A 54,696-nucleotide genomic window follows, 5' to 3' on the forward strand; every position below is an offset into this window, starting at 1 on the left:
CTGGAGGCGTGCGTGCACCGCGAGATCTCCGAGGAGGTCGGCATCGCCGTGTCCGACGTGCGGTACCTCGGCAGCCAGGCGTGGCCGTTCCCGCGGTCGCTGATGGTCGGCTTCCACGCGATCGGGGACCCGGAGGTCCCGCTGACGCCGCAGGACGGCGAGATCGCCGACGCCCTGTGGATCACCCGGGACACGCTGCGGGCGGCACTGGCCCGCGGCGACTGGGGCACCCGGGACGAGCCCGACCCCACCGACGGACCGGTGGTCATGCTGCCGGGGAAGGTCTCGATCGCACGCACCATGCTGGAGTCTTGGGCCGCCGCCGGGGGCTGACCCCGCAGACGAAGCGGCGGCCCGCCCCCGGTGAGGTACCGGTGGCGGGCCGCCGCGCTCCGTGGTGGGAGATCAGGGGAGGTGTCAGACCCCGAGCCGGGTCTTCACCTCGGAGAAGCTGGGGTTCGTCGCGACCGACTCGTCCGGGAAGACGACGGTCGGCACCGTGCGGTTGCCGCCGTTGGCCTTCTCGACGAACGCCACGGCGTCCGGCTCACGCTCGATGTCGATCTCGCGGTAGCCGATGCCGGCCTGGTCGAGCTGCAGCTTGAGACGACGGCAGAAGCCGCACCAGCTGGTCGTGTACATCGTCAGGTCCGCCATACCGGGTGCAACGGGCTCGCTCGCGGGATTCTTCCCGCCCCGCTGTGACCTGCCCGGCACCCGGACGGGCGGGACGGGCGACCCGTGACCGTCGGGGGTGGGTGTCAGGATGGGTGGGTGCCGTCCCGATCCACCACCCGCCCCGCCCGTGCGACCCGCGCCGTGCCGGACCCGGCGGCCCCGATCGGCGCGGACGGTCTGGACCCCGAGCAGCGGGCCGCGGTGCACGCGCCGCGCGGCCCGGTCTGCGTCCTCGCGGGGGCGGGCACCGGTAAGACCCGCACGATCACCCGGCGGATCGCCCACCTGGTGACCTCGGGCCACGTCGCCGCCACCCAGGTCCTCGCCGTCACCTTCACCGCCCGCGCCGCGGGGGAGCTGCGCACCCGGCTGCGCGCCCTCGACGCCTCCGGGGTGCAGGCCCGCACCTTCCACGCCGCGGCGCTGCGTCAGCTGCGCTACTTCTGGCCACAGATGGTCGGCGGCAGCCCGTGGCCGCTGCTCGACGGCAAGCTGCGGCTCGTCGGCCAGGCGGCTGCCCGCGCCCGGGCCGGCACCGACTCCGACGCGCTGCGCGACCTCGCCTCCGAGATCGAGTGGGCGAAGTCGACCCTGGTCGCCCCGTCGGACTACGCGGCCGAGGTCGCCCGCCGTCGCCGCGACACCCCCGGCCCGGCCGAGCAGGTGGCCGCCGTCTACGCCGCGTACGAGGAGCTGAAGAACGCGAGCGAGCAGCTCGACTTCGACGACCTGCTCCTGCACACCGCGATCGCGCTGGAGGAGCACGGCGGCGTCGCCGAGGAGTTCCGGTCCCGTTACCGGTGCTTCGTCGTCGACGAGTACCAGGACGTCACCCCGTTGCAGCAGCGCCTGCTCGACGCCTGGCTCGGCGACCGCGACGACCTCACCGTCGTCGGCGACGCCAACCAGACGATCTACACCTTCGCCGGCGCCTCCCCCCGGTACCTGCTGGAGTTCCCGCGCCGTTTCCCCGACGCCGCGGTCGTGCGCCTGCAGCGCGACTACCGCTCCACCCCGCAGATCGTCGGCTGCGCGAACCAGCTGATCGGCGCCGCCCGCAACCGGCCCGCCGGGTCCCGGCTGCAGCTCATCGGGCAGCTCCCGCCCGGCCCCGACCCGGACTTCTCCGAGCACGACGACGAGGCCGGGGAGGCCGCCGCCGTCGCGGGCCGGATCCTGACCCTGATCAACGACGGCACCGAGCCGTCGGAGATCGCGGTGCTGTTCCGGATCAACGCCCAGTCCGAGGCGTTCGAGCAGGCCCTGTCCGACGCCGGCGTGCCCTACCAGATCCGCGGCGGGGAGCGGTTCTTCAACCGGCCCGAGATCCGCCGGGCGATGCTCGCGCTGCGCACCGCAGCGCCGGACCAGCGGCCGGGCACCGACCTCGTCGACGTCACCCGCGCGGTGCTCACCGCCCGCGCCGGGCTGACCGACGAGCCGCCGAAGGGCGCGACGCTGCGCGCGCAGTGGGAGTCGCTGCTGGCGCTGGTCGGCGTCGCCGAGGAGCTGGCCGCGGTCGAGCCGCAGGCCGACCTGCGCCGGTTGTGCGGGGAGCTGGAGACCCGCGCCGACCACGCGCAGGCGCCCGTCGTCAACGGCGTCACGCTGGCGTCGTTGCACGCAGCGAAGGGCCTGGAGTGGGATGCGGTGTTCCTCGTCGGGCTCGCCGACGGCACCCTCCCCATCGGTCACGCCGGGGACGACGAGGCCGCCGTCGAGGAGGAACGCCGGCTGTTCTACGTCGGCGTCACCCGCGCCCGGCGGGTGCTGTCGATGTCGTGGTCGCTGACCCGGGCCTCCGGGCGCGGGCCGAAGCGACGCCGCTCGCGGTTCCTGTACGGACTGATCCCGGACTCGCACCCGGCGTCCCGGGTGGCCGGCGAGCGCCGGCCCGGGGGTGCCCGGCCCAAGTGCCGCGTCTGCGGGACCCCGCTGTTCGGGACCACCGCCACCAAGCTCCTGCGCTGCGACGACTGCCCGTCCGATGTGGACCTGGAGTTGCTGGACCGCCTCAAGCAGTGGCGGTCGGCGGCGGCGAAGGCGCAGGACGTGCCCGGCTTCGTCGTGCTCACCGACGCGACGCTCACCGCGATCGCGGAGCAGCGGCCCGCCGGACCGTCGGCGCTGGTGGGCATCCCGGGGATCGGCGCGGCCAAGCTGGACCGCTACGGCGACGACGTGCTGCGGGTGCTCGCCGAGCACGCGGCGGAGGGTTCACGACCCCCTCTTCGGTAGGGATCGGCGTGAACTTCCGGCGAGACTTCGAATAATCGGTTGCCGTGCCGTGCGCAGCACTTCTACTGTCGTCGGCACCAGGTGGAGCGCCATGCTCCCGACACAGACGCGTCGCGCGGGAGACCGCGGACGGAACCGGAGGAGGTGACGAGATGGGCACGATCGACACGACCGACCTGATCGGCACCACCCTGTCCGTCCCGGCCCCGGTGTGCGTCCCGGAGCAGACCGTCGTCGCGCACGACGTCGCTCACGCGGGCATCGCGGTCACCGGGGAGTCCGGCGTCCGTCGTCGCCCCCAGGGGGTGGCGCTGCTCGCGCCGTCGACGCTCCGCGCCACGGGTGAGGTGTACCCGCTGGGCGGCATGCCGGTCGCGGTCACCGGCCCGATCTTCGATGACAAGTGCACAGCTGCGTTCGTTCCCGGGCGCCGAGGGGGTACCTGACCCTCAGCACCCAGCGAGTCCCATCGGGGCCGCGGAACCCACGCACACGGGTTCCGCGGCCCCGTTTTTTGTCCCCGATTCCGTCCCGAGAGATGACAGATCCCGACCAGACCGGTCTGACCAGTTACAGAGAAGTTCGATCGAGGAGGTCGATCGTGTACGTGCGATCCGTTCCGTGTGACGGCGGAATGATCACCGAGCAGTCCGGCGGCGGCGCCGGACCCGACGAGGTGCGGCTGCGGTCCGTGCCGAGCGTGGGCTCAGCCCTGCCCTGCCGCAACGGCGACGCCGACCTGTGGTTCGCCGAGGCCCCGGCCGAGCTGGAGGAGGCGAAGTCCCGCTGCGGCGGCTGCCCGCTCCGGCAGGCCTGCCTGGACGGTGCGCTGGAGCGCGCCGAGCCGTGGGGTGTGTGGGGAGGCGAGATCTTCGACCACGGTCGGGTGATCCCACGCAAGCGCCCGAGGGGGCGTCCCCGCAAGGCCGACCTGGAGCGCGACCGGGCCCTGGCCCTGGCCGCGAGCCGCTGACCACAGCCGTACGGGCGCGACGCGCACCGCGGCGCCCGCCGACCCACCAGACCCGAGGAGACCCGAGACATGAACGACCTGAAGCCGGCACCGGCCGTGCGACCGATTCCCCGCACCGACCGTTCGTCCCACCTCGTGAACCAGGAGAACGTGATGACGCTCATCCAGGAAGCGCTGGCGAGATCCCATCAGCAGGAGGCACAACGGGCGGCGGCCGAGCACCGGCTCGCACGCCGGCTCACCGCGGGCCGCGGCTGGTCCCGGATCGCGGCCTGGGCCGCCTCCCGCGCCGAGCGGGCGCGGCTGCGCGCCGGCTGATCCCGCCGCCGACCGATGCGATCGGTGCCCCGTCCGGACCCGACGTCCGGGCGGGGCACCGTCGTGTCCGGGACCTGCCGGTCCGCCGGTGGGAGAGGGTGCCTGCTCGTCGCTTTGCTCTGCTCACCGATACGCAGCACCCCAGGTCAGGGCGCCGGCGACCCCGTGAACGCGTCGGCGAACTCCGCCGACGGGGCGATCTCGGTGATCACGTCGACCAGTACCCCGTCCGGCCCGGCGACGACGAAGTGCCGCTGCCCGAAGTCCTCGTCGCGTACCGGGAGCAGCGCCTCCAACCCACCGCGGACGACGAGACGGTCCCACTCGGCGTCGACGTCGTCGACCTCGAAATTCATCAGCGTCCCGGCGGCGGACCGGCCGCGGTACGCCGCCGGGATCGTCGGATGGTCCCGGTCGAGGACGGCGAGCTCGAAGCGTCCGCGACGGAGGCTGACGTACCAGTCGGTGTCGAAGACGATCTCGAATCCCATCAGGCCGGTCCAGAACGCGCGGGCGGCCGGGACGTCGGCCGTCGCGAGGACCGGGTAGCAGCTGTGGAGCACGGCACCCTCCTATACGCATACCTTCGGTACGTGAAATCTATCGACGTACCATCAGAACGTCAAATCGGGGAGAGGGCACGGGAACTTTGGTCCGAGCAGCGCGAGCGGATCCGGCAGGCGGTGCTGGACGAGGCGGCGCGCCTGTTCTCCCGCAACGGGTGCGGCGCGGTCGGGCTGCCGGCCGTCGTCGACGGGCCGGGGTGACGAGGGGCACGCTCCACCACCGGTGCGACGACGAGCGGCGCTGTTCGCCGCGGTCCTGGCGCGGTCGGCGGACCGTGTGGCGGACCGGGGTGGTCGACACGGCGGAGGCGGTGCCCGACCCGTGGGGACGGCTCGTCGCCGGGTGCCGGGTGTTCCTCGGCGCCGCACGGAGCCGTCGGCGGCGCGGATCATGCTCGTCGACGGGCCCGGCCTGCTGGGCTGGGGCGCGCCGGCGCGAGCTGGGCGCCGAGTCGTCGGGACGGCACCTTGTCGAGGCGCCGGCCGATCCCGGCGAGCGCGGGGCGCCGGTGCGCAGCCGGTCGAGCCGCTGGCCCGACTGCTGTCGGGCGCCATGAACGAGCACGCCATGTGGCTCGCGGAGCCCGGCACGGCCCATGGGGAGCGAGACCCGGAGCCGGCGCCGACCGGGAGCGGCCCGGTGCCAGCGACCCGGGGCCGGCGCGGAACCGCCGACCGGCGGGTCGGACCCACGACGGGGTGGCGGGAGGACGACCGGACCGGGGAGCGCGGGCGACCGGGGCGCGGCTCGGGCCGCGCTCGACCGGGTGCTCGACGGGCTCCGCGTCCGCCCCGACCCCACGACGCCCCCGAAGACCCCGCCAGTGGCGCCGACCTGCGCTGCTGCGTATCGGTGAGCAGAGCACAGCGACGACAGGGCACCCCCGTCCCGCAGGACCGGAGTAGCGCAGGGAGGTCAGCCGGTCGGGGCGTCCGGCTCGAACATCTCCGGCTGCCACTCGGCGACGATCTCCCGCAGCCGCACGTGGGAGTCGAGCTGGCACAGGATGCCGACGGTCCCCATCGTCACCCGGTGCACCAGCAGGAACCGCGGGGGCAGGTTCAACGACCGGCCGATCGCCGCGTCCGGGCTGCGCAGATCACCGACCCGCTCGGCCTGCTTCTGGATCCACCGGCGGCTGAAGTGGAACTCCTCGGACCCCAGCGGCTCGGTGAAGGGTGCGAGGTAGTCGAGGATCTGCTCGGACTCGATCCGGGCGCCGTCGCGGACGAACCCGGCCGAGCGCATCAGGGCCATCAGGTCGCCGCTGCGCCCATCGAGCGCGTACTTGGTCATCGTGACCAGCTCGGGGGGCATGCCGTCGGGCATCCGGGCGACGGCACCGAAGTCGAGGACGAGCAGACGGCCGTCGTCGAGGATCCCGAAGTTGCCGGGGTGCGGGTCGGCGTGCAGCAGGTGCGCGCGGTCCGGCGCCGAGTAGTGGAAGCGGGCCAGCTGGTTGCCCGCGTGGTCGCGCTCCTCGCGGGTGCCGTCGCGGATGATCGAGGCCAGCGGGCGGCCCTGTACCCACTCCGTGATGACGGCCTTGGGGGCCGAACCGACCACGCGGGGGATCTTCACGTCCGGGTCGTCCTCGTAGAACGCGGCGAACTCGCGCTGGTACGCGGCCTCGTCGCGGTAGTCGAGCTCCTCCTCCATGCGGTCCTTGAGCTCCGCGACCAGCGGCTTGATCTCCATACCGGGGACCAGCGGCTGCAGGATGCGGCTCATCCGCCCGAGCTGACGCAGGTCCGAGCGCAGCGCCTCCTCGGCGCCGGGGTACTGCACCTTGACCGCGACCTCGCGGCCGTCGCGCTTCCAGACCGCGCGGTGCACCTGGCCGATGCTGGCCGAGGCGGCGGGCGTCTCGTCGAAGTCGGCGAACCGGGACCGCCAGGACCGTCCGAACTGCTGGGTGAGCATGTAGTCGACGTCGGCCATGGGCATCGGCGGCGCCGCGGACTGCAGCTTGGTGAGCGCCTCGCGGTAGGGCTCCGCGTACTCGTCGGGCACGGCCGCCTCGAACACGCTGAGCGCCTGCCCGAACTTCATCGCGCCGCCCTTGAGCTCGCCGAGCACCTCGAACAGCTGCTCGGCGCTCTTGGCCGCGAGCTGGGCCGCGATCTCGTCGCGGTCACCACCCGTGAGACGGCGCCCGAACCCTGCTGCGGCACGTCCGGCGACGCCGAGCGGGAGGCCGGCGAGCTTGGCGGTGCGCGAGGCGGTTCTTCGGGGAATGTCGCTCACACGGTGATTGTCCACCCGGCCGGGGGATTCCCGCACGGCGCGGTGGGCCCCGGTGCGCTGTCCGGTACCGCCGCAGCCGCTGTGCCGCAGGAACAACCGGGTCGTCGGAACCCCGGACGGGTGACGACCGTCGCCGCGTCCGCGTCGACCTCCAGCACCGCTCCCCACGACGCGGGCGGCCGGCCGCCACGCACCGGCCCGTCGACGGCGGCGAGCACCTGGCCGACCGCCACCGCCGCCGTCGCGACCAGCACGTGCGGTGCCGCCGACGACGGTCCGCCGGCCGCACCGGGCGCCCCCGCACAACCGGGACACAGCCCCCGACCCGGCAGGACGAGCGGCCCCACCACGCCGCGGCCGTCGCGCAGGGCCACGAACAGCTGCTCCGACGGAGCCTCCGGCGGCATCGGCCCGTCGTCGGCGAGCACCACCAGGTCCGCGGGCACCCGCCGGGGCGGATCGGCGTCGACACCGGCGTCGCGCAGGAACGTGCGCAGCTCCTCCCCGCGGCCCCGGCCCGGCCCCACCGGCAGCCCGGCCAGCACGTCGTCGGCGCCCGTCACCCCGCCGACCTGCGGGTACAGCTGTCCGATCCCGGCCCGGGCCAGCCCGGCGACGACCGCCACGGCGAGCGCGCCGTTGCCGCGGACCTCGACCAGCGTGCTCGCCCGGCGCCGCCGGACCCGGTCCACGACGTCCGGGTCGGCGAGCAGCCCCGCCCGCCACAGGACGGCGAGCAGCACCGCGACCTCGTCGTCGCCCCGGGTGAGCGCACCGGTCGGGCACGGGCCGTCGGCGAGCCGGTCCAGTGCGTCGACGGCGGCGGGGGACAGCTCCTCCAGCAGCCGGGCCCGGGGTGGGCCGGACCCGATCCGGCGGGCTCGTGGCCCGGCCGGGAGGACGGCGAGGTGGGCGGCGAGCGCGAGCCGTGCGGGCAGTCCGGTCACCGGTGCCACGGTGCCCGCTCCGTGCGGCGACGGGGCCGGAACACGTCCGCGCCGTTCGCATCCGCGAACCGGGGCGGCCTACCCTGGAGCCATGGCGAGTCCCCCGGTAGAGGTCCGACGCAGCGCCCGCCGGAAGCGCATGGTCAGTGCCCGGCGGGAGGGGGAACGGCTCGTCGTGTTCATCCCGGGCTGGATGTCCGCCGAACAGGAACGCGACTGGGTCGCGGAGATGGTGCGACGCGTCGAGGCGAGCGAGGCCCGCCGCCGCTCACCGGGCCGCAACAACGACGAGGCCCTGATGCGCCGCGGCCTGGAGCTGTCGAAGCGCTGGCTGGAGGGGCGCGCGCGGCCGTCGTCGATCCGGTGGGTGCCGACGATGCGCACCCGCTGGGCGTCCTGCACCCCCGACGACGCCACGATCCGGATCAGCGAGCGTCTGCGGGACGCGCCGGGCTGGGTCGTCGACTACGTGCTGGTGCACGAGCTGGCCCACCTGCTGTCCGCCGCGCACGACGACGTCTTCTGGTCCTGGGTGCGCCGCTATCCGCGCACCGAGCGGGCCATCGGCTACCTGGAGGGCCTCAACGCGGCCGCGGAGCTCGGCATCACCGGTGTCGACGGCGACCCGGCCACCGCCGACGAGCCCGACGGGGTCGCCGACGCCGACGGTGAGGTCGGCGGGTTCGGCGGGACCGGCCCCGGGAGGGAGCCGGTCCGCGCGACCGGGACCTGAGCCGGGCTCAGGAGTCCTTCCGGTCCGTCCCGTCCTCGCCGTCGGTGTCCTCCGCGGAGGGCTTCTCCGAGGTCCCGGGCTCCTCCGGGGTCCCGGACGACTCGGCCTTCCTCTTCTCCGCGTCGGCGGCCATCTGGCGCTCCAGCTCGGCGATCGGGTCGTCCGGGACGGCCCCGCCGGTCGCGCCGCCGCGCACGAAGGCGGCCGGGTCGTCCAGGTCCTCGGCCGACGGGATCAGGTCCGGGTGCGCCCAGACCGCGTCGCGGCCCTCGACGCCGCGCTCGGCGCCCAGCAGCTTCCACAGGTCCGCCGCGGCCCGCAGCTTCCGCGGCCGCAGCTCCAGCCCGACGATCGTCGCGAACGCCTGCTCCGCGGGCCCGCCCGAGGCGCGGCGGCGGCGCATCGTCTCGCGCATCGCCTCGGCCCCGGGCAGCCGCTCGGTCAGCGCCTCGGCGACGACGGTGTCCACCCAGCCCTCGATCAGGGCGAGCAGGGTCTCCAGCCGGGCCAGCGCCGCCTTCTGCTGCGGTGTGTCCTCCGGCTCGAACATGCCGGACTGCATGGCCTCCTGGATCGACTCCGGGTTCGACGGGTCGATCCCGCGGGCGAGCTCCTCGATCCGCGAGGTGTCCACGGTGATGCCGCGGGCGTACTCCTCGACGGCGCCGAGCAGCCGCTCGCGCAGCCAGTGCACGTGGGTGAACAGCCGCTGGTGGGCGGCCTCGCGCGCGGCGAGGAACAGCGTGACCTCACCGGCCGGGCGGTCCAGGCCCTCGGTGAACCGGGCGACGGCCTCGGGCAGCAGTGCGGAGGTGCGCTCCGGGCCGACCGGGATGCCGAGCTCGGTGGAGGTCAGCACCTCCTTGCCGAGCTGCGCCAGGCCCTGGCCGAGCTGGCTGCCGAACGCCATCCCGCCCATCTTGCCGAGCATCCCCAGCATCGGGCCCGCCGCGCCGCGGACCTCCTCGGGCAGCCCCTCGACCCAGGCCGAGGACAGCCGCGTCGCCACCGGGTCGCAGAGCCGCTTCCAGGTCGGCATGCCGGCCCGCACCCAGTCCGACGGCGTCCAGGCCTTCACCTCGCCGCCGGAGGAGGGGAACGACGTCGCCGGGTCGAGCCACAGCTCCGCGAGCTTCACGGCCTCGGCGACCCCGGTGCGCTGGGCGTCGGTGAGCGACGACGTCGACTGCGCGAGCTGCTGGGTGGCGATCCGGGCGGCGAGCTCGTAGTCGACGGGGCCGCCGTCGGAGGAGCCGCTGCTGGAGAGCATCTGGCCGAGCTGGGACAGCATCTGCCCGAGCTGGCTCATGTCGAACTGGCCCCCGCCGGGCATACCCGGCATGCCGGGGATCCCGCCCATGCCGAACGCCGCGAACGGGTTCTGGCCCGCGCCGCCGGAGGCGCCGGACGGGTCGTCGGACCGGGGGTGCGACCCGAAGCCGAACGGGTCCTTCGGGCCCTCGGGCTCGCCCTTCCCGTCCTTGCCCGACGTGCCCCCGTCCGTGCCGGAGGCGTCGCCGGAACCCGAGTCGGGCTGGTCGCCGGGCTCGCGGTCGCGGTCACGGTCGGCGGGGCCGAAGCCGAAGGGGACGTCGCTCATGGCGTCCACCGTACGCGGGCCCGGGGGGTGGTCGCCGCCCCGACAGCCGGTGGATCGGGCCTGGTGGGGCGGTGTTCGCCGGGAGCGGACCGGGGAACTACGAGCAGCCGGCGGGCGTACCGCCGGTGTCGAGGGTGGTCAGCGCGCCGACCGCCTCGTCGAGGGTCCCGACGCGCACGAGCTGGAGCCCGTCGGGCGCGTCCTCGGCGGCCTCGGTGCAGTTCGCAGCGGGCACCAGGAACGTCTGCGCACCGACCTCGCGGGCCTTCAGCATCTTGAAGCGGATGCCGCTGATCGGCCCGACCCGGCCCTCGGCGTCGATGGTGCCGGTGCCGGCGACGAACCGGCCGCCGGTCAGCGGACCCGGGGTCAGCTTGTCGACCAGCGCCAGGCTGAACATCAGACCGGCCGAGGGGCCGCCGACGTCGCCCAGCGTGATGGTCAGCTTCTGCCCCTCGGCGGGCGAGGTGGCCGGGGTGATGCCCAGGAAGGCCCGCGCCGGGTCGTCCGGGTGGGCGGCCGGGGTGACGGTGACCTGGCGCGGCGCGGCGTCCCCCCGGCGGACGGTGAGGGTGACCGGCTGACCGGGGCGCGCGGCCCCCATGGCGTCGAGCAGGCCCTGGACCGAGGTCACCGGGGTGGCGCCGACGGCGCGGATCTCGTCGCCGGGTTCCAGCACCCCCGCCGACGGCGAGCCGTCGGTCAGCGCGCCGACCGTGACCCGGGTCGGCAGGTGCAGGTGGTTCAGCGCCGCGGCCTCGGCGTTCGCGATCGAGCCGTCGAACTCCTGCTGGTTGGCCTGGGTGACCTGTTCGGTGGACTCGCCGGGCGGGTACAGCGACCAGCGCGGCGCGAGCCGGTAGGTGCCCGAGGCCCACATGCCGAGCGCCCGCAGCGTCGAGATCCCGTCGGTGACGCCGACGGTGGTCATGTTCAGGTGCCCGGTCGTCGGGTAGGTCGGCAGGCCCTCCGCGGACACGACGGGCGTGCCCTCGACCTCACCGAGGGTGTCGAAGGTCGGTCCCGGCCCGAGGGCGACGACCGGCGCGGGGACCACGGTCCCGACCGCGGTGAGGGCCAGCAGCACGAGGACCGCGGTCACCCACGTCGAAGATCGAACGCCCACGGACGGAACCCTACGATCGTGCGACGACGACGGCGCGCCCGACCCCGGCCCGTCCTGCGACGATGCGGTCGGAGAGCCGGGGGACCACCGCCCGATGTGTCGTTTTCGTCCCGACACACCGGGACCCGACCGCGACTTCACCGAACCTCCGTACAGTTGCCCTCGGAGAACCGTGCCGTCGCCCCAGCCGGCCGCGCTCTCCACGAGTCGTACCCGAACTGTGGAGTGTGCCCGTGTCGTCCATGCGGCCCCCTGTGGGAGCGCCGTCGCTGACCCGCCGAACCCGGATCCTGCTGGTCGCCGCGGGCGTCCTCGTAGTGCTTCTGCTCGGTGGCTCGCGGCTGTTGAACTTCTACGTCGACTACCTGTGGTTCGGCGAGGTCGGTTTCCGGAGCGTCCAGCTCACCCGGCTGTTCACCCAGATCGTGCTCTTCGGGGTCGTGGCCCTGGTGGTGGGCGGCCTGGTCGCGCTGACGCTGTGGCTGGCCTACCGGTACCGCCCGGTCTTCGTGCCGGTGTCCGGCCCCGAGGACCCGGTCGCGCGCTACCGCACCACGATCATCCAGCGCCTGCGCCTGTTCGCCGTCGGCGTGCCGGTCGTGATCGGTCTGATCGCCGGGCTCGCGGCGCCGACGCAGTGGCAGACCGTGCAGATGTTCCTGCACGGCACCCCGTTCGGCCGCGCCGATCCCGAGTTCGGCAACGACATCGGGTTCTACGCCTTCACCCTGCCGTTCCTGCGGATGAGCCTGAACTGGCTGTTCGTCGCCGTCGCGATCTGCTTCGTGCTCGCGCTGGTGACCCACTACATCTTCGGGGGCATCCGGCTGTCCGGCCGCTCCGGCTTCGTCTCCACCGCCGCGCGCGCCCAGCTCGCCGTGCTCGCCGGGGTGTTCGTGCTGCTCAAGGCCGTCGCCTACTGGTTCGACCGCTACGACCTGCTGTGGTCCAACCGCAACGCGCAGACGTTCTACGGAGCCACCTACACCGACCTCAACGCGGTCCTGCCGGCCAAGCTGATCCTGCTGGTCATCGCGGTGATCTGCGCGCTCGCGTTCTTCGTCGCCGCCTTCCGCCAGAACCTGCAGATCCCGGCCGTCGCCGTGGTCATGCTGGTCGTCTCCTCGATCCTGGTCGGCACGGCGTTCCCGCTGGTGCTGCAGCAGTTCGTCGTCGCGCCCAACGCGAACGTCAACGAGGCCCCGTCGATCGAACGCAACATCGCCGCGACCCGGGACGCCTTCGGCATCGGGCCGGACAAGGTCGACATCACGCCCTACGCGGGCACGTCGGAGGCGACACCGGCCCAGGTCCGGGCCGACACCGACACCATCCCCAACATCCGGCTGCTCGACCCGGGCAAGCTCAACCGCACGTTCACCCAGCTCCAGCAGCGACGGAACTTCTACGGGTTCTCGCCCAACCTCGACATCGACCGCTACACCGTCGACGGCGAGACCCGTGACTACGTCGTCGCGGCGCGCGAGATGAACGCCAACGGCCTGGTGAACAACCAGCAGGACTGGATCAACCGGCACCTGGTCTACACCCACGGCAACGGGATCGTGGCCGCTCCGGCGAACCAGGTGAACGAGGCCCTGGAGGACGCGGGCGGTTCCGGCGGCCTGCCGAACTTCCAGGTCTCCGACACCCAGCAGCAGGGCTTCGTGCCCGTCCAGCAGCCCCGCATCTACTACGGCGAGCTGCTCGACAACCAGTACTCGATCGTCGGTGCCGAGCCGGGTACCGCGCCGCGGGAGTACGACTCCGACGAGGCGCAGTACACCTACACCGGTGCCGGCGGCGTCCCGATCGGCGGGCTGTTCAACCGTTCGGTGTTCGCGCTGGCCTACGGCGAGCGGAACATCCTGTTCAACAACTCGATCAACGCCGACTCGAAGATCATGTACGTCCGGAACCCGCGGGACCGCGTGCAGGCGGTGGCCCCGTGGCTGACGCTGGACAACGACCCGTACCCGGCCGTCGTCGACGGGCGGGTGCAGTGGATCGTCGACGGCTACACCACGCTGCAGAACTTCCCCTACGCCGAGCGCGTGCAGCTGGGCGACGCCACGTCGGACTCCCGGCTCGGGCCGAATGGCCAGCAGCTGCCGAACGACACGATCAGCTACCTGCGCAACTCGGTGAAGGCCACGGTCGACGCCTACGACGGCACCGTGAAGCTCTTCGCCTTCGACGAGTCCGACCCGGTGCTGCAGACCTGGCAGAAGGCGTTCCCGGGCACGGTCGAGCCGCGCTCGGCGATCACCCCGGACCTGCAGGCCCACCTGCGCTACCCGGAGGACCAGTTCAAGGTCCAGCGTGAGCTGCTGACCCGCTACCACGTCGACGACCCGAACGAGTTCTTCTCCACCGTGTCGTTCTGGGACGTCCCGTCCGACCCGACCGTGCAGGGCGGCAACGGCGGCAGCCAGGACGCGCAGCCGCCGTACTACATCTACGCGGGTCTTCCGGGGCAGGAGGGCGCGTCGTTCCAGCTCACCAGCGCGCTGGTGAGCCTGCGGCGGCAGTTCCTCGCCTCGTACGTCTCGGCCAGCTCGGACCCGGACACCTACGGGAAGCTGACCGTGCTGCAGCTGCCGAACGAGACCCAGACGCTCGGCCCGCAGCAGGTCCAGGCCCGGTTCCTCGGCTCGCCCGAGGTCTCCTCCGAGCTGAACCTGCTGCGGCAGAACCAGACCACAATCGACTACGGCAACCTGCTGACGCTGCCGGTGGCCGGTGGTCTGCTCTACGTCGAGCCCGTGTACATCGAGCGGGCGGGCGGTCAGGACAACTCGACCTATCCGCAGCTGGCCCGCGTCCTGGTGTTCTACGGCGACCGGCTCGGCTACGACGCGAGCCTGTCCCGGGCCCTCGACGAGGTGTTCGGCGCCGGAGCCGGTGCCGCCGCGGGCGGTGCCGCTCCGACGACCGGGCAGCCCGCCCAGCCGACGACGCCCACGACGCCGGCCACGCCGAACGGACAGGGCGCCCAGACCCCGGCGGCGCCCAACGCGGCGCAGGCGACCGCGGCGCAGCAGATCCGTGCGGCGCTGAACGAGCTCAAGGCGGCCCAGCAGTCCGGTGACTTCGCCAGGCAGGGCGAGGCGCTGGCCGCGCTGGACCGTGCGGTCGCGGCGTTCCAGGGCGCGGGCGGCTGATCATCGTCGGGCCGGACCCCCCTGCGGGTGGGGTCCGGCCCGGTGTGTAAGGTTGCCCCTGCAACACAGACGGAATGCACGCGGTTCCGTCCGGCGCGGGGTGGAGCAGCTCGGTAGCTCGCTGGGCTCATAACCCAGAGGTCGCAGGTTCGAATCCTGCCCCCGCTACCACCCACGAAGGCCCCCAGGATCTCCTGGGGGCCTTCGTTCGTCGTGGGGTCCGGCCCCGGTCGCCGGGAGCGACCCCCCCTCGGAGGTCCGGTGAACGGCCGGTGTACGGTGGTGACACAACACAGACGGGATCGCACGCGGTCCCGGACGGCGCGGGGTGGAGCAGCTCGGTAGCTCGCTGGGCTCATAACCCAGAGGTCGCAGGTTCGAATCCTGCCCCCGCTACCACCCACGAAGGCCCCCGGGGAGCACCCCGGGGGCCTTCGTCCTGTCAGGGGACCCGCGCGTACTCGGCGACGACGACCCCGGAGCGGTACGGCGTCGACCGCACCAGGTCCCACGACCGCGGCCGGTACCCGCCGCCGTCGTCGAACAGGGGCTTGCCAGCCCCGAGCACGACCGGGTTCACCTTGAGCACCAGCCGGTCGATCTCGCCCGCCAGCGCGGCCGCGAGCCGCCCGCCACCGCAGAGCCAGATGCCGGCGCCGGTGCGGAGCTTCAGCTCGCGGACGAGGTCCACCGGGTCGCGCCCGGTCAGGGTGATCCCGGCGGGCACCGCGTCGGCGGGACGGCTGCGCGACAGGACGTACTGCTCCAGGTGCGGGTACGGGTCGGCGGTGGCCGCCAGGCCCGCGGCGTAGGTGTTCCAGCCCATCAGCACGGTGTCGAACCGGCTGTTGTCCGCGGTCAGCCCGAGCATGTCCAGCCCGACGGCCGGGACCGTGTCGGTCCACTCCCGCAGGATCATGTCGATGTGGTCGCCGGTCTGCGGGAAGGCGTCGAAGGTGTCGTCGGGGGCCGCGATGCGGCCGTCGAGCGAGACCGCGACGTAGTAGACGAGCTCGCGCATGCGCGGACCTCCGGGTCGAGAAAACCACGACGGATGTCGTGGTCGTCGAAAGTACAACAGGCGTCGTGGTTCGTCTAGGGTGCCCGCATGGCACGCAACGACGACCGCAGGCAGCGGCTGGCCGACGCGGGGCTGGCCGTCCTGGCCCGCGAGGGTGCCCGGGGACTGACCCACCGCGCGCTGGACCGGGAGGCCGGCGTCCCGACCGGCACGGCGTCGAACTACTTCCGGACCCGCGCCGAGCTCGTCCGTGCGCTGGCCGACCGGATCGGGCAACGCCTGGCGCCGGACCCGGACACCGTCGCCGGGCTGCGTGCGGGGGAGGCGGGGCCCGCGATGTTCGCCGACCACATCCGCGACATCGTGCGCCGGCTCGGTGCCGAGCGGGACGTGACGCTGGCGCTGTTCGAGCTCCGCCTGGAGGCTGCCCGGCGCCCGGAGGTCGCCGAGGTCATGGGGGAGTGGCTGCGCACCGGGTTCGCCGCCGACGTCGCCTACAACCGGGCCGCGGGACTGCCTGGCGGGCCCGCGGAGATCGCGCTGTTCCACTACGCGGTCGACGGCCTGCTCCTGGACCGGCTGACCCTGTCCATCGACCCGGATACCCCGACCGACACCGTCGTCGACGCACTCGTCGACGGGCTGCTCCCGCCCGCTCAGGGCGCCGGTGCGACCTCCAGTACCCGGTAGCCGCGCTCGGAGGCCAGGCGGGTCGTCGGGAAGCCCTGCTCGTCGTTCAGCCACCGTTGCAGCGAGTCCGAGCCCAGGTTCTTCGCCACCACCAGGTACGCCCGCCCGTCCGGGAGGAGCCGCGGGAGCCAGCGCAGCAGCAGCTCGTGCAGCGCGGCCTTGCCGGAGCGGATCGGCGGGTTGGAGTATATCCCGGCGAAGGTGACGTCGTCGGGGACCTCCTCGGGCCGGCAGGCGGTCACGTTGCCCAGCCCGGCCGCGTCGGCGTTCTCCCGGGTGAGGCCCAGCGCGCGCTCGTTCAGGTCCACCGCCCACACCGGAAGCCGGCGGCGCCGGCTGGCCAGGGTGAGCGCGATCGGGCCGTAGCCGCAGCCGACGTCGAGCAGCGGGCCGCGGACCGGCGGCATCGGCGCGGTGTCGAGCAGCACCTTCGTCCCGCGGTCGAGGCGGCTGTGCGAGAAGACCCCGGTGTCGGTCACCAGCGACAGGTCCACGCCGGACGTGTGCAGGCGGACCGACCCGCGGTGGCTCGCGACGGACGGCGTGGCGCTGAAGTAGTGGTCACCCACGCCGGGTGATGCTACGGCGGGGACACTGGGGACATGAGGACGCCACAGCCCCCGCAGGACGTGCCCATCCGTGAGGAGCCGATCCGGATCGGTCAGTTCCTGAAGCTCGCCGGCCTCGCCGAGGACGGCGTGCACGCCCGCGAGATCCTGGAGGCGGGCGAGGTCACGGTCAACGGGGCACCGGAGCACCGCCGGGGCGCCCGGATCCGGCGCGGCGACGTCGTCTCCGTGGCCGGGCGGAGCGTCCGCCCGGCCTGAGGCTCACCAGCCGAGGTGGTCGAACGCCGTCGCGAGCGTCGGGGCGAGGGTCTCGGCGTAGGTCGCGGTCAGGTGGTTGTCGTCCATGTAGACGAGCACGTTGCCCACCTCGCTGCGGCAGACCGCCGGGTCGCAGATGCCGTCGGCCACGTCGGCGAACACCACGTTCGGCGGGACGCCCGGGACCGCCGACCACGGCGGGTACGGCTGGTACAGCGTGTGCCGGTCGACCTCGCAGTCCGGCGCGCCCCGGCCCTGCCGGGCGACGCAGTCGACCACGTTGAAGTCGAACCGCGGGTTGTCGCGGACCGCGACGACCGGGATCCCGGCCGCGTCGAGCCGCTGCCAGGCCTGCACGAACCCCTCGGGGGTCTGCTCGTGCAGTCCGGGCCGCACGTCGCGGCTGGCCAGGGTCAGGACCGCGTCGGGGTGCATCGCGACCAGCTGGTCGTGCACCGCGGCGTTCCAGTCGGTGCACCCCTGGTCGTCGGCGACGGTCTCCGAGCGCACCGACATCGGGCAGGCCCCGCGGAACATGCCCACCATCGACCAGTTGCGCTGCTCGGCGATCACCGCGAGCGAGGCGGCGTACTGCTGGGCGTGCGAGTCGCCGACCACGGCGACCGTCCGCTCCGAGGTCTCCGGGGCCGGCGCGGGCACGGTGCAGACCTCGAGCTCCGCGCCGTGCTCGGAGGGCCCGCAGTCCCAGCTGGTGCGGTGGTAGCTCCAGTCGTCGGGCGCCTGCACCAGCGACGGGGTCAGCTCGGCGTCGGCCGGGTCGAGCGAGGCGAGGTCGAACTGCGGGGACAGCGCCACCGCGCCCGGGTGCGACGGCGAACCCGCCAGCACAGGCGTCGACGCCCGCGCGGCGGCCAGCCCGTACCAGGAGCCCGCCGCGACGAGCACGGCCAGCGCGAGCACCCCGCCGGTCCGCAGCGCGTGGCGCACGTCGAGCGCGGCGATCCGCTGCTCGACGAACCGGTGGGTCAGCCAGGCCAGCACGAACGACACCGCGATCACGGCGGCGCCCTGCTCGAGGTCCAGCCGGTCCTGCCCGGTGCGCACCAGGGTGAGCGTCAGGATCGGCCAGTGCCACAGGTACAGCGGGAACGAGATGTCGCCGATCGTGCGCAGCACCCGTCCCGACAGCAGTCGGTCGACGCCGAACCGGTGCCCGGACCGCCCGGCGACCAGCACCATCGCCGCGGCCAGCGTCGGCCAGAGCGCCGCCCAGCCGGGGAACGCGCGGTCGACCTGGAGCAGGATCCCGCAGGAGACCAGCGCGGCCACGCCGCCCCAGCCGAGCACCGCGCGGGTGCCGGGGGTCAGCTCCGGCCGGTCCTCGATCCGGGAGATCCACAGCGCGAGCAGCCCGCCGAGCGCGAACTCCCAGATCCGCGTCGCGGAGTGGAAGTAGGCGAGCGGCTGGTTCACCAGCGTCAGGTACACCGAGTACGCGAACGAGGCCCCGCCGACGGCGAGCAGCGTGCCGGTGAGCCGCCGGTGCAGGTCGGCACCGTCCCGCCGGGTCGCGATCGCGACACCGGCCACGACCAGCGGCGCGAGCAGGTAGAACTGACCCTGGATGGACAGCGACCAGAAGTGCTGGACGATGCTCGCCGCGTTGTCGCGGGCCGCGTAGTCGACCGAGTTGTGTGCCAGCTCCCAGTTCTGCAGGAACAGCAGCGACGCGACCGTCTCCCGGACGGTCGGCATCCACCGGTTCTCCGGCAGCAGCCAGAACCCGGCCACCACGCCCGCGACGAGGACGACCGTGACCGCCGGTAGCAGCCGGGAGAACTGGCGTCGCCACGTGGCGAGTACGTCGACCCGGCCCCGCGCCGCCGCCCGGTGGAGACCACCGGTGATGAGGAAGCCGGTGATCAGGAAGAACACGTCGACGCCGCCGGAGACCCGGCCGACCCAGACGTGGTAGACGACCACCAGCACCACCGCCAGGGCGCGCAGCCCCTGCAGCTCCGGACGGAACCGGGAGCGCGCGACGCCCCCGGCCGTCGTCGTGGTGCGGCTGGCGGGGGCTCCACCGGGGGACGACACGAGTGGCAGCTCCTCGTTGCGGGCACGATCGGGTAAAGGGAAGTTTACGATTCGACCCCTACAACGACGACGGCGGTCACCGGGTTCCCCCGGTGACCGCCGCTCGTGGGGTCAGGGTCTCGCTCAGTATCCGATGTATCCGCCGTGGCTGCCGACCCGGCCACCCGCGTCGAGCGTGTCGATGCCGTAGCGGTCGATCATGTAGCGGACGCCCGCGGTGATGTTCGCGATCGGGTCGGTGATCGCCCGGTCCGCGAAGTCCGGGTGCACGTAGGCCGCGAACGTCGAGGGGATGACCTGCATGAGGCCCTCGGACGGGTTGCCGGCCGCGGCGTTGGAGTCCCAGTTGTTGATGGCGTGCGGGTTCCCGTTGGACTCCTTGAGGATGATCCGCTTGAGCCCGCTCGCGTAGGACTGGGACAGCCCCATGTGGTCCAGGGCCTCGGCGATCCAGCCGTCCAGTCCGCCCTGGGCGACGATCGCGTCGATCCGCGCCTTCTCGGCCTGGCGCGCCTTCTCGGCCGCGGCGGCCTTGGCGTGCTCGGCGGCGATCTTCGTCGCGATCTCGTGCGCCTTGCCCATGGACGCGAGGTCGGCGTCCTGGGCGGGGGCGGCGGCCTGCAGCGCGCCCGACGCGGCGGACGGCTGGGCGAAGGAGACCGGGCTGAAGAAGCCGGAGGTCGAGCCGTCCGTGGCCTTCGTGGCCGAGGGGATGTTCGCGGAGTACGCGGCCAGCGTCGTGGCGGCGGTGGTGCCGCTCTCCTCGGCGTCGGCCTGCGTCGAGGTCCCGTCCAGAGTGGTCGGGACGATCGCGGCGAACGCACCGGAGGCGAGCACGCCGAACGCGGCGCCGGTGGCGGCCGTGCGGGTGCCGGCACGACGCGCGGCGTGCGCGGGGCCGCCGTGCCGCGAGGAACGGAGGGACGGTGCAGCGGCCGTCGCTGCGGGTGTGGTCGCCACGGGTCGGGGGAACCCGTGGTGGCCACCGGGGGAGCGGTGTCCGGGCAAGGAAACGCCTTTCAGATCACGGACGGCACCGCGCACGAACGGCCGGGTCGGGGGTCCCGGGTGAGCCGGTCGGGGAGTCCGGCTCCAGCCCGCTCGTGATCGGGCCGTGATGACTGGGGATGACCGTAGAGGGCCCCGTCGCGGGGGTCCAGCCCCGGGGTCGTCGGTCGCCGCGCGACAGGCACCGTTCACCGGTTCCGTGATCTTGAGAGAGTGCGGGGAGCAACCCGGTGGACGGTGCCCCTCGGCCGACGGACGGCGGTCCCCGCAGGTGGCGGGCTTGCGATGAACGGCGCAATACTGGAGTCGGCTCGAGGTTTGTACGGCCCGTCCCGATGCGCGGAACGGCGTGTGGGACGGCCGCGGCGGGGTAGTGGGACGGGGGACGGGCATGGACACGGGCGACCTGTTGACCATCGGGGAGATCGTCGAGCGCAGCGGGTTCCCGCACTCGGCGCTGCGCTACTACGAGCGCGAAGGGCTGATCTCCGCGACCCGGACCTCGGGCAACCAGCGTCGCTACCGGCGCAGCGTGCTGCGCAGGCTCGCCTTCGTCCGGGCGGCCCGGTCCATCGGGATCGGGCTGGAGGAGGTCCGCTCCGCCCTCGACGCGCTGCCCGCGGACCGCACGCCGACGCGGTCGGACTGGGCCCGGCTGTCGCGGTCCTGGCGCGGCAGGCTCGACGAGCAGATCGACGCGCTGACCGCCCTGCGCGACGGCCTCGACGGCTGCATCGGCTGCGGCTGCCTGTCGATGACGACCTGCCGGCTGGTCAACCCCGACGACGCCGCCGCCGCGTACGGCGACGGTGCCCGGGTGCTGCCCGCCGCGCTGCGCCGCCCGCCGGTGCACGGCCGGTGAACCCCGCCCGGTGACCGCTGCCGTGGCGCCCCGGGCTGCCTAACCTGGGGTCGTGACCGATCTCGTACCGGACCGCTGGTTGACCGTCGACGGCCTCGCCAACGCCCGTGACGTCGGCGGCCTCCCGCTCGACGGCGGGGGCCGCGTCCGCACCGGCGTCCTGCTGCGCACCGAGTCCCTGGAGGGGCTGGGGCCGGCCGCCGTCGCGTACCTCACCGACGAGCTGGGCGTCGCGCAGGTGCTGGACCTGCGCACCGACCACGAACGCACGACCTACGGCCTCGGTGCGCTCGCCGCGGCCGGGGTGCCGGTGCACCGGCTCAGCTTCATCCCCGAGACCGGGATCGCCCTGCCCGAGACCGAGGACGCCCACGCCGCGCTCGACCCGATGCTCGGCCACTACCTGGCCTACCTCGACGGCCGCGGCGAGTACGTCGTGGACGGGGTCCGCCGGATCGCCGGGCTGGAGTCCGGCACGACCGTCGTGCACTGCGCCGCCGGCAAGGACCGGACCGGCGTGCTCGTCGCGCTGGTGTGCGCCGCGGTCGGGGTGCCGCGGGAGGAGATCACCGCCGACTACGCGCTGTCCGCGACCCGGATCGACGCCCTGTTCCGGAAGTGGACGACCGCCTCGGGTGAGCCGATGCCCGGTGCCGACGAGCTGGACCGGCACCGCCCACGGGCCGAGGTCATGGCCGAGTTCCTGCGGCTGCTCGACGAGCGCCACGGCGGCCCGGTCGGCTGGCTGCGCGAGAACGGCCTCACCGAGGACGAGCTGGCGCGCCTCCGGACCCGGCTGCGCGACGGGAGCGCCTGAGCACGCTCAGGGCAGCTCCTCGATCGGCACCATCGGGTCGAGCTTGCGCAGCGACCCCGGGTCCCCGGTGACCGCGGGCCAGCCCCGCCGCCGGGCGGCGGTGACGACCTGGCCGGTCACGATGTCGTCGAGCCCCTGGGAGGCCAGCAGCAGCCCGGCCTCCTGGGCGCTCTCGGGGGACAGCTCGTGGATCACGGTGTTCGGCAGACCCAGCAGGACCTGCAGTGCGGCGTGGTGCTCGGCGTCGACCATCGACCAGGCGCGGCCGAGGGCGGCGCTGGGCACCGCGAGCACGATGTTCTCCTCCACCGCGGCCCAGACCAGCGCACGCATATAGACGGGGCGACCGGTCGCGAAGGCCGCCAGAGCCGAGGAGTCGAGTACGCGTCCGCCGATCATCGCGGGCTCAGCCGACGGCCACGGGCGGGACCGGGCGCAGCGAACGGCGCGCGGCATCCAGCTCGTCGGCCGGCGGGGGGCCGCCGTAGAGGTCGGCCAGGGTGGCCAGGGAACGGTCCCGGTCCTGCCGTGCCTGCACGGCCTCCGCCACGTAGGCGGACAGGCTCGCCGCCGATCCGCGGGACACCGCGTCCCTCGCCTCGGCCACCAGCTCCGCCGGCAGCGTGACCGTCACCCGCTCGCTGCGCATACCGAAATGCTACTCCCTGCATACCGCCCGGGCCACGGACACGCCGCGGGAGGCAGGTTACCGGCGGGTATGGAAGGCTCCGGGTCGGGACAGTGCCGACCTCACACGACGAACGGGTGCTCATCCATGGACCTGACCTTCACCCCGGCCGAGGAGGAGTTCCGCGCGGAACTGCGCTCCTGGCTCGGCGCCCACATCCCGCAGGAGTGGACCCGCCCCGGGTTCTGGGAGTCCCTGGAGGACTCCGAGAGCTTCCGGCTGCGGCGCGACTGGGAGCGGGACAAGGCCGACGCCGGGTTCGCCGGCATCCAGTGGCCCGTCGAGTACGGCGGCCGCGGCGGCACGCCGGGCATGAAGGCCATCTACGACGAGGAGACCGTCCGCGCCCAGGCGCCGCGCACGGTCAACCCGCTCGGGCTGACCTTCCTCGCGCCGACGGTCATGGCGATCGGCACCGACGCGCAGAAGAAGGAGATCATCGGCCCGCTGCTGCGCAACGAGGTCGTGTGGTGCCAGGGCTTCTCCGAGCCCGGTGCCGGCTCCGACCTCGCGGCGCTGTCCACCAAGGGCGTCCGCGACGGTGACGACTTCGTCGTCAACGGCCAGAAGGTCTGGACCACCAACGCCGTGCACGGCGACAAGATCTTCACCCTGGTCCGCACCGAGGCCGGGTCGGAGAAGCACCGCGGCATCTCGATGCTACTCATCGACATGGACCAGTCCGGCGTCACCGCGCGCCCGTTGCGCCAGATGAGCGGGGCCAGCGAGTTCGGCGAGGTCTTCTTCGACGACGCCCGCGTCCCGGCCGCGGACTGTCTCGGCGAGATCGGTGACGGCTGGCGCACCGCGATGCTGCTGCTCTCGTTCGAGCGCGGCGCGTCCGGCATCTCCCAGTACACCGAGTTCCGTCGTCAGTACGACGAGATCGCCGCGGTCGCCCGGAGGCTGGGCCGCGACACCGACCCGGTGATCCGCGACGACCTGGCCCGCGTCCTGGTCGAGCTGGAGTGCCTGAGGCTGCACTCGATGCACGTGCTCACCCAGGTCGAGCAGGGCCGCGATCTCGGCTTCGAGGCGTCGATGACCAAGCTGCAGTGGTCCGAGGCGTTCCAGGACCTGTGGGAGGTCTACGACCGGATCCTCGGCGAGGACGCCACGCTCGACGCGCTGCCCGACGGCACCGACCTGCGCCCGCTGCACGCCCAGGCCATGTGGTCGCGCTCGGTCACCATCTGGGGCGGCTCGTCACAGGTGCAGCGCAACGTCACCGCCGAGCGCGTGCTCGGCCTGCCGCGGTAAGGGGAACGGACACATGTTCTTCGCACTCACCCAGGATCAGCAGGAGTTCGGCGCCGCGGTGCGCGACTACCTGGCCGAGCGCTTCGACCTCGCCGCCGTGCGGACGGTCGTCGAGAACCCGTCCGACGACGGCAATCCGGCGTCGTTGTGGCGTGCCGCGGGTGAGCAGGGGTGGACCGCGGTCACCGTCGACGAGGAGCACGACGGCCTCGGTCTCGGCCTGGTCGAGGCCCAGGTGATCGCCCGGGCGCTCGGGGCGGGTGTCGCCCCCGGCCCGTGGCGCGGCACCGTGCTGGCCGCCGACGCGATCCGGCTCGCCGGCTCCGACGAGCAGAAGGCGGCCTGGCTGCCGAAGCTCGCCGCGGGCGAGGCGGTCGGTGCGTTCACCACCCGGGGCAGCGCCGCGACCGGTCTGCCGGTCGTGGAGTACGGCGCGCTCGCCGACGTCGTCGTCGCCCCGGCCGAGGACGGCCTGCCCGGGCTGGCGCTGGTCACCGGCGCCACGGCGTCGCCGGTCGGCAGCTTCGACGGCACCACCCGGCTCGCGTCGCTGGGCGGCGGGACCGCCGAGGCGCTGCCCGGCACCACCGTCGAGCTGCAGAAGCAGCTGACCGACCGGGCGACCGTGCTGGTCGCCGCGGACCTGGTCGGCATCGCCCGCGAGGCGTTGACCCGCACCGTCGCCTACGACCGCGAGCGCACCCAGTTCGGTGTGCCCGTCGGGTCGTTCCAGGCGCTCAAGCACGCGCTGGCCGACCTGCACGTCGGGGTCACGATGGCCGAGCACGCGGCGCTCTACGCCGCGCACGCGGTGGACACCGGGCTCGACGGCGCCGAGCTCGCCGTCGCCGTCGCCAAGGCCAAGAGCAGCGACGTGGCGCTCCAGGCGACCGCGGCGATGATCCAGTTCCACGGCGGCATCGGCTACACCTGGGAGCACGAGGCGCACTTCTTCTACAAGCGCGCCAAGCGGCTCGCCGGCCAGTACGGCGACGTCGCCGTCTCCCGCGAGCGGATCGCCTCCCTGACCATCGGGGCCTGACCCCTCCGTGGGCCGCGTGAGGCCACAGTGCACCCCGTCTGCTCAGGGCGGATGTGCGCTGTGGACTCGCGCGCCCGGCGCGGACGTGGGACCGTCGGACGATGGCACCCGTCACACCGGTCAACGCCACCGCCGCCGCCCTCCTCGGTCTGCTCCACGGCGGGCCGATGACCGGTGGGCAGCTGGTGGCGGCGGCCGGTGAGCGGTTCGGGCTGTTCTTCTCGGTCACCCGCAGCCAGGTCTACCGCGAGCTGCCCGCGCTGACCGAGGAGGCGTTGCTGCGCCTGGGCAAGCAGGGCCCGCGGGCCAGCCAGCAGTACGTGATCACCGCCGCCGGCAAGCGGTCGTTCAAGCACTGGCTCGCCACCGGTGGCGACGCCGACGCCGTCCGCAGCCCGCTGGTGCTGCGGCTGCTGCACGCGGGGACGCTGACGGTCAAGCAGCGCACCGAGCTCGTCGCGGCCGCCCGCGAGGCCTACGCCGAGCGGCTCGCGGTGGCCCGCGCCGCCGCCCGTGCGACCGACGACCCCTACGGCCGTCCGGTCGCGGACTTCGCCGTCGCCCACACCCGGGCGATGATCAAGCTGATCGACGCGATCCCCCAGGACTGAACCGGGTCCCACCCCCGCGTACCCTCGACCGTTGTGAACTCCGACGTCCAGGCCGACCTGAAGGACCTCGACACCACGCTGTCCAGCATCGAGGCCGTCGCCGACGTGCCCCGGCTGCGCCAGGAGATCGAGGAACTGTCCGAGCAGGCGGGCCGGCCGGACCTCTGGGACGACGTCGACGCCGCCCAGCAGATCACCAGCCGGCTGGCCTACGCCCAGGGCGACCTGCGCCGGCTCGACGACCTGCGCCGCCGCCTCGACGACGTGCCGGTGCTCTACGAGCTCGCCGAGGACGAGGGCGACGAGTCCGCCGTCGCGGACGCCGACGCCGAGCGCGCGAAGCTCCGCAGCGAGATCTCCTCGCTGGAGGTCCGCACCCTGCTCTCGGGCGAGTACGACGAGCGCGAGGCCCTGGTGACCATCCGGTCCGAGGCCGGGGGCATCGACGCCGCCGACTTCGCCGAGATGCTGCTGCGCATGTACCTGCGCTGGGCCGAGCGCCACGGCTACGGCACCGACGTCTACGAGACGTCCTACGCCGAGGAGGCCGGCATCAAGTCGGCCACCTTCGCCGTCCACGCGCCGTACGCGTTCGGGACGCTGTCGGTCGAGGCCGGCACCCACCGCCTGGTGCGGATCTCGCCGTTCGACAACCAGGGGCGGCGCCAGACGTCGTTCGCCGGTGTCGAGGTGGCCCCGGTCGTCGAGACCTCCGACCACATCGAGATCGACGAGAAGGACCTGCGGGTCGACGTGTTCCGCGCGTCCGGGCCCGGCGGCCAGGGCGTCAACACGACCGACTCGGCGGTCCGGCTGACCCACATCCCGTCCGGGATCGTCGTCGCCTGCCAGAACGAGCGCTCCCAGCTGCAGAACAAGGCGTCGGCGATGGCCGTGCTGCAGGCGAAGCTGCTGGAGCGCCGCCGGCAGGAGGAGCGCGAGCTGCGCGACTCGTTCAAGGAGGCCGGGTCCTCCTGGGGCAACCAGATGCGCAACTACGTGCTGCACCCGTACCAGCTGGTGAAGGACCTGCGCACCGAGCACGAGGAGGGCAACCCCTCGCAGGTGCTCGACGGCCAGATCGACGAGTTCATCGAGGCCGGCATCCGCTGGCGCAAGCAGACCGAATCGGCCTCGTGAGCCGGGGTCGCCGGGCGTCCGCCGTCTGCGGCGCCCTCCTCGTCCTCGCCCTGGCCGGATGCACGACGGGATCCCCGGAGCCGGCCGCCGACGGGGCTCCGCCCGCCTCCGCCGCGCCGTCGGCGCAGGACACCGTGGCCGCCGCGGGCACCGCGCTCGCCGACGCCGGGTCTGCGCGGGTCGACGTCGAGCTCGACTCGGTCACCGGCCCGGTGCGCGCCTCCGGCCCCGCCCGCTTCACCCCGTTCGCCGCGGACCTCACCGTCGCCCTCGGCACCCGTGGTGCCCGGGTCAGGGTGCTCGACGACCGTGCCTGGGTCCGGTTCGGCGGCAGCGACCGCTGGCAGCCGCTGTCCACGGGGCTCCTCCCGGTCGGTGCCGTCGGCGGGATGCTGCACGCCGCGCCCGGACTGCGCGACGTCGCCGCCGCGCCGGGGGCCACCGACGTCGGCGGCGTCGCCGCGACGACGTACACCGGGTCGGTGGACCTCGCCGCCGCACGGGCCGGCGCCCCGGCCCCGGCGGTCGCGACCCGGCTCGACGAGCTCGCCGGGCTGGTCTCGCCGACCCCGCGGTTCACCGCCTGGCTCGGTGCCCCCGACGCCGCCCCCGCCGACCGCGGACGGCTGCTCCGGCTGCGCCTGCAGCCGCAGGCCCCGGCCGCCGGGACGCAGAACGCCGGCGCCGCGGTCCCGGGTGCGGTGACCGTCTCCTTCAGCGACCCCGGGCTGCCGGTGGAGATCACCGCCCCCTGACGACGGCCCCGTGTCCCGTGGCCCGCGCGCCTCGACCCGGGTCGGCGCGGTCCACCGAGATGCAGCTCAGCGGGCCGTGGAGATCGACGATTCCCGCTGAGCCGCATCTCGGCGTCACGGCGGCCGGGCCGACGAGTGTCCGGGGCGGGGCGGGCGGGGCGGGCTCAGCGCGGCGCGGTCGTGCCGCGGGTCAGGGCGGCGAGCGACACGGCGGAGAGCGTGGCCGCGGTCAGCATGGTCACGGCCATCGCCGTCGCGCTCGACCCGACCAGCGGCGAGACCAGGGCGCCGAGGCCGAACTGGGTGGCCCCCAGCAGGGCCGAGCCCGTCCCGGCGCGGTCGCGGACCTCGCCGGTCGCCAGCGCCGCGCTGTTGCCCATCACGAACCCGAGCGTGGCCAGGGTCGCGAACAGCAGCACGAGGACGGGCCAGCGGGCGGCGCCGAGCAGCACCACGACGAGCAGCGCCGCGCACAGCACGACCAGCCCTCCGACGGCGACGACGAGCTGGCGGCGCGGGGCGACCCGAGTGGCGAGCCGGCTGCTGACGATGTTGCCCAGCACCAGCCCGGCCGCGTTCGTCCCGAAGGCGAGGGCGTACTGCGTCGTGGAGAGGCCGAGGGTCTGCTGCAGCACGAACGGTGACCCGGAGATGTAGGCGAACATCATCGAGAACGACGTGGCGAACGCGAGCACGTAGCCGACGTAACGACGACGACGCAGCAGCGCACCGACGTCGGAGAAGGTTCGTCGCACACCACCGGAGGTTCGCGCCGAGGCCGGGAGCGTCTCGTGCACCGCGAGCAGCGACGACACCAGCATCAGCAGGGCCAGCCCGGCGAGCACCACGAAGATGCCCCGCCAGCCGACGACCCCGCCGAGCGAGCTGCCGATCACCGGCGCGACCACCGGCGCGATCCCGTTGATCGCCATCATCAGCGAGAACAGCTGCGCGGTCCGCGAGCCGGTGGTGCGGTCGGAGATCATCGCGCGGCTCAGCACCAGGCCGGCCGCCCCGCCGAAGCCCTGCAGGAACCGGGCGACGACGAGCACCGCGACCGACGGCGCGACCGCGCTCGCCAGGCAGGCGGCGAACAGCAGGACCGTGCCGGCGAGGACCAGGCGTCGCCGCCCCCAGCTGTCCGAGAGCGGGCCGATCACCAGCTGCCCGGCCGCCAGTCCCACCAGGAACGCGGTCAGGGTCAGCTGCGCCGCCGACGCCGACGCCCCCAGCTCGGTCGCCACGGTCGGCAGCACGGGCAGGTACATGTCGGTGGCCAGCGGCGCCACGGCCGTCAGCAGTGCGAGGACGCCGATCCACACGCCGTCCGGCACGGTGCGGCCGCGCGCGGTCCTCGGTGCGGCCTGCTCGGTACCCACGGTCATGACGGTCCTCTCTCCTGCGGTGATCAGTTATGAAAATATATATGAACAGTCGAGTAGTATCGTGTCTGTGACGGAGATCAAGGAGCGCGAGGACTGGGCGGCGCTGGTGGCCGCCGTCCACGACCTGTCGCGGGTGCTGCGGGCGTCGGGCGAACGCGCGGTCGGCCTGGACGCGATCACCGGATCCGAGCACGAGGTGCTCCGGTGGGTCTCGGCCCGGCCCGGGCACCCGGTGTCGGCGGTGGCCCGCGGTCTCGGGCTGCAGCCCAGCAACGTCAGTACGACCGTCCGGTCACTGGTCGAGCGCGACCTCGTCGAGCGCCGTGCCGACCCGGCCGACGGCCGTCGTGCGCTGCTGTACCCCACGGCCCGGGCGGTCCGGCACCGCGAGCTCCTCGACGCCGCCTGGACGCGGCAGATCCGGCGCGCGCTCGGCGACCTGGACGGCGCCGACGCGGTCGCGCTGCGTGCGGCGGTCCCCGTCCTGGACCGGCTCGCCGGTGCGCTCGACCCGTCGCGGGACCCGGTCGCCGCCGGACCGGCCTGACGGGCGTGTCGTCACGGCCCGTGTACTCCGGGCGGCGGTACCGTCCCGCTCCGTGATCGAGCTGCGGGACGTCACCAAGCGCTACCCGGCGTCCGGGCGTCCGGCGCTGGACCGGGTCTCCGCGACGGTCGGTGCGGGCGAGTTCGTGTTCCTGATCGGACCGTCCGGGTCGGGCAAGTCGACGCTGCTGCGGCTGCTGCTGCGCGAGGACGTCCCCACCTCGGGATCCATCCTCATCGACGGCCTCGACGTCGCCGGGCTGCCCCGGCGCAAGGTGCCGAAGCTGCGCCAGCGGATCGGGTGCGTGTTCCAGGACTTCCGGCTGCTGCCCAAGCGCACCGTCGCCGGCAACGTCGCGTTCGCGCTCGAGGTGCTGGGGCGCAGGCCCTCGGAGATCCGGATCGCCGTCCCGGAGCTGCTGGAGATGGTGGGGCTGCAGGGCAAGGCCGAGCGGCTGCCGCACGAGCTGTCCGGCGGCGAGCAGCAGCGCGTCGCGATCGCCAGGGCGTCGGTCAACCGGCCCCCGCTGCTGCTGGCCGACGAGCCCACCGGCAACCTCGACCCCGAGACCGGGCGGGAGATCATGCAGGTCCTGGAGCGCATCAACCGCGCGGGCACCACGGTGCTGATGGCCACCCACGACTCGTCCATCGTGGATGCGATGCGCCGCCGGGTGATCGAGCTGGCCGACGGCGGCGTGCTGCGCGACGAGGCCCGCGCGGTGTACGGGGCGGGCCGGTAGATGCGCCCCGCCCTGCTCACCCGCGAGGTCTCCTCCGGCCTGCGCCGCAACGTCACGATGACCGTCGCGATGGTCCTGACCACCGCGGTCACCCTCATGTCGGTCGGTGCGGGCCTGCTCGTGCTGCGCACCATCGACGACATCTCGGCGCTCTACACGAACCGGCTCGAGATCCAGGTCGCGCTCACCCCGGACGTCTCGGAGACCGACCCGGACTGCAGCGGGCCGACGTGCGCGTCGGTGCGGAGCGCGCTGGAGGCCGCCCCGGGCGTCGGCTCGGTCTCGTTCGAGTCCCAGCAGCAGGCCTGGACCCGCTTCCGCGAGCTGTTCGCCGGGCAGTCGGTCGCCGACGTCGCCCGGCCGCAGTCGCTGCCCGCCACGCTGCGGGTCACCCTGACCGACCAGCAGGCGGGTGCCGCGGCCGCCCGGGCCGCCGTGGAGGGCCGGCCGGGGGTGCGCGGGGTGATCGACCAGCGCGACGTCGTCGGGACCCTGTTCGACTTCCTGAACGGGGTGCGCAACGTGGCGTTCGCGCTCGCCGTCGTGCAGGCGCTCGCGGCGATCCTGCTGATCTCCAACACGGTGCAGGTCTCGGCGTTCATGCGGCGCACGGAGGTCGGCGTGATGCGCCTGGTCGGTGCGACGCGCTGGACCACCCAGCTGCCGTTCCTGGTCGAGGCCGCCATCGCCGGGGCCGTCGGCGGGGCGCTCGCCGGGATCGGCCTGGTCGCGGCCAAGTACGCCGTCGTCGACGACCTGTTCGCCGCGATGGGGCAGGCCGGCGTGATCCCGCCGGTCCGGATCACCGACGTGCTGGTGGTCTCGGCGCTGCTCGTGCCCACCGGGGCGCTCGTCGCCGGGATCACCGGCTACGTGACCCTGCGCGCCTACGTGAAGGTCTGAGCGCTCGCCCCGCGGGGGTGAACGCCGCGGCGTGGTCGCGGGCGAACTCCTCCAGGGTGCGGGCCGGGTGGCCGGTGAGGACGGCCACGGCGTCGTCCACCCGTGCGGCCTCGCCCCGCCCGTAGTGGGCGTAGTCCTCGACCGGTCCCGCGGCCTGCCAGGGCGGCAGCACCCCGTCCAGGGCGGCGGCGAACGCCTCGGGGGTGAGGTCGTCGAACGTGACCGGGTGTCCGGTGGCCCGGGTCAGGGCCGCGGCGATCCCGGCGTGGGTGACCGCGCGCGGCCCGGTGAGGTCGTGCACCGCACCGTCCCCTCCGGCGCCGGTGAGCACGGCCGTGGCGGCGTCGGCGATGTCGCGCACGTCGACCGCGCTCACCGCGGCGTCGCCGATCGGGGCGCCGAACCGGCCGGTCGCGGCGACCGGGGGGGCGAAGGCCAGCAGGCCCTGCAGGGACAGGTTCGGCCGCAGCACCACGTGGCCGATCCCCAGGTCGTGGACGTGCTGCTCCACCGCGGCGTGCCGGCGCAGGAACCGCACCGGGGAGTCCTCCCGTGCCGCGAACTGCGACAGCAGTACCAGCCGGGACACCCCGGCGGTCGCGGCGGGCGTCGGCCACCGCGATCTGGGTGGTCGCGGCGTCGGGGGCCGAGGGTGAGTTGAGGAACGCCGCGTCGACCCCGTCCAGTGCCGCGGCGACGGCGTCCGGGTCGCGCAGGTCGCCCCGCACGACCTCGACGCCGCCGGCACCGGCGAGGCGGTCCGGGTCGCGGACCAGCGCCCGCACCGTCACCTCGCGGCCGGCCAGCGCGGTCAGCAGGTGCCCGCCGATCCCGCCGGTCGCCCCGGTCACCAGCACCGGCGTCGTCATGCCCGTCTCTTGTGATCGTCGATCCAATACGAGAGCACTGCTCTCGCATTGGAGTCTGCATGCGGCGCCGCCGACACGCAAGAGCGGTGCTCCGGCGATGCCGCGGTCGGATACCGGTGGCGGTACGCGGGTAGGCTGGTCGTGTGAAGGAACAGGGCCGGAAGGTGATCGCGCAGAACCGTCGGGCCCGGCACGACTACGCGATCCTGGAGGAGTTCGAGGCCGGGGTCGCGCTCAAGGGGACCGAGGTGAAGAGCCTCCGTCTGGGCCGGGCGTCGCTGGTCGACGCCTTCGCCACCATCGACGACGGCGAGATCTTCCTGCGCAACCTGCACATCCCGGAGTACGTGCGCGGCAGCTGGACCAACCACGAGCCGCGCCGCACCCGCAAGCTGCTGCTGCACCGCGGGGAGATCGACCGGCTGATGGGCAAGACCCGGGAGGGCGGGCTCACCCTGGTGCCGCTGTCGCTGTACTTCAACGACGGCAAGGTCAAGTGCGAGCTCGCGCTCGCCAAGGGCAAGAAGGACTACGACAAGCGCCGCGACCTGGCCAAGAAGGACGCGCAGAAGGAGATCGCGCGCGCCGTCGGCCGTGCGGCCAAGGGGCGGGCCCGGGACCTGCGCGGCTGAGACACCCCGCCTAGGGTGGGGCCGTGGATCTCCCCCTGCCGCCGGTCGACGACGCCGACGTGCCCCGCTGGACCGCCGAGCTGGACCTGCCCGGCCTGGTCGACGTGCACGTGCACTTCCTGCCCCAGCGGATGCTCGACAAGGTCTGGGCCTACTTCGACGACGCCGAGACCCACTACGGCACCCCGTGGCCGGTGCAGTACCGGCTGCCCGAACAGGAGCGCTACGCGATCCTCGAACGCCTCGGGGTGCTCGCGTTCGCGCCCCTGACCTACCCGCACAAGCCGGGCATGGGGGAGTGGCTCACCGACTGGGCCGGTGGGTTCGCCGACGCCCACCCGCGTGCGGTGCGCACCGCGACGCTCTACCCGGAACCGTCCGTGGTGGACTACCTCGGCCGTGCCGTCTCCGACGGTGCGCGGATTGTCAAGGTGCACGTCCAGGTCGGCGGGTTCGACCCGCGCGACCCCCTGCTGCGCGACGCCTGGGGCCTGCTGGCCGACGCGGGCGTACCCGCCGTCGTCCACTGCGGCGACGGCCCGATCCCCGGTGAGCACACCGGGCTCGGGATCTTCGCCGAGGTGCTGGCGGCGCACCCCGATCTGCGGATCGTGCTGGCGCACGCGGGCATGCCGGACTTCCGGGGCGCGCTGGAGCTGCTGGACCGGTTCCCGAACCTGGTGCTGGACACGACGATGGTCGGCACCGCGTTCTCCCAGGCGATCGCGCCGCTGCCGCCGGACTGGCCGGCACGCCTGGCCGAGCACCCGGGGCGGATCGTGCTCGGCACCGACTTCCCCAACATCCCCTACGCCTACGCCGAGCAGCTCGCCGCGATCGCCGGCTGGGCCGCGGCCGAGCCCCGCCTCGGCGCGGCCTTCCTGCGCTCGGTCCTGTACGACGCCCCGGCCGCGCTGCTGGGCGTCGACCCCGTCCGACACGCCGCCCCCGGCCCCGCGGCCGAGACCCCGAGGAGCTCTTAGCCATGGTCAGCCCGCAGAACGACGGGAACGGCGCGGCCGCCCCGGTCGACATCGCCCTCTACGGCGCGACCGGCTTCGTCGGCGGCCTCATCGCCCGTCACCTCGCCGAGCACGCCCCGCCCGGGGTGCGCATCGCGCTGGCCGGCCGCTCCGAGGCGAAGCTCGCCGCGACCCGGGCGGCACTGCCGGCGTCGGCCCGGGACTGGCCGCTGATCGTCGCCGACGCCGCCGACCCGGCCGCGACCGACCGGCTCGCCGCGGGCGCACGCGTCGTGCTGAGCACGGTCGGCCCGTACGCGAAGTACGGTCTGGGGCTGGTCGGGTCGTGCGCGAGGGCCGGCACCCACTACGCCGACCTCACCGGCGAGGTGCTGTTCGTCCGCGAGGCGATCGACCGCTTCCACGGCACCGCGCGCGCGAGCGGCGCGCGGATCGTGCACTCCTGCGGCTACGACTCCGTCCCCTCCGACCTGGGGGTGTTCCTCGCGCACCGGGCCGCACAGGCCGACGGCGCGGGTGGGCTCACCGAGGTCCGCACGGTCGCGACGATGCGCGGCGGGGTCTCCGGCGGCACGGTGGACTCGTTGCGCGGGCAGCTCGACACCGTCCGCACCGACCGCGACGCCCGGCGCCTGGCCGCCCGCCCGCACTCGCTGAGCCCCGACCCGTCGGCCGAGCCGACACCGTCGCAGCCGGGTGACGCGGGACCGCCCGCCCGGCTCCCGGACGGCACCTGGACCGCGCCGTTCGTGATGGCGTCCTACAACACCCGGATCGTGCGCCGTTCCAACGCGCTGCTCGACCACGCCTACGGCCGCGGACTGCGCTACGGCGAGCTCCAGGGCTGTGGTCGCGGGGTGTCCGGGGCGGTCACCGCGGGTGTGGTCACCGGCGGGCTCGGCGCGCTGGTCGGTGCGTTCATGGTGCCGCCGATCCGCCCGCTGCTCGACCGGGTGCTGCCCGCGCCCGGGACCGGGCCGTCGGAGCGGACCCGCGAGCGCGGCTGGTTCCGGATGGACGTGCGTGCCGAGACCGAGTCCGGACGTCGCTACCGGGTGCGGGTCTCCGGCCCCGGCGACCCCGGCTACGGGGCCACCGCGGTCATGTTCGGCGAGGCGGGCCTCGCACTGGCCCTGGGCGGGTCCGCGCTGCCCGACCGTGCGGGCTGCCTCACCCCGGCCACCGCGCTGGGTGACGTGCTGGTCGACCGGCTGCGGGCCGCGGGGCACACCTACGACGTCGCGGCGGGATGACACGCCACCGGGAACCGGGATGATCGGGCGGGCGTGGGGCGTTATGCTGTGCGTCCGCCCGGGTACGTCCGTGCGGAGTGCAGGTGGACTGCGGGTCCTCCGGGATCCGACCAGGGGGTGAACGGTTTCGACTCCGATCGTTGATCGAGGTGAAGCGTGCCGAGGAAGGCGACGATGATCTCGTTAACCATGCGTCGCAAAAAAATAAGTGCCGACAACAGTCGCACTGCCCAGAGCGCTTACGCGCTCGCTGCCTGATTTTCAGGTAGGGGCTGTCGGGCCGGAGGCGTCCCCGCTCCGGTTCCCGACATCATTCAGGGGACTCACCCTGCGGTCCGGCCGCGGAACCGCAGGGAACATCCAACAGCGGCTGGGATCGTCACACCGGCTTGTTCGCGTGACCGGTGGATCCGAGTAGAGACAGAGCGGACTGCGCACGGAGAAGCCCTCGTGAACCGACGGAGGACCCGGGTTCGATTCCCGGCACCTCCACTGCCCAGCGGCCCCGTCCCGATCCCGGGACGGGGCCGTTCCTGTCTCTGCTCTCTGCACAGATCGTTGCGCAATGAAACTGAGCATTGCTAACATTCTCGGCGGGAGTGATGCCGATGACCGCCGTGACCGACCCCGTGCCCACCTACCCGATGACGCGCGGGTGCCCCTTCGATCCGCCCGCCGAGCTCGCCCGCATCCGGGACGACGAGTGCCCGGCCGGACCGGGGGTCGCCCGGGTCAGGATCTGGGACGGCAGTACGCCGTGGCTCGTCACCCGCTACGACGACGTCCGCGCCGCACTCGCCGACGAGCGGCTGTCCGCCGACGCCGACCGCGACGGCTACCCCGCCGCGTCGCGGTCGCGCCGCGTGCGCTCCCAGGGGCGCCGACGCAGCTTCATCATGATGGACGGCCCCGAGCACGCGCGGCACCGGCGGATGCTCATCGGTGAGTTCACCGTGCGCCGCATCGAGCGCCTCCGGCCACTGGTCGAGCAGACCGTCACCGAGCTGCTGGACGCCATGGCGGCGGGGGAGAACCCGACCGACCTGGTGCAGGCGTTCGCGCTGCCGCTGCCGTCGCTGGTGATCTGCCACCTGCTCGGGGTCCCCTACGCCGACCACGCGTTCTTCGAGGCACAGAGCCGGATCATGGTCGACCTGACCTCGGGCGCGGAGGTGTCGGCCGCGGCGTCGGACGCGCTGCAGGACTACCTCGCCGGACTCGTCCGGGAGCGGCTGGACCAGCCGCGCGACGACGTGCTCGGCGGGCTGGCCGCCCGGGTCGCGGCCGGGGACCTCACCGTCGACGAGGCGAGCGCTTCGGCGCTGCTGCTGCTCGTCGCCGGGCACGAGACGACGGCGAACATGATCGCGCTCGGCACGCTGACCCTGCTGCACCACCCCGACCAGCTCGCCGTCGTCCGCGACGGCGACGCCGCGCAGGTCCGCGCCGCGGTCGAGGAGCTGCTGCGGGTCCTGACCGTGACCCACATCGGCCGCCGCCGGGTCGCGACCGAGGACCTGGAGATCGGCGGGGTCACGATCCGCGCGGGGGAGGGCGTCGTGCTCGCCGCCGAGGCCGCCAACCGCGACCCCCGCCAGTGGCCGCACCCCGACGAGGTCGACGTGACCCGCGGGACGAACCGGCACGTCGCGTTCGGGTTCGGGTGCACCAGTGCCTGGGGCAGCCACTGGCCCGCCTCGAGCTGCAGATCGCCTACCCGGCGCTGCTGCGGCGCTTCCCGGGACTGCGGGTCACCGTGCCGGACTCGGAGATCCCGTTCCGCGACGACATGGCCGTCTACGGCGTGCACGCGCTGCCGGTGGCATTCTGATGGCCATGCGCGTGATCGTGGACAAGGAACTGTGCATCGGGGCCGGCCAGTGTGTCGTGACCGCGCCCGACGTCTTCGACCAGGACGACGACGGGATCGTCGCGCTGCTGACCGACTCGCCCGCCGAGGGCGACCGGGACGCGGTGAAGGAGGCCGAGCACGTGTGCCCGGCCCGGGTGATCAGTGTGGAGGACTGACCCTCAGGCGGCGCTGACGCCGATCAGCATGCCGACCAGGTACGTGGCGCCGGCGGCGATGGCGCCGAACGCCAGCTGGCGCAGCGCCGCCGACCACCACGACCGGGAGGTGAACCGCGAGGTCAGCGCCCCCGCGGCGAGCAGGCCGACGCCGCCGACGGCGAGGCCGAGCGCGAGCGAGCCGTAGCCGAGCAGGAACGTGATCAGCGGGATCAGCCCGCCGACCGCGAACGCGGCGAACGACGACACCGCCGCCACCCACGGCGACGGCTTGTCGTCCAGGCTGACCCCCAGCTCCTGGCTGATGTGCATCCGCAGCGCCAGCTCGGGGTCGCGGTGCACCTCCCGGGACACGGCGTCGGCGGTCTGCTCGGACAGGCCCATCTCCCGGAACCGGGCGGCCAGCTCGTGCTGCTCGGCGCGGGGGTGCTGGGCCAGCTCACGGCGCTCGACGGCCGCCTCGGCGTCGAGGGCGTCGTTCTGGGTGCCGACCGAGGCGAACTCGCCGAGCGCCATCGAGAACGCCCCCGCGACGACACCCGCGAGCCCGCTGAGCACGATGACGTCCCGGCCCGCCCCGCCGCCCCCGACACCCGCGACCAGTGCGATCGTGGTGACCAGGCCGTCCATCGCGCCGAAGGTGGCCGCGCGCAGCCAGCCGCCGGAGATGTCACGGTGGGAGTGGTCGTGGTGGTGGTCGGCGAGTTCCGCCTCCAGCTCCGGATCGTTCACGGATGCAACAGTAGGCCGCCGCCGCTCGCCGCGCGGCGCCGCGCGACCACCCCGACACTGGGCCGATGTCGTCCGATGACACGGCTCCGCTCTGGCTGTTCGCCGACCAGCTCGGCCCGCACGTGTGGGACACCGAGGAGTTCGCCGGCCGCGAGATCGTGATCGTCGAGTCCACCCGCGCGCTGGGCCGGCGTCGCCACCACCGCCAGAAGCTGCACCTGGTGCTGTCCGGGATGCGCCACCTCGCCGAGCAGCTCGGCGACCGGGCCACCTACCTGCGCACCGACACCTACCGCGAGGCGCTGGAGCAGGTCGGCCGCCCGGTGGTGGTGCACCAGCCGACGTCGTTCCCGGCCTCGGACATGGTGCGCCGCTTCGTGAAGGAGGGGCTGGTCACCGAGGTCCGGCCCACCCCGACCTTCGCGCTGGGCAAGGACGAGTTCGACGACTGGGCCGGCGACCGCGAGACCTTCCGGATGGAGGAGTTCTACCGCGCCCAGCGCGAGCGGTTCTCCGTGCTCATGGACGGCGAGAAGCCCGTCGGCGGGAAGTGGAACTACGACCACGACAACCGCGAGTCCCCGCCGAAGGGCGCCGAGCGCCTGGAGGTGAAGGCGCCCTGGAAACCCCGCGAGGACGGGATCGACGAGCAGGTCCGCGCCGACCTCGACGCGGCCGGGTACCCCACGGTCGGCAACGACGGGCCGCGCCGCTTCGCCGTCACCCACGAGGAGGCCACCCGGGCGCTGCGGCACTTCGTCCGGCACCGCCTCGACACCTTCGGCCCGTACGAGGACGCGGTGCTGGAGCAGGACTGGGCCATGGCGCACTCGTTGCTGTCGGTGCCGATGAACCTGGGCGCGCTGCACCCGCTGGAGGCGGTGCACGCCGCCGAGCAGGCCTACCACGACGGGGACGCGCGGCTGTCCAGCGTCGAGGGGTTCGTCCGGCAGATCCTCGGCTGGCGGGAGTACGTCTGGCAGCTGTACTGGCGCTTCGGGCGCGGCTACACGCGTCGCAACCACCTGCGGGCCCGCACCCCGCTGCCGGACTGGTGGACCGACCTGGACGCCGACGCCGTCACCGCGAACTGCCTGTCGCACGCCCTGGGCGGGGTCCGCGACCGCGGCTGGACCCACCACATCCCGCGCCTGATGATCCTCGGCAACCACGCCATGCAGCGTGGCTACCGGCCGGCGGAGCTCAACGACTGGTTCGCGACGGCGTTCGTCGACGGGTTCGCCTGGGTGATGCCCGCCAACGTGATCGGGATGAGCCAGCACGCCGACGGCGGCCGGATGGCCACCAAGCCCTACGCCTCCGGCGGCGCCTACATCGACCGGATGACCGACCTGTGCTCGGGCTGCGCGTTCGACCCGAAGGTGCGGGTGGGGGAGAAGGCCTGCCCCTTCACTGCGGGCTACTGGCAGTTCGTGCACCGCCACGAGGAGATGCTGGCGGGCAACAACCGCACCGCCCGCGCCGTCGCCACGATGAAGCGGCTGACCGATCTCGACGCGCTGCTGGAGCAGGAGTCCGCCCGCGAGGAGTTCTGAACCGGCGGGCTCGCTAGGCTCCCCGGTCGTGACCGCAGTCCGCCCGCTCGACGTGCTGGGCACCGTGCTGCGGCTGGGGCTGGCCGTGGTCTGGCTGGTGTCGGGGGCGGTGAAGCTGTCCGAGCCGTTCACCACGGCCGTCGCCGTCGCCGCCTACCGGGTGCTGCCGGACGCGCTCGTCGTGCCGGTCGCGACCCTGCTGCCGCCGCTGGAGATCGCACTCGGCCTGCTGCTGCTCGCGGGCCTCGCCACCCGGCTCGCCGCGGTGGTGGGCACCGTGCTGCTGCTCGCGTTCGTCGCCGGTCTGGTGCAGGCGTGGGCGCGCGGGTTGGCGATCGACTGCGGCTGCTTCGGCGGTGGCGGGCCGGTCGACCCCGACGACACCGGCTACGGCCCGGCCCTGCTGCGCGACCTCGCCTTCGTCGCGGCCGCGGTGTACCTGACGGTGCGCCCGCGGACGCTGTTCTCCCTCGACGGGCGCGGGGACCGGGCCGCGGCACACGACCACGACCGGCGGGCGCCGGCGGACGCGACGGAGGAGCACTGATGGGACAGAGCGAGCGCGAGCGCCGGCAGGCCGCGCAGGCCCGGCTGCAGGCGGCGGGGATCAGCACCGCACGCACCTCGAGCGGGCTCGGTCGCAACCTCGGGATCGGCGCGCTCGTGCTGGTCATCGCCCTGGCCACGGGCGTCTACGTGCTGTACCAGAACTACCAGAAGGCGACCGTCGCGACCTACCCGGTGACCCGCGACGGCGTCGTCGTGAAGGCCGGGAACCAGGCGGCCCCGGTGACCGTCGACCTCTACGAGGACTACCTCTGCCCCGCCTGCAGACAGCTGGAGAGCAGCGTCGGGAACCAGCTCACCACCGCGGTGAACGAGGGCAAGGCGAAGATCAACTACCACCACATCGTGATCCTCGACGAGCGCTCGACCCCGCCCGGTTACTCGACCCGCGCCGGCAACGCCGCGCTGTGCGCCGCCGACGCCGGGATCTTCCCCGCCTACCACTCCCGCCTGTACGCCGACCAGCCCGCCGAGGGCAGTGCCGGCAAGACGGTGCAGGAGCTGACCGCGCTCGGCACCGAGCTGGGGGCCACGGGGGACTTCGCGGGCTGCGTCACCCGCCAGGCGAACACCCAGGCGATCGCCGACGCGACCGAGGCGGCCGTCGCCGACCCGGCGGTGGCGCCCGGCGGCCGCTTCGGGACCCCGACGGTGATGGTGAACGGGGTCAAGATGGATCTGAGCAACGGGGACTGGCTGTCGAGGGTGACGGGCTGACCGCACCCACGGTGAAGCGCGGCAGGAACCACTGCACCAGCGGCCCGACGGCGAGTGCGTAGACCACCGTCACCGGGCCGAAGACACCGCCGAGCGCCCACCCGACGAGCACGACCGTCACCTCGATCGCGGTCCGCACCAGCCGCACCGACAGGCCGGTGCGGGCCGCGAGCCCGGTCATCAGCCCGTCCCGCGGGCCCGGCCCCAGCCCGACCCCGATGTAGGCCGCCGTCGCCGCCGCGTTCAGCACGATCCCGGCGACGGCGTACGCCATCCGCAGCCACAGCGCCTCCGGGGCGGGCAGCACCGCGAGCGCGGTGTCCACCGTGGCCCCGATGACGACGACGTTCGCCACCGTCCCCAGCCCCGGTCGTTCCCGCAGCGGGATCCACAGCAGCAGCACCCCGACCGCGACGACCACGGTCACCGCGCCCACCGACAGGGCCGTACGCCCGGCGACGCCCTGGTGGAACACGTCCCACGGCATCGAGCCGAGGGCCGCGCGCATCATCAGCGCCATCGAGACCGCGTAGGCGACCAGGCCGGCCACGAGCTGGGTGAGCCGCCGGGTGCGCCGCGGCATCCGCAGCGACCAGCGGGAGCTGTCGATCGTCACGAGATGGCATGCTGCCTCGATCGGTGGCCTGTCGTCACCGTGCCACTCGAGCGGAAGTGGATCGGGAATGACGCAGGGGGTCGGGGCGGAGCGCCTCGCCGCGCTGTGCGGTGACGTCCACGGCGGGCGCGGCCCGGCGTACCGGGTGCTGGCCGACGCCGTACGGGTGCTGACCGGCGACGGCAGGCTGCCGTCGGGCACCCGGCTGCCGGCGGAGCGGGCGCTGGCCGAGGCGCTGGGGGTCAGCCGGGTCACCGTCGCCCGCGCCTACCGCGACCTGCGCGACGACGGCTGGGCCGATGCCCGGCACGGGGCGGGCACCTGGGTGCGGCTCCCGGACCGCACCGGGGGCGTCGACGGGGTCTGGGCGCCCGGGCCGGTGGACCGCGGCACGATCGACCTCGCCCACGCCGCGCCCGCCGCGCCCGCGGTGCTGCCCGACCTGGTCGCCCGCGCCGTCGAACGGGGTGCCGCGGACCTGGCCGGACACGGCTACGGCCCGGACGGCCTGCCCGCGCTGCGGGCCGCGATCGCCGACCGGTTCACCGCCCGGGGGCTCCCGACCGGGCCGGAGCAGGTCGTCGTGACCGGCGGGGCGCTGCAGGCGATCGGGATCGTCGTCGCCGAGCTGGCCGGGCCCGGCGACCGGGTGCTCGTCGAGCACCCCACCTACCCGTCGGCGCTCGACGTCGTCGCCGACGCGGGGGCGGTCGCCGTCCCGGTGGCGGCGGACGGCGCCGACGCGACCCCGCAGACCGTGCTGCCGCGGGCCGCCCGGCAGACCGCGGCGCGGGTCGCGTACCTGATGGCGGACTTCCAGAACCCCACCGGCCGCCTCCTCGACGACGACGCCCGCGCCCGGCTCGTGCAGCGCCTCGCCCGCCAGGGCACGGTCGCCCTGGTCGACGAGACCTTCGCCGAGCTGGACCTGCGCGAGGGCGCCACGGGGCCGCTGCCCTGCGCCGCGCACGCCGCCGGTCCCGACGACGTCGTCACCGTCGGCGGGCTGAGCAAGATCGCCTGGGGCGGGCTGCGGATCGGCTGGATCCGGGCCGGCCGCGAGCGCGCCGCCCGGATGCGACGACGGCTGGCCCGCGCCCAGCTGGCGCTGCCGGTGCTGGAGCAGCTCGTCGCCGTCGAGGTGCTGGAGCGGCTCGACGTGCTGCGGGCCGAACGGGTCGGGGTGCTGCGCACCCGGCGCGACCTGCTGGTCGCCGAGCTCGCCGCGGCCCTGCCGGACTGGCGCTTCACCGTCCCCGACGGCGGGCTGGCGCTGTGGTGCGACCTCGGTGCGCACGTCTCGACGGCGCTGACCGCGGCCGCCCCGCGGCACGGCCTGGTGCTGGCGCCCGGCCCGCGGTTCGGGGCCGGGCACGCGTTCACCGACCGCTTGCGGGTGCCCTTCACCCACCCCGGGCCGGTGACGGCCGAGGCGGTGCGGCGCCTGGCCCGCACCGCCCGCGACGTCGGCGGGCCGGGCCGGACGACCGGCGCCGACCCGGCGACCCGGGCCGGCGTCGTCGTCTGAGCGGGGTCAGATCACCAGGTCGATCACCAGCACCAGGACCAGGCCGGAGACCGAGATGACGGTCTCCATGATCGACCAGGTCTTGATGTTCTGGCCGACGGTGAGCCCGAAGTACTCCTTGACCAGCCAGAACCCGGCGTCGTTGACGTGGGAGAAGAACAGCGAGCCCGCGCCGATCGCCAGTACCAGCAGCGAGGTCTGGGTCGGGTCGAGCGTCGGCAGCAGCGGGACGAGGATGCCCGCGGCGGTCACCGTCGCGACGGTCGCCGACCCGGTCGCGAGCCGGATCGCCACCGCGACCAGCCAGCCCAGGAGCAGCGCGGAGATGCCGGCGCCGGTGGCCCAGCCGGCGATCATCGCACCGATCCCGGTGTCGACCAGGGTCTGTTTGAACCCGCCGCCCGCGGCGACGATCAGCACGATCCCGGCGATGGCGGGCAGCGACTTCTCCAGCGAGCCCATGATCCCGGCGCGGTTCATGCCGGATCCGGTGCCGAGGGTGACCATCGCGACCAGCACCGAGAGCAGCAGCGCGACCAGCGGGGTGCCGACGAAGTCCAGCGCGGCGCGCACCGGGTTGCCCTCGGGTGCGGCGATGTCGCCGACGGCCTTGCCCATCATCAGCACGACCGGCAGCAGCACGGTGAGCAGGGTGGCGGCGAACCCGGGGCGCCGGGTGGGCCCGCCGTCCGGGGCGTCGCGATCGACGGCGGCGTCGCTGCCGGACCCGCTGTCCGGGTCGGTGCCGGTGGTGGCGGCGGCCGATCCGCCGGACGCGGTGCTGCTCCCGGCCGCGACCCGGGACTCGAAGAGCGCCGGCGGGGACACGTCGACCCAGCGGGCCGCGACCTTGGCGAACAGCGGCCCGGCCAGGACGACGACCGGGATCGACACGAGCACGCCGAGGACCAGGGTGATGCCCAGGTCGGCGTCGAGGATGCCGATCGCGGCGAGCGGGCCGGGGTGCGGCGGGACCAGGCCGTGCATGGCGGAGAGCCCGGCCAGCGCCGGGATGCCGACGGCGATCAGCGAGACCTGGGCGCGGCGCGCGACCAGGAAGATGACCGGCATCAGGATGACCAGGCCGATCTCGAAGAACATCGGCAGGCCGATCAGTGCGCCGACGGCGGCCATCGACCACGGCAGCGTCCGCGGGCCGGAGCGGGAGACGATCGTGTCGACCAGCCGGTCGGCACCGCCGGAGTCGGCGAGCAGCTTGCCGAACATCGCGCCCAGCGCGATCAGCGTGCCGACGCTCGCGGCGGTGGAGCCGAAGCCGTCGGAGAAGGCCTCCACGGCGTCGCCCATCGACATACCCGCCACGCCCGCGACGAGCAGCGAGCCGATGGTCAGCGCGAGGAACGGGTGCAGCGAGAACTGCGTGATCAGCAGGACCAGCGCCACGATGCCCACCAGCGCGGCGGTCACCAGGCGACCGGCGGAGGCGACCGGCTGGGCCTGCTCCGCGGCCAGGACGAGTGCGGGGTGCAGTGTCATCGCGGGGCCACCTCCGGCCCGGTGACGGCGACGGCGCCCGCGACGATCTCGTCGACCGGCCGGCGGATGTCCAGCGTCGTCCCGGCCTCGTCGGCGGCCAGCGGCTCCAGGGTGGCCAGCTGGGAGTCGAGCAGCGCGGTCGGCATGAAGTGCCCGGAGCGCCCGCCCATGCGCTCGGCGAGCACGGCGGCGTCGCCGGACAGGTGCACGAACACCGTCGACGGCGCGTGCGAGCGCAGCCGGTCGCGGTAGGCACGGCGCAGCGCCGAGCAGGCGACGACGAGCCCGGTGCCGGTGTGCTCGGCCAGCCGGGCGCCGACGGCGTCGAGCCAGGGCTCGCGGTCGGCGTCGGTGAGCGGGATCCCCTGGGTCATCTTCGCGACGTTCGCGGCCGGGTGCAGGCCGTCGGAGTCGGTGAAGGGGACACCGAGGGCGTCGGCGAGGGCGGCGCCGACGGTGGACTTCCCGGAGCCGGACACCCCCATCACGACGACGAGCGGGTGGGGTGGTGGCTGCTGTGTCGCCGGCTGTTGCGTCACTGCATCGGCTCCTCACGGGTGTGGCGGCATCGGCACGCGGACCGGGAGTACCCGGACCGTTGTGGGGACCAGAGTGAGTTATTAGTAGTACTTTTTCAACACCGAATCGGTTCAGGTATGTCGTATCGCGTCGTTGAGCCTGTGCAGTGGCACGATTCGGGTCGTGGGTGGCGCAACGGAGGGTCTGCACGGGGACGTCCTGGACCGGCTCGGTACCGCGATCGCCGCGGGGACCATCGGGGCGGGCGAGGTCCTGCGGGCCGAGGAGCTGGTCGCGCGCTACGGCGTGTCGCGCACCGTCGTCCGGGAGGCCGTGCGCGTGCTGGAGTCGATGGGCCTGGTGCGCAGCAGGCGCCGGGTCGGCACGACGGTCGCCCCGCGGGAGCAGTGGAACGTGCACGACCCGCGGGTGATCCGCTGGCGGCTGGACGGTCCCGGCCGCGACGAGCAGCTGCGGTCGCTGTCCGAGCTGCGCTGCGGGGTGGAGCCGCTGGCCGCGGAGCTGGCCGCCGACCGGGCCACTCCCGAGCAGTGCGGTGCGCTCGTCGGCGCGGTGATGGACATGACCGTGCACGGGCGGTCCGGAGACCTGCTGGCCTACCTGGAGGCCGACGTCGTGTTCCACCGCACGCTGCTCGCGGCCTCGGGCAACGAGATGGTGGCCGCGCTGGGCGACGTCGTCGCCGAGGTGCTGGCCGGGCGCACCCGGCACCACCTGATGCCCAGCCGTCCGGAGCCCGACGCGATCCGGCTGCACCGCGACGTCGCCGACGCCGTCCGGTCCGGTGACCCGGCGGGTGCCGGAGCGGCGATGCGCGAGATCCTGCGCGAGGCGGACGCGGCGATGCGGGCCGGTGTGGCGCGCGCTCCGGGTCCTCGATTGTGATGATGGTGCGGATCCGGACGTATCAATCCGTCGTCCGCAACCGATCATAGGGAGACCGTCGTGCGCGACGGGGCCGCGGCACCACGTCGCGGGACGGTGCCGAAATGAGTGAGATGATCTCGCAATGGCCGTACGGCGGGTGACGGAAGAGCTGCAGCGACTGGGCTTGTCGGGCTACGAGGCCAAGGCCTACGTGGCGCTGGTCAGCGCGGGCGAGGCGGTCAACGGCTACGAGGTGGCGAAGCGGTCGGGGGTGCCGCGCAGCACCGTCTACGAGACGCTGGGCAAGCTCGTCGGCCGCGGCGCGGCGTTCGAGGTGCGGGCCGCCGACGGCACCGGCTACGTCCCGCTGCCGCCCGCGACGCTGCTGGAGCGGATGCGCCGCGACTTCGACCGCACGCTGGGCATCCTGCAGAACGAGATCCCGCGGCTGACCGCGCCACCGCAGGTGCGGCTGGTGCACTCGCTGACCGAGCGCCGGGTGCTGCTCGAACGGGCCGAGGACGTCGCCGCCGCGGCCCGCTCCGAGCTGTACGTGCTCGGCTGGCCGGAGGACGTCGAGGCGCTCAAGCCCACGATCCGCCGGGCCGAGGAGCACGGCGTCGACGTGGCCACGGTCGTCTTCGGCGCCGACGACGACCCGGTCGGCTGGCACACCGAGCACCGCTACTCGGCCCCGTCGGCGGTCGAGGACAACCTCGGCCGGCGGATGCTCATCGTCGTCGCGGACCGGGACCAGGCCGTGATCGGGGGGCTCACCGCCGACCGCACCTGGGGCCTCTACACCGACGACCCGGCCGCGGTGCTGCTCGCGCACCTCTACGTGCGTCACGACATCGCGATCCACCGCGTCGCCGACCGGTTCGCCGAGCACGGGTTCGACGAGTTCTGGGTCGACGACCCCGCCCTGCGACGGCTGCGCGAGCCCGTCGGCGAGCCGGTCCGGGCCGTCGACGGCGCGCCGCGGTCCGTCGGCCCGGAGACCGACGACCAGGGCGTCGACATCGAGGACCTGGGCGACGACGAGGACGGGCGCAGCCGGGCCGGCTGAGCGTCGCAGCTCAGCCGGCGGGGACCTCCTCCGGCCTGCGCCCGCCCAGGTGCCGGCCGACGAAGTCGAGGACGATCTGCGCCCGCTGGACGCGGTGGCGCGGCGACCCGTCGCGCGACATTCCGTGGCCCTCCTCCGGGAACCGCCAGTACTCCACCGGCCGCCCGAGCAGCCGCAGCGCGACGAACAGCGCGTCGGCCTGCTCGACCGGGCACCGCAGGTCGTCCTCGGAGTGCAGGATCAGCATCGGCACGCCGATGCCGCGGACGTGGTGCAGCGGGGACATCCGCCGGTACTCCTCCGGCGCGTCCAGCAGCGAGCGGCCCAGCTCGTGGCCGAACCACCCGGCGGCGTCGGAGCTCCAGTCCAGCGACTCCAGGTTGTTCACCGCCCGCTCGCTGCACGCGGCGGCGAACCGGGCGGAGTGGTGGGCGGCCAGCCACGAGGTGAGGTAGCCGCCGTAGGACCCGCCGAGGACGCCCACCCGGTCCCGGTCGAGCCGGTCGAAGGCGGCAAGGGCGCCGCCGAGCGCGGCGAGCACGTCGTCGCCGTCGTCCGACGTCAGGGGGCTGCACGGGGCCGACGGCAGGTATCGGCTCCGGAAGGGGCACCCCCCTTTCCGGGCCGGAAACCGGCCCGTGTAGTGTTCTTCATGTCGCAAGGGGCTGTGGCGCAGCTGGTAGCGCACTTGACTGGCAGTCAAGGGGTCAGGGGTTCGAATCCCCTCAGCTCCACCCGATACGAAAAGCCAGGACTCCGGTCCTGGCTTTTTTGTCGGTCCGAAGGGCCGTACTGCCTCGAGGGGCTTCGGCGCCCTCGCATCCCGCTCTGCCGTGCCCGGTGGTCCCGGACGGTGGGCACGACCGCGGCCTGCACCACGACGTGGCTCAGGACGAACGGCAGCATCCGACGTCGCGTCGCGCGGGCGAGCCCCACCCGGCGGACCCGAGCACGAGCAGCAGCACCCCGAGGGCGAACGGCCCGTCACCGGCCGCGACCCCGGCCGCCCGCGTGACGACGAGCCCGAGGACCAGCCCGGCCAGCCGACAGCGGCCTGATCAGCAGAAGGCCGCCGACACCAGGCGGACCGACTTCCGGCCTGCTCCCGGTGGCCGGCGCACGATGCCGACGCCGAGGTCGAGCGGTGCGGCTCCGCCGATCAGCTGCATCGCGGAGACGAACTCGGTGGCCCGGCCGACGCTCTCCTGCGGCATCGCCCGGGCGGCGACGAGAGAGCCGAGAAGCCCCGCGGCGGAGTCGAAGACCGATGTCGGCGTCAGAGCCGGCGGGGCACCGGGCCCACCACCCCTCCCGACGACGGGTCCGCACACCCGATCGTCGCGCTACGCTCCCGCCGGCACCGCCTGCCCGGTCGAAGGGGTGGAATCCCGGCCTGTGACGCAGTCGTGACTGCGCACGCCCGGTTCCGGCATTACCTTCCGAAAGGCCCGCGACCAGCGTGAGCGACGGAGCGCGCGCGAGATCGAGGAGAGTGCATGAGCGACAGCCCTGACCCGTCGGGACCGGCGATGCGGATCGGTGTGGCCGCGGAGGCGGAGCCCGAGACCCGCGTGGCGATGAGCCCCGAGACGATCGCGAAGGTCGTCGGCCTCGGTTACGCCGTCACGGTCGAGTCCGGGGCGGGTGCCCGTGCCGGGTTCACCGACGAGGCGTACGCCGAGGCCGGTGCCGACGTCGTCGACGGTCCCGTCTGGGACACCGACATCGTGGTGCGGATCAACGCCCCGCAGCCCGACGAGATCGGCAAGCTGCGCGAGGGGTCCGTGCTGATCGCCATGCTCGCGCCGCGCTTCGAGGCCGAGCGGACCGAGGCGCTCACCGCCCAGGGCGTCACCGCACTGTCGATGGACGCGGTGCCGCGGATCTCGCGGGCCCAGTCGATGGACGTGCTGTCGTCGATGGCCAACATCGCGGGCTACCGGGCGGTGATCGAGGCGGCCCACGTGTTCGGCCGGTTCTTCACCGGTCAGGTCACCGCGGCGGGCAAGGTCCCGCCGGCGAAGGTGCTCGTGGCCGGGGCGGGCGTCGCCGGGCTCGCCGCCATCGCCGCGGCCAACAGCCTCGGCGCGGTCGTGCGTGCCACCGACCCGCGCTCCGAGGTCGCCGACCAGGTGCGGTCGCTCGGCGGCGAGTACCTGGCGGTCGAGGTGGAGCAGGAGGCCTCCACCGACGGCTACGCCAAGGCCACCTCGGCGGACTACGACAAGCGCGCGGCCGAGATCTACTCCGAGCAGGCCGAGGACTGCGACATCATCATCACCACCGCGCTGATCCCGGGGCGCCCCGCGCCCAAGCTGATCACCGCCGCGGACGTGGCGTCCATGCGCCCGGGCAGCGTGGTCGTCGACATGGCGGCCTCGCAGGGCGGCAACGTCGAGGGCTCGGTGGCGGGGGAGTCGGTCGTCACCGACCACGGTGTCACGATCGTCGGCTACACCGACCTGGCCGCCCGGCTGCCCGCGCAGGCGTCGCAGCTCTACGGCACGAACGTGCTCAACCTGCTCAAGCTCATGACCCCGGAGAAGGACGGGCGGCTCGCGCTCGACCTCGACGACACCGTGGTCCGCGGCATCACCACCGCGCACGCGGGGGAGACGCTCTGGCCGCCGCCCGAGGTCACGGTGAGCGCGGCGCCCGCGGCCCAGCCGGCCGAGGAGCCGAAGGAGAAGGAGCCGGAGAAGCCGCGTTCCCCGTACGCGGGTCTCGCCGCCGGGATCGTCGGCGCGCTGGCGCTGTTCGCGGTCACGGCTCTGGCCCCGGCCGAGCTCGCCGGACACCTCACGGTGTTCGTGCTGGCGATCGTCATCGGCTTCTACGTCATCGGCAACGTGCACCACGCGCTGCACACGCCGCTGATGTCGGTCACGAACGCGATCTCCGGGATCATCGTCGTCGGCGCGATCCTGCAGATCGGCACGGGCGGCGACGCCCTGGTCATCGGGCTCGCCGCGGTCGCGGTGCTGCTCGCCGCCATCAACATCGTCGGTGGCTTCGCGGTGACCCGCCGCATGCTGCAGATGTTCACGAGGAGCTGAGCCGTGCAGACGTGGACCACTGCGGCGTACCTGATCGCCGCGATCCTGTTCGTGATCAGCCTCGCGGGGCTGTCGAGGCACGAGACATCGCGCTCCGGTGTGCTGTTCGGCATCGCCGGCATGACGATCGCGCTGGTCGCCACGGCCGTCGTCGCGCTCGGCCAGGCGTCCGGGCTGGGCGTCGCCCTGCTGCTGGTCGCCGTCGTCGTCGGCGGGGCGATCGGGCTCTGGCGGGCCCGCGTCGTCGAGATGACGGGGATGCCCGAGCTCATCGCGCTCATGCACAGCTTCGTCGGCCTCGCCGCGGTGCTGGTCGGCTGGAACGGCTTCCTGGAGGTCGAGTCCGGTCACCTGCAGCTCGAGGGCTCGCTGCTGGGCATCCACCACGCCGAGGTCGCCGTCGGCGTCTTCATCGGCGCGGTGACCTTCACCGGTTCGGTGGTCGCCTACCTGAAGCTGTCGGCGAAGATCAAGTCGGCGCCGCTGATGCTGCCCGGCAAGAACGTCCTCAACCTCGGCGCGCTCGTGGCGTTCGCGGTGCTGACGGTCGTCTTCGTCCTCTCGCCGCAGATGTGGATCCTGGCCGTGCTCACGGTGCTGGCGCTGCTGCTCGGCCTGCACCTGGTCGCCTCGATCGGCGGCGGTGACATGCCGGTCGTGGTGTCGATGCTGAACTCGTACTCTGGCTGGGCCGCCGCGGCGGCGGGCTTCCTCCTCGGCAACGACCTGCTGATCATCACCGGCGCGCTCGTCGGGTCCTCCGGTGCCTACCTGTCCTACATCATGTGCAAGGCGATGAACCGGTCGTTCGTCTCGGTCATCGCCGGTGGCTTCGGCGCCACCTCCTCGGCGGCCGCCGCGGTGGAGGGTGAGCACCGCGAGGTCGACGCCGACGGCGTCGCCGAGCTGCTCGCGAACGCCGAGAGCGTCGTGATCACCCCCGGCTACGGGATGGCGGTCGCCCAGGCCCAGTACCCGGTGGCGGAGCTGACCCGCTCACTGCGCGACGCCGGCGTGAACGTGCGCTTCGGGGTCCACCCGGTCGCGGGACGGCTCCCCGGGCACATGAACGTGCTGCTCGCCGAGGCCCAGGTGCCCTACGACATCGTCCTGGAGATGGACGAGATCAACGACGACCTCGCCGAGACCGACGTCGTGCTCGTGATCGGCGCCAACGACACGGTCAACCCGGCCGCGTCGGAGGACCCGGGCTCGCCGATCGCCGGGATGCCGGTGCTGCGGGTGTGGGACGCCAAGGACGTGATCGTGTTCAAGCGGTCGATGGCCACCGGCTACGCGGGAGTGCAGAACCCGCTGTTCTTCCGCGACAACACCCAGATGCTGTTCGGCGACGCCAAGGAGCGCGTGCAGGACATCCTGTCCTCGATCAAGAGCCTCACGAAGACGGGCTGACCGGCGGGCGACTTCACCCGGGCGGTGCGCAGGTGTTACCGAGCCGACTCCTGCGCTCCGCTTGCCCGGAACGTCCGGTGGGCACTCTGTGTCCATGAGTGAGAGCAGCACGCAGCACGCGAACACGACCTGGCCCCACCCCGAGAGCGAGCAGGCCCGCCACGACGGGCGCTACACCCCGGTCGCCCGCGCGGGACACCGCGGACACCGGTCCGACGACCCGTCCGCCTCCATGCGGGACTGACCACCGCACCACCACGCCCGGTCCGCAGCCGGATCGGGCCCGATGAGAACCGGTCGCCGTCACCCGCCCTCGGGCGTGGGGTGCGGCGACCCTGTCGTTGCAGGGGTCCCCGGGTGCGGGGACGGGTCAGGACGCCGGGACGCAGAGCCCCGGACAGCGGCCGATCCGCCCCTGGAACGAGACGGTCGTCCCGTCGGGACCCGGCACCACCCGGACGTCCTCCGCGACCGCCTCGATCATCCCGATGCCCCGTCCGCGGTGGCCGGGGTCGGTGGGCGGGTCGCGCCAGCGCCCGCGGTCGCTGACCTCCATCCGCACCCGGTACCCCTCGGCGTCACCGCGCAGCAGGACCGTCGCGTCCCCGCCCGGGCCGGTGGCCCCGTAGGCGTGCTCGATGCAGTTGGAGACGGCCTCGTTGACCGCGAGGACGAGATCCTGCACTGTCGGGCACTGTTCGTCGGTCCCGCACAGCGACGCGAGCCACCTCCGGGTCTCCCGGCGGGAGCGACCTGCCGACCCGGGTTCGACGGGCAGCTCGACACGCAGAGTCGGGGACATGGGAGAGCAGTACCCACCAGGTCGCCGTGCAACTCATCGGAGTGACCGTCGATCGACAGTCGACCAGGTCACGCGACGTTCGACATGCGGGCCCGCGCCACCGGGCCTACCGTCGGTCGGTGATGACAGTCGATCATCGCTGGCCGCGGAGACGGCATGGCTGAGCCGAGCACGGACGCCGAGGGAGCCGAGGTGTCGCGGGCCGACGACACGGTGGGGGACCCGGTGGACGGCACGAGCGGGCACGTCGGGACCGTGCACACCGGTCCCGGGCACCCCGTGGACGAGGCCGCCGGGAACGCCCACGAGACCACGGACGCCCGTCCCGACGAGTACGCCCACCTCGTAGCGCCCCTGCACGCCTTCGCCGCCGCCGGACCCGACGACCCGGAGCGGGAGCGGCTGCGCTCGGAGCTGGCGAGGGGCTTCCACCCGGTGGTCCGGCACATCGCCGGGCGCTACCGGCACCGCGGCGAGCCCGTCGAGGACCTGGAGCAGGTCGGCACGATCGGGCTGATCAACGCGCTGGACCGGTTCGACCCGGGCCAGGGGACCCCGTTCCTGGCCTACGCCGTCCCCACGATCACCGGGGAGATCCGCCGGTACTTCCGCGACCGCACCTGGTCGATGCGCGTGCCGCGGCGGCTCAAGGACATCCAGAGCCGCATGACCCGCGCCCAGGAGGAGCTGGCCTCGCGGCACGGCCGTGCCCCCCGGGTCTCCGAGCTCGCCGAGCACCTCGGCATCAGCCGCGAGGAGGTCATCGAGGGGCTGCAGGCCCAGGACTCCTACCGGTCGGACTCGCTCGACCAGCTCGTCGGCGACACCGACAACCCGCTCGGCGAGATCGTCGGGGGCATCGACGCCGGGATGGACGCGGTCGAGGCCCGCGAGTCGCTGCGTCCTGCGCTGCGCAAGCTCCCCGAGCGGGAGCGGACCATCCTCATGCTGCGGTTCTTCGGCAACCAGACCCAGACCCAGATCGCCGCCCAGGTCGGGCTCTCGCAGATGCACGTGTCGCGGCTGCTCGCCCGGACCCTGGTGACCCTGCGCGGGCACCTCACCGACGAGCAGACCCACCACGACGGGGTCCCCGAGGCCGGCTGACGCCCGTCCGCTACGACGACCGGGTGGCTGTGGTGGTCCGACCGGGGCAACCGGACCGGTCCGGATCACCTCGCCGTCACCTGCGCGTTTCCCCACCGGCCTCCCGGGGCACCCTGTCGTGTTCCGCGCACGCCGTCGTCCGTCCACCGGGCCACGGTGTCGCGCATACCGAGACATCAGCGAGACCGTCGTCCCGCGACCCGTCACCCGCGCCTCCACGGCCGGTCGGTGCTCCCACCGACCGGTCCCGCGCCCTGCCGCCGGTCGGGACGACAGGAGAGGAACCGGGTATGGCCGTGCAGGAGAAGACGTTCGCCACCGAGCGTGACGGCAAGCAGGCGGAGCGCTCGGCGGCCGCGGCCGCCGAGCGCGCCGAGGTGGCGGCCGCCAGGGCGGAGCGGGCCGCCGCGACGGCGCAGCAGGCCGCGCTGACCGCGGCCGGTGCCGCCGGCTCGGCCCGGGAGGCCGGGACGTCGGGCCCGTCGGCAAAGGACGCGAAGGCCGGGAAGAAGGCCGACGCGAAGAAGGGCAAGAAGGACAGGAAGGGCGGCCGGAAGGCCGTCGAGGCCGCGAAGGCCGACACGAAGAAGGCTCGCCGCAAGGAGGAGAAGGACGCCGAGAAGGCCGTCCGCGCCGCCGAGAAGGCCGAGAAGAAGGCCCGCAAGCAGGCGAAGGCCGAGCGTGCCGAGCAGGAGAAGGCCGCGGCCGCGGAGAAGAAGGCCGCCCGGAAGGCCAAGGCCGCGCGGCTGGAGAAGGTCGCCAAGCGCGACGCCGCCGCCAAGGCGGAGAAGAAGGCCCGCAGGCTGGCGAAGGAGCAGGTCGTCGCCGGCCGGCCGGGCAGCGGGGTCGGTACGCCCGAGACCACGCCCGCCGAACGGGAGAACCGACGTCGCGAGGCCGAGCAGGAGGCGGCCCGGCTGGCTGCCGCGGCCGAGCACAAGGCCACCGCCGAGCGCCCCGCCGAGGTGCACCACACCAACGGCCTGCGCCTCTGACGGCACACCGCAGCCACCGGAGACGCCCGGACCCGGCCGGGTCCGGGCGTCTCCGTGTGTCAGAGCCTGCACACCTGACCGGATGTTCAGGCTTGCACGATCGAACGACGTGGCCGTAGCGTTCGCCCGTGCACATCGCCGAGGGGTATCTGCCGCCGCTGCACGCGGCGGCCTGGACCGTCGTCGCCGCGCCGTTCGTCGTGCACGGCGCCCGCGCCGTGGTGCGCCGCGTGCGGGAGGACCCGGACACCAAGCTGCTGCTCGCCGCGGCGGGCGCGTTCACCTTCGTCCTCTCGGCGCTCAAGATCCCGTCGGTGACCGGGTCGTCGTCGCACCCGACCGGAACCGGGCTGGGCGCGGTGCTGTTCCGACCACCGGTGATGGCCCTGCTCGGGACGGTGGTGCTGTTCTTCCAGGCCGTCCTGCTCGCCCACGGCGGGCTCACCACGCTCGGCGCCAACGCCTTCTCGATGGCGATCGCCGGGCCGTGGATCGCCTACGGCGCCTACGTCGTGGTCCGCAGGATCGGGGGCTCGCTGGGGCCCGCGGTGTTCGCCGCGGCCTTCCTCGGTGACCTCGGTACCTACACGATCACCAGCGCGCAGCTCGCGCTCGCGTTCCCCGACCCCACCTCCGGGTTCGGCGGAGCGTTCGTCACCTTCGCCTCGATCTTCTCGATCACGCAGATCCCGCTGGCCGTGGCCGAGGGGCTGCTGACCGTGCTCGTCGTGCGGCTGCTCGTGCGCATCACCCCGGACGAGCTGCGCCGCCTCGGCGTGCTGCGCCCGGCCGCGGGCACCGACACCGGCGGCCCCGCCCCGGCCGCGACCGCGCAGGGCCCGGAGAAGGAGGCGTCGGCGTGAGCCGCTCGACCGTCGTGAACATCCTGCTGGTCGTCGCCGTCGTCGCGTTGTTCGCGGTG

At 73.7% G+C, this 54,696-nt stretch carries 57 protein-coding genes, 3 tRNA genes, 1 other RNA gene and 3 pseudogenes (2 of these 64 cut by a window edge); 42 read left to right on the plus strand and 22 right to left on the minus strand.

The window, feature by feature from the left end:
• A protein-coding gene (gene nudC / locus ZF1_RS05700; protein WP_476653939.1) for an NAD(+) diphosphatase crosses the window boundary here: on the plus strand, positions 1–333 show its final stretch. The gene continues 693 nt to the left of window position 1, outside the view; only the last 333 of its 1,026 coding nucleotides appear in the window; its start codon lies beyond the left edge, outside the window; it ends in the stop codon at positions 331–333.
• 84 nt (positions 334–417) lie between these two features.
• On the opposite strand, the gene ZF1_RS05705 is transcribed toward nudC, so the two are convergent.
• Positions 418–642 carry a glutaredoxin domain-containing protein gene (locus ZF1_RS05705; protein WP_280118320.1) on the minus strand — a complete coding sequence of 75 codons (225 nt, stop codon included), beginning with the start codon at positions 640–642 and terminating at the stop codon, positions 418–420.
• Positions 643–819: 177 nt separating this feature from the next.
• Between ZF1_RS05705 and ZF1_RS05710 the strand changes: the two genes are divergently transcribed.
• From ZF1_RS05710 to ZF1_RS05725, 4 genes are all read left to right on the plus strand, one after another.
• On the plus strand, positions 820–2,916 hold the full coding sequence (locus ZF1_RS05710) for an ATP-dependent DNA helicase UvrD2 (RefSeq protein ID WP_308292804.1): 2,097 nt from the start codon (positions 820–822) through the stop codon (positions 2,914–2,916).
• A 152-nt stretch (positions 2,917–3,068) separates the two neighbouring features.
• A complete protein-coding gene (locus tag ZF1_RS05715; protein WP_405419058.1) occupies positions 3,069–3,362 on the plus strand; it encodes a hypothetical protein in 294 nt (97 codons plus the stop codon).
• Between the two features lie 188 nt (positions 3,363–3,550).
• A complete protein-coding gene (locus ZF1_RS05720; RefSeq protein WP_083474559.1) occupies positions 3,551–3,889 on the plus strand; it encodes a WhiB family transcriptional regulator in 339 nt (112 codons plus the stop codon).
• A 69-nt stretch (positions 3,890–3,958) separates the two neighbouring features.
• Positions 3,959–4,207 (plus strand): hypothetical protein, encoded by a 249-nt coding sequence (locus ZF1_RS05725; protein WP_073578347.1) that lies wholly within the window; start codon positions 3,959–3,961, stop codon positions 4,205–4,207.
• Between the two features lie 146 nt (positions 4,208–4,353).
• Here ZF1_RS05725 and ZF1_RS05730 read toward each other — a convergent pair whose 3' ends face one another.
• Positions 4,354–4,770, minus strand: a complete 417-nt coding sequence (locus tag ZF1_RS05730) for a VOC family protein (protein ID WP_482636663.1) — start codon at positions 4,768–4,770, stop codon at positions 4,354–4,356.
• Between the two features lie 394 nt (positions 4,771–5,164).
• Between ZF1_RS05730 and ZF1_RS05735 the strand changes: the two are divergent.
• A pseudogene (locus tag ZF1_RS05735) lies at positions 5,165–5,305 on the plus strand (hypothetical protein); the annotation flags it as partial.
• Positions 5,306–5,689: 384 nt separating this feature from the next.
• On the opposite strand, the gene ZF1_RS05740 reads toward ZF1_RS05735, so the two are convergent.
• Positions 5,690–7,021, minus strand: a complete 1,332-nt coding sequence (locus tag ZF1_RS05740) for an ABC1 kinase family protein (RefSeq protein WP_482636664.1) — start codon at positions 7,019–7,021, stop codon at positions 5,690–5,692.
• Complete coding sequence (locus ZF1_RS05745) at positions 7,018–7,968, minus strand: hypothetical protein (protein WP_405419051.1); 951 nt, start codon at positions 7,966–7,968, stop codon at positions 7,018–7,020. The genes ZF1_RS05740 and ZF1_RS05745 overlap by 4 nt, the downstream gene beginning before the upstream one ends.
• A gap of 91 nt (positions 7,969–8,059) precedes the next feature.
• Here ZF1_RS05745 and ZF1_RS05750 point away from each other — a divergent pair, with 91 nt between their 5' ends.
• Positions 8,060–8,701 carry a M48 family metallopeptidase gene (locus ZF1_RS05750; RefSeq protein ID WP_405419050.1) on the plus strand — a complete coding sequence of 214 codons (642 nt, stop codon included), beginning with the start codon at positions 8,060–8,062 and terminating at the stop codon, positions 8,699–8,701.
• Between the two features lie 7 nt (positions 8,702–8,708).
• Here ZF1_RS05750 and ZF1_RS05755 read toward each other — a convergent pair whose 3' ends face one another.
• Positions 8,709–10,301: a zinc-dependent metalloprotease gene (locus ZF1_RS05755; RefSeq protein ID WP_251785612.1), complete on the minus strand. Its 1,593-nt coding sequence runs from the start codon at positions 10,299–10,301 to the stop codon at positions 8,709–8,711.
• A 97-nt stretch (positions 10,302–10,398) separates the two neighbouring features.
• A complete protein-coding gene (locus ZF1_RS05760; protein WP_251785611.1) occupies positions 10,399–11,403 on the minus strand; it encodes a YlbL family protein in 1,005 nt (334 codons plus the stop codon).
• A 266-nt stretch (positions 11,404–11,669) separates the two neighbouring features.
• Here ZF1_RS05760 and ZF1_RS05765 point away from each other — a divergent pair, with 266 nt between their 5' ends.
• The 3 genes from ZF1_RS05765 to ZF1_RS05775 all read left to right on the plus strand — a co-directional run bounded on the left by ZF1_RS05765 (position 11,670) and on the right by ZF1_RS05775 (position 14,990).
• Positions 11,670–14,591 (plus strand): UPF0182 family protein, encoded by a 2,922-nt coding sequence (locus tag ZF1_RS05765; protein ID WP_482636665.1) that lies wholly within the window; start codon positions 11,670–11,672, stop codon positions 14,589–14,591.
• A 94-nt stretch (positions 14,592–14,685) separates the two neighbouring features.
• A tRNA-Met gene (locus ZF1_RS05770) sits at positions 14,686–14,762 on the plus strand.
• A 151-nt stretch (positions 14,763–14,913) separates the two neighbouring features.
• Positions 14,914–14,990, plus strand: a tRNA-Met gene (locus tag ZF1_RS05775).
• Positions 14,991–15,033: 43 nt separating this feature from the next.
• Here ZF1_RS05775 and ZF1_RS05780 read toward each other — a convergent pair.
• A complete protein-coding gene (locus ZF1_RS05780) occupies positions 15,034–15,612 on the minus strand; it encodes a dihydrofolate reductase family protein (protein WP_482636666.1) in 579 nt (192 codons plus the stop codon).
• 87 nt (positions 15,613–15,699) lie between these two features.
• Here ZF1_RS05780 and ZF1_RS05785 point away from each other — a divergent pair, with 87 nt between their 5' ends.
• Positions 15,700–16,302, plus strand: a complete 603-nt coding sequence (locus tag ZF1_RS05785) for a TetR/AcrR family transcriptional regulator (RefSeq protein WP_337830401.1) — start codon at positions 15,700–15,702, stop codon at positions 16,300–16,302.
• Here ZF1_RS05785 and ZF1_RS05790 read toward each other — a convergent pair.
• The gene (locus ZF1_RS05790; RefSeq protein WP_208819930.1) at positions 16,269–16,871 is read right to left on the minus strand and encodes a class I SAM-dependent methyltransferase; all 603 of its coding nucleotides are present in this window, start codon (positions 16,869–16,871) and stop codon (positions 16,269–16,271) included. The two genes, ZF1_RS05785 and ZF1_RS05790, sit on opposite strands and share 34 nt — an antisense overlap.
• Positions 16,872–16,904: 33 nt before the next feature.
• Between ZF1_RS05790 and ZF1_RS05795 the strand changes: the two genes are divergently transcribed.
• Entirely contained in the window at positions 16,905–17,129 is a 225-nt protein-coding gene (locus ZF1_RS05795; protein WP_208819928.1) for an RNA-binding S4 domain-containing protein, read from the plus strand.
• Between the two features lie 3 nt (positions 17,130–17,132).
• On the opposite strand, the gene ZF1_RS05800 is transcribed toward ZF1_RS05795, so the two are convergent.
• Positions 17,133–19,187: an acyltransferase family protein gene (locus ZF1_RS05800; RefSeq protein WP_482636667.1), complete on the minus strand. Its 2,055-nt coding sequence runs from the start codon at positions 19,185–19,187 to the stop codon at positions 17,133–17,135.
• Positions 19,188–19,310: 123 nt separating this feature from the next.
• A complete protein-coding gene (locus ZF1_RS05805; RefSeq protein ID WP_482636668.1) occupies positions 19,311–20,147 on the minus strand; it encodes a transglycosylase SLT domain-containing protein in 837 nt (278 codons plus the stop codon).
• A 439-nt stretch (positions 20,148–20,586) separates the two neighbouring features.
• Between ZF1_RS05805 and soxR the strand changes: the two genes are divergently transcribed.
• Complete coding sequence (gene soxR, locus ZF1_RS05810) at positions 20,587–21,057, plus strand: redox-sensitive transcriptional activator SoxR (protein WP_062400605.1); 471 nt, start codon at positions 20,587–20,589, stop codon at positions 21,055–21,057.
• A 52-nt stretch (positions 21,058–21,109) separates the two neighbouring features.
• A complete protein-coding gene (locus tag ZF1_RS05815) occupies positions 21,110–21,874 on the plus strand; it encodes a tyrosine-protein phosphatase (protein ID WP_346106834.1) in 765 nt (254 codons plus the stop codon).
• A gap of 6 nt (positions 21,875–21,880) precedes the next feature.
• Here the strand turns inward: ZF1_RS05815 and ZF1_RS05820 are convergent, their stop codons facing one another.
• Entirely contained in the window at positions 21,881–22,273 is a 393-nt protein-coding gene (locus ZF1_RS05820) for a hypothetical protein (protein WP_062400607.1), read from the minus strand.
• A gap of 7 nt (positions 22,274–22,280) precedes the next feature.
• Complete coding sequence (locus ZF1_RS05825; RefSeq protein WP_020621780.1) at positions 22,281–22,523, minus strand: ribbon-helix-helix domain-containing protein; 243 nt, start codon at positions 22,521–22,523, stop codon at positions 22,281–22,283.
• Positions 22,524–22,649: 126 nt separating this feature from the next.
• Here ZF1_RS05825 and ZF1_RS05830 point away from each other — a divergent pair, with 126 nt between their 5' ends.
• The 5 genes from ZF1_RS05830 to ZF1_RS05850 all read left to right on the plus strand — a co-directional run bounded on the left by ZF1_RS05830 (position 22,650) and on the right by ZF1_RS05850 (position 27,370).
• Positions 22,650–23,822 (plus strand): acyl-CoA dehydrogenase family protein, encoded by a 1,173-nt coding sequence (locus tag ZF1_RS05830; protein WP_482636669.1) that lies wholly within the window; start codon positions 22,650–22,652, stop codon positions 23,820–23,822.
• A 13-nt stretch (positions 23,823–23,835) separates the two neighbouring features.
• Positions 23,836–24,864 carry an acyl-CoA dehydrogenase family protein gene (locus tag ZF1_RS05835; protein WP_308818221.1) on the plus strand — a complete coding sequence of 343 codons (1,029 nt, stop codon included), beginning with the start codon at positions 23,836–23,838 and terminating at the stop codon, positions 24,862–24,864.
• Between the two features lie 101 nt (positions 24,865–24,965).
• Entirely contained in the window at positions 24,966–25,475 is a 510-nt protein-coding gene (locus ZF1_RS05840; RefSeq protein WP_020621783.1) for a helix-turn-helix transcriptional regulator, read from the plus strand.
• A 33-nt stretch (positions 25,476–25,508) separates the two neighbouring features.
• Positions 25,509–26,615 carry a peptide chain release factor 2 gene (gene prfB / locus ZF1_RS05845; RefSeq protein WP_073578362.1) on the plus strand — a complete coding sequence of 369 codons (1,107 nt, stop codon included), beginning with the start codon at positions 25,509–25,511 and terminating at the stop codon, positions 26,613–26,615.
• Positions 26,612–27,370: a hypothetical protein gene (locus ZF1_RS05850; RefSeq protein ID WP_476653946.1), complete on the plus strand. Its 759-nt coding sequence runs from the start codon at positions 26,612–26,614 to the stop codon at positions 27,368–27,370. The genes prfB and ZF1_RS05850 overlap by 4 nt, the downstream gene beginning before the upstream one ends.
• Before the next feature lie 164 nt (positions 27,371–27,534).
• Here the strand turns inward: ZF1_RS05850 and ZF1_RS05855 are convergent, their stop codons facing one another.
• On the minus strand, positions 27,535–28,755 hold the full coding sequence (locus ZF1_RS05855; RefSeq protein ID WP_482636670.1) for a multidrug effflux MFS transporter: 1,221 nt from the start codon (positions 28,753–28,755) through the stop codon (positions 27,535–27,537).
• A gap of 67 nt (positions 28,756–28,822) precedes the next feature.
• Here ZF1_RS05855 and ZF1_RS05860 point away from each other — a divergent pair, with 67 nt between their 5' ends.
• From ZF1_RS05860 to ftsX, 3 genes are read left to right on the plus strand one after another with little or no spacing between them, the layout of a single operon-like run.
• A complete protein-coding gene (locus tag ZF1_RS05860) occupies positions 28,823–29,302 on the plus strand; it encodes a MarR family winged helix-turn-helix transcriptional regulator (RefSeq protein ID WP_208819916.1) in 480 nt (159 codons plus the stop codon).
• A 52-nt stretch (positions 29,303–29,354) separates the two neighbouring features.
• Positions 29,355–30,044, plus strand: a complete 690-nt coding sequence (gene ftsE / locus ZF1_RS05865; RefSeq protein ID WP_226355406.1) for a cell division ATP-binding protein FtsE — start codon at positions 29,355–29,357, stop codon at positions 30,042–30,044.
• A complete protein-coding gene (ftsX, locus tag ZF1_RS05870; RefSeq protein WP_405419035.1) occupies positions 30,045–30,947 on the plus strand; it encodes a permease-like cell division protein FtsX in 903 nt (300 codons plus the stop codon). It abuts the gene before it with no gap.
• Here the strand turns inward: ftsX and ZF1_RS05875 are convergent.
• Together ZF1_RS05875 and ZF1_RS05880 are read right to left on the minus strand one after the other, a co-directional pair.
• Positions 30,907–31,536, minus strand: a complete 630-nt coding sequence (locus ZF1_RS05875) for a Rossmann-fold NAD(P)-binding domain-containing protein (RefSeq protein WP_482636671.1) — start codon at positions 31,534–31,536, stop codon at positions 30,907–30,909. The genes ftsX and ZF1_RS05875 overlap by 41 nt on opposite strands.
• Positions 31,537–31,612: 76 nt before the next feature.
• A pseudogene (locus ZF1_RS05880) lies at positions 31,613–31,816 on the minus strand (SDR family oxidoreductase); the annotation flags it as partial.
• A gap of 143 nt (positions 31,817–31,959) precedes the next feature.
• On the opposite strand from ZF1_RS05880, the gene smpB reads away from it, so the two are divergent.
• The 6 genes and pseudogenes from smpB to ZF1_RS05910 all read left to right on the plus strand — a co-directional run bounded on the left by smpB (position 31,960) and on the right by ZF1_RS05910 (position 36,712).
• The gene (smpB, locus tag ZF1_RS05885; RefSeq protein ID WP_073578366.1) at positions 31,960–32,448 is read left to right on the plus strand and encodes an SsrA-binding protein SmpB; all 489 of its coding nucleotides are present in this window, start codon (positions 31,960–31,962) and stop codon (positions 32,446–32,448) included.
• 23 nt (positions 32,449–32,471) lie between these two features.
• Positions 32,472–33,431 (plus strand): amidohydrolase family protein, encoded by a 960-nt coding sequence (locus ZF1_RS05890; protein WP_482636672.1) that lies wholly within the window; start codon positions 32,472–32,474, stop codon positions 33,429–33,431.
• Between the two features lie 2 nt (positions 33,432–33,433).
• Complete coding sequence (locus tag ZF1_RS05895) at positions 33,434–34,684, plus strand: saccharopine dehydrogenase family protein (RefSeq protein ID WP_482636673.1); 1,251 nt, start codon at positions 33,434–33,436, stop codon at positions 34,682–34,684.
• Positions 34,685–34,797: 113 nt separating this feature from the next.
• Positions 34,798–35,179: a transfer-messenger RNA gene (gene ssrA, locus ZF1_RS05900) on the plus strand.
• Positions 35,180–35,292: 113 nt separating this feature from the next.
• Positions 35,293–36,515: pseudogene (locus ZF1_RS05905) on the plus strand (cytochrome P450).
• Positions 36,516–36,520: 5 nt separating this feature from the next.
• Positions 36,521–36,712, plus strand: coding sequence for a ferredoxin (locus tag ZF1_RS05910; protein ID WP_208819900.1), 192 nt, complete (start codon positions 36,521–36,523; stop codon positions 36,710–36,712).
• A 3-nt stretch (positions 36,713–36,715) separates the two neighbouring features.
• On the opposite strand, the gene ZF1_RS05915 is transcribed toward ZF1_RS05910, so the two are convergent.
• On the minus strand, positions 36,716–37,444 hold the full coding sequence (locus ZF1_RS05915) for a VIT1/CCC1 transporter family protein (protein WP_345651651.1): 729 nt from the start codon (positions 37,442–37,444) through the stop codon (positions 36,716–36,718).
• A gap of 65 nt (positions 37,445–37,509) precedes the next feature.
• On the opposite strand from ZF1_RS05915, the gene ZF1_RS05920 reads away from it, so the two are divergent.
• From ZF1_RS05920 to ZF1_RS05930, 3 genes are read left to right on the plus strand one after another with little or no spacing between them, the layout of a single operon-like run.
• Complete coding sequence (locus ZF1_RS05920; protein WP_345651653.1) at positions 37,510–39,000, plus strand: cryptochrome/photolyase family protein; 1,491 nt, start codon at positions 37,510–37,512, stop codon at positions 38,998–39,000.
• 28 nt (positions 39,001–39,028) lie between these two features.
• Entirely contained in the window at positions 39,029–39,547 is a 519-nt protein-coding gene (locus ZF1_RS05925) for a MauE/DoxX family redox-associated membrane protein (protein WP_476653953.1), read from the plus strand.
• A complete protein-coding gene (locus ZF1_RS05930; protein WP_476653954.1) occupies positions 39,547–40,284 on the plus strand; it encodes a DsbA family protein in 738 nt (245 codons plus the stop codon). Before ZF1_RS05925 ends, ZF1_RS05930 begins: the two co-directional genes overlap by 1 nt.
• On the opposite strand, the gene yczE is transcribed toward ZF1_RS05930, so the two are convergent.
• Positions 40,235–40,867, minus strand: coding sequence for a membrane protein YczE (gene yczE / locus ZF1_RS05935; RefSeq protein ID WP_073578397.1), 633 nt, complete (start codon positions 40,865–40,867; stop codon positions 40,235–40,237). The genes ZF1_RS05930 and yczE overlap by 50 nt on opposite strands.
• Positions 40,868–40,967: 100 nt before the next feature.
• On the opposite strand from yczE, the gene yczR reads away from it, so the two are divergent.
• A complete protein-coding gene (yczR, locus tag ZF1_RS05940) occupies positions 40,968–42,428 on the plus strand; it encodes a MocR-like transcription factor YczR (RefSeq protein WP_482636674.1) in 1,461 nt (486 codons plus the stop codon).
• A gap of 6 nt (positions 42,429–42,434) precedes the next feature.
• Here yczR and ZF1_RS05945 read toward each other — a convergent pair whose 3' ends face one another.
• The gene (locus ZF1_RS05945; protein WP_476653956.1) at positions 42,435–43,925 is read right to left on the minus strand and encodes a GntT/GntP/DsdX family permease; all 1,491 of its coding nucleotides are present in this window, start codon (positions 43,923–43,925) and stop codon (positions 42,435–42,437) included.
• Positions 43,922–44,410: a gluconokinase gene (locus ZF1_RS05950; RefSeq protein WP_224403973.1), complete on the minus strand. Its 489-nt coding sequence runs from the start codon at positions 44,408–44,410 to the stop codon at positions 43,922–43,924. Before ZF1_RS05950 ends, ZF1_RS05945 begins: the two co-directional genes overlap by 4 nt.
• Before the next feature lie 217 nt (positions 44,411–44,627).
• On the opposite strand from ZF1_RS05950, the gene ZF1_RS05955 reads away from it, so the two are divergent.
• Together ZF1_RS05955 and ZF1_RS05960 are read left to right on the plus strand one after the other, a co-directional pair.
• Positions 44,628–45,350 (plus strand): FadR/GntR family transcriptional regulator, encoded by a 723-nt coding sequence (locus ZF1_RS05955; protein ID WP_251785583.1) that lies wholly within the window; start codon positions 44,628–44,630, stop codon positions 45,348–45,350.
• Between the two features lie 139 nt (positions 45,351–45,489).
• A complete protein-coding gene (locus tag ZF1_RS05960) occupies positions 45,490–46,401 on the plus strand; it encodes a TrmB family transcriptional regulator (RefSeq protein WP_482636675.1) in 912 nt (303 codons plus the stop codon).
• 10 nt (positions 46,402–46,411) lie between these two features.
• Here the strand turns inward: ZF1_RS05960 and ZF1_RS05965 are convergent, their stop codons facing one another.
• On the minus strand, positions 46,412–46,942 hold the full coding sequence (locus ZF1_RS05965; protein WP_482636676.1) for an alpha/beta hydrolase family protein: 531 nt from the start codon (positions 46,940–46,942) through the stop codon (positions 46,412–46,414).
• Between the two features lie 120 nt (positions 46,943–47,062).
• On the opposite strand from ZF1_RS05965, the gene ZF1_RS05970 reads away from it, so the two are divergent.
• Positions 47,063–47,135 (plus strand) — tRNA-Ala (locus ZF1_RS05970).
• Positions 47,136–47,459: 324 nt separating this feature from the next.
• Here ZF1_RS05970 and ZF1_RS05975 read toward each other — a convergent pair.
• Positions 47,460–47,615, minus strand: a complete 156-nt coding sequence (locus tag ZF1_RS05975; protein WP_345643068.1) for a hypothetical protein — start codon at positions 47,613–47,615, stop codon at positions 47,460–47,462.
• 282 nt (positions 47,616–47,897) lie between these two features.
• Between ZF1_RS05975 and ZF1_RS05980 the strand changes: the two genes are divergently transcribed.
• The 3 genes from ZF1_RS05980 (at position 47,898) to ZF1_RS05990 (ending at position 51,114) form a co-directional block, all read left to right on the plus strand.
• Positions 47,898–49,457, plus strand: a complete 1,560-nt coding sequence (locus ZF1_RS05980) for a Re/Si-specific NAD(P)(+) transhydrogenase subunit alpha (RefSeq protein ID WP_482636677.1) — start codon at positions 47,898–47,900, stop codon at positions 49,455–49,457.
• Positions 49,458–49,460: 3 nt separating this feature from the next.
• Positions 49,461–50,870, plus strand: coding sequence for a Re/Si-specific NAD(P)(+) transhydrogenase subunit beta (gene pntB / locus ZF1_RS05985; protein ID WP_208819884.1), 1,410 nt, complete (start codon positions 49,461–49,463; stop codon positions 50,868–50,870).
• A 94-nt stretch (positions 50,871–50,964) separates the two neighbouring features.
• Positions 50,965–51,114 (plus strand): hypothetical protein, encoded by a 150-nt coding sequence (locus tag ZF1_RS05990; protein ID WP_161151901.1) that lies wholly within the window; start codon positions 50,965–50,967, stop codon positions 51,112–51,114.
• 126 nt (positions 51,115–51,240) lie between these two features.
• Here ZF1_RS05990 and ZF1_RS05995 read toward each other — a convergent pair whose 3' ends face one another.
• Positions 51,241–51,672 (minus strand): ATP-binding protein, encoded by a 432-nt coding sequence (locus ZF1_RS05995; RefSeq protein WP_482636678.1) that lies wholly within the window; start codon positions 51,670–51,672, stop codon positions 51,241–51,243.
• A 156-nt stretch (positions 51,673–51,828) separates the two neighbouring features.
• Between ZF1_RS05995 and ZF1_RS06000 the strand changes: the two genes are divergently transcribed.
• The 4 genes from ZF1_RS06000 to ZF1_RS06015 all read left to right on the plus strand — a co-directional run.
• Entirely contained in the window at positions 51,829–52,779 is a 951-nt protein-coding gene (locus tag ZF1_RS06000; protein ID WP_482636679.1) for an RNA polymerase sigma factor SigF, read from the plus strand.
• Positions 52,780–53,069: 290 nt separating this feature from the next.
• Positions 53,070–53,774, plus strand: a complete 705-nt coding sequence (locus ZF1_RS06005; protein WP_482636680.1) for a hypothetical protein — start codon at positions 53,070–53,072, stop codon at positions 53,772–53,774.
• A 128-nt stretch (positions 53,775–53,902) separates the two neighbouring features.
• The gene (locus tag ZF1_RS06010) at positions 53,903–54,637 is read left to right on the plus strand and encodes an energy-coupling factor ABC transporter permease (RefSeq protein WP_178374221.1); all 735 of its coding nucleotides are present in this window, start codon (positions 53,903–53,905) and stop codon (positions 54,635–54,637) included.
• Positions 54,634–54,696, plus strand: partial view of an energy-coupling factor ABC transporter substrate-binding protein gene (locus ZF1_RS06015; RefSeq protein WP_062400669.1) — the start only. Its footprint extends 228 nt past the window's final position; 63 of the gene's 291 nt are visible here — the first part of the coding sequence; it begins with the start codon at positions 54,634–54,636; its stop codon lies beyond the right edge, outside the window. The genes ZF1_RS06010 and ZF1_RS06015 overlap by 4 nt, the downstream gene beginning before the upstream one ends.

Source organism: Pseudonocardia sp. ZF1, from assembly GCF_056835605.1.

Bases quoted from the DNA above. Each gene is read 5' to 3' on its own strand.
- ZF1_RS05705 (WP_280118320.1), bottom strand. From the start codon at position 642: ATGTACACGACCAGCTGGTGCGGCTTCTGCCGTCGTCTCAAGCTGCAG.
- ZF1_RS05715 (WP_405419058.1), top strand. From the start codon at position 3,069: ATGGGCACGATCGACACGACCGACCTGATCGGCACCACCCTGTCCGTC.
- ZF1_RS05720 (WP_083474559.1), top strand. From the start codon at position 3,551: ATGATCACCGAGCAGTCCGGCGGCGGCGCCGGACCCGACGAGGTGCGG.
- ZF1_RS05725 (WP_073578347.1), top strand. From the start codon at position 3,959: ATGAACGACCTGAAGCCGGCACCGGCCGTGCGACCGATTCCCCGCACC.
- ZF1_RS05750 (WP_405419050.1), top strand. From the start codon at position 8,060: ATGGCGAGTCCCCCGGTAGAGGTCCGACGCAGCGCCCGCCGGAAGCGC.
- ZF1_RS05755 (WP_251785612.1), bottom strand. From the start codon at position 10,301: ATGAGCGACGTCCCCTTCGGCTTCGGCCCCGCCGACCGTGACCGCGAC.
- ZF1_RS05765 (WP_482636665.1), top strand. From the start codon at position 11,670: ATGCGGCCCCCTGTGGGAGCGCCGTCGCTGACCCGCCGAACCCGGATC.
- ZF1_RS05780 (WP_482636666.1), bottom strand. From the start codon at position 15,612: ATGCGCGAGCTCGTCTACTACGTCGCGGTCTCGCTCGACGGCCGCATC.
- ZF1_RS05785 (WP_337830401.1), top strand. From the start codon at position 15,700: ATGGCACGCAACGACGACCGCAGGCAGCGGCTGGCCGACGCGGGGCTG.
- ZF1_RS05795 (WP_208819928.1), top strand. From the start codon at position 16,905: ATGAGGACGCCACAGCCCCCGCAGGACGTGCCCATCCGTGAGGAGCCG.
- soxR (WP_062400605.1), top strand. From the start codon at position 20,587: ATGGACACGGGCGACCTGTTGACCATCGGGGAGATCGTCGAGCGCAGC.
- ZF1_RS05820 (WP_062400607.1), bottom strand. From the start codon at position 22,273: ATGATCGGCGGACGCGTACTCGACTCCTCGGCTCTGGCGGCCTTCGCG.
- ZF1_RS05825 (WP_020621780.1), bottom strand. From the start codon at position 22,523: ATGCGCAGCGAGCGGGTGACGGTCACGCTGCCGGCGGAGCTGGTGGCC.
- ZF1_RS05830 (WP_482636669.1), top strand. From the start codon at position 22,650: ATGGACCTGACCTTCACCCCGGCCGAGGAGGAGTTCCGCGCGGAACTG.
- ZF1_RS05835 (WP_308818221.1), top strand. From the start codon at position 23,836: ATGTTCTTCGCACTCACCCAGGATCAGCAGGAGTTCGGCGCCGCGGTG.
- ZF1_RS05840 (WP_020621783.1), top strand. From the start codon at position 24,966: ATGGCACCCGTCACACCGGTCAACGCCACCGCCGCCGCCCTCCTCGGT.
- ZF1_RS05855 (WP_482636670.1), bottom strand. From the start codon at position 28,755: ATGACCGTGGGTACCGAGCAGGCCGCACCGAGGACCGCGCGCGGCCGC.
- ftsX (WP_405419035.1), top strand. From the start codon at position 30,045: ATGCGCCCCGCCCTGCTCACCCGCGAGGTCTCCTCCGGCCTGCGCCGC.
- ZF1_RS05895 (WP_482636673.1), top strand. From the start codon at position 33,434: ATGGTCAGCCCGCAGAACGACGGGAACGGCGCGGCCGCCCCGGTCGAC.
- ZF1_RS05910 (WP_208819900.1), top strand. From the start codon at position 36,521: ATGCGCGTGATCGTGGACAAGGAACTGTGCATCGGGGCCGGCCAGTGT.
- ZF1_RS05920 (WP_345651653.1), top strand. From the start codon at position 37,510: ATGTCGTCCGATGACACGGCTCCGCTCTGGCTGTTCGCCGACCAGCTC.
- ZF1_RS05930 (WP_476653954.1), top strand. From the start codon at position 39,547: ATGGGACAGAGCGAGCGCGAGCGCCGGCAGGCCGCGCAGGCCCGGCTG.
- yczE (WP_073578397.1), bottom strand. From the start codon at position 40,867: ATGCCGCGGCGCACCCGGCGGCTCACCCAGCTCGTGGCCGGCCTGGTC.
- yczR (WP_482636674.1), top strand. From the start codon at position 40,968: ATGACGCAGGGGGTCGGGGCGGAGCGCCTCGCCGCGCTGTGCGGTGAC.
- ZF1_RS05945 (WP_476653956.1), bottom strand. From the start codon at position 43,925: ATGACACTGCACCCCGCACTCGTCCTGGCCGCGGAGCAGGCCCAGCCG.
- ZF1_RS05950 (WP_224403973.1), bottom strand. From the start codon at position 44,410: ATGGGGGTGTCCGGCTCCGGGAAGTCCACCGTCGGCGCCGCCCTCGCC.
- ZF1_RS05975 (WP_345643068.1), bottom strand. From the start codon at position 47,615: ATGCCGCAGGAGAGCGTCGGCCGGGCCACCGAGTTCGTCTCCGCGATG.
- ZF1_RS05980 (WP_482636677.1), top strand. From the start codon at position 47,898: ATGAGCGACAGCCCTGACCCGTCGGGACCGGCGATGCGGATCGGTGTG.
- ZF1_RS05990 (WP_161151901.1), top strand. From the start codon at position 50,965: ATGAGTGAGAGCAGCACGCAGCACGCGAACACGACCTGGCCCCACCCC.
- ZF1_RS05995 (WP_482636678.1), bottom strand. From the start codon at position 51,672: ATGTCCCCGACTCTGCGTGTCGAGCTGCCCGTCGAACCCGGGTCGGCA.
- ZF1_RS06000 (WP_482636679.1), top strand. From the start codon at position 51,829: ATGGCTGAGCCGAGCACGGACGCCGAGGGAGCCGAGGTGTCGCGGGCC.
- ZF1_RS06005 (WP_482636680.1), top strand. From the start codon at position 53,070: ATGGCCGTGCAGGAGAAGACGTTCGCCACCGAGCGTGACGGCAAGCAG.